This window comes from Bradyrhizobium retamae, assembly GCF_001440415.1.
Lineage (GTDB): Bacteria > Pseudomonadota > Alphaproteobacteria > Rhizobiales > Xanthobacteraceae > Bradyrhizobium > Bradyrhizobium retamae.
Genome location: NZ_LLYA01000214.1, coordinates 1 through 57,671, shown reverse-complemented (window position 1 = coordinate 57,671; position 57,671 = coordinate 1). Strand labels below are relative to the sequence as shown.

Sequence of the window (57,671 nt, the reverse complement as noted above, 5' to 3'; positions counted from 1 at the left end):
GACCTTGGCGTCGGCCTTATACTTCTTCGCATTGGCGAGAATGGTGTCATAGGCCTTCTCGGCATCGGCCGCGGTCTTGACCCCGACCATGACGCCGCCGGCTTCGGTCTTGTGGAGAATGTCCGGCGAGACGATTTTCATCACCACCGGGAAGCCCATGCTGGATGCGATCTTGGACGCATCAGCGGCAGATTTGGCCACGCCCTCTTTAGGAACCGGGATGCCATAGGCATCGCACACGACCTTGCCTTCCGGCGCAGTGAGGCTCGTGCGCTTCTCGGCTTTCACCGTATCGAGCACCCGGCGGACAGCCTCTTGGGCGCTGGGCTCGGCGATCTTGCGGGCCGCATCTGCAGAATTTGACATTGGCTTCCTCCTGGGGCTAGTTTATGGCATTTGGTATGCCAGAGATTGGATTGTCAAGACAAACTATCGCGCTGAAACAGCGAAAACACGGGCATCTTGACATCCTGGTATTTGGTATGCCAAAAATCTTCGGGTGTTTCTTCTGCTAAGAAGACGTCTCCAAAACAGGGAGGAGACGAGTCGTGCCCGCACGTAAACAAACCAAGGCGCCGCCTGTCATGGCTGAGGCAGATATCGCAATCGTTCGGATTGCGCCTGAGACGAGCTTCAAGAACAAGGCCTACGAGGCCTTGAAGGAAGCTATTCTCAAGATGGATATCTATGCGACACCCGAGCAGGTGATGCTCGACGAGCGCGCGCTGTCCGAGCGCCTCGGCGTAAGCCGCACCCCTATTCGCGAAGCCATCGCGATGCTGGAACAGGATGGCTTCGTCAGAACCGTGCCGCGTCGCGGCATCGTCGTGGTCCGCCGCACCAAGACCGAGATCGTCGACATGATCCGCGCCTGGGCCGCACTCGAGAGCATGGCGGCGCGCCTGATCACGACCACCGCGCGCAAGAAGGACATCACCGCGCTGCGCGATTTCTTCAAGGATTTTGGCAAGGACCGGCTGCCGCAGGATCATGTCGAGGAATACTCCAAGGCCAACATCGCGTTCCATCAGGCGCTGATCTCGCTTTCGGAATCGCCGGTGCTGGTCGATTTGACCAACGATCTCCTGCTGCATGTGCGCGGCTACCGGCAATTGACCATCGGACGCAAGGATCGCACCGCGACCTCGCTGCCCGAACATCTTGCAATCATCGAAGCGCTGGAAGCACGCGACACCGAACTCGCCGAGAAGCGCGCGCGCGACCACACGCTGGGCCTTGCCGCCTACGTCGAAGCGCACGGGCAGGAACTTTTTAGCTAGACGAACCTTCGCACCAGAAGACGACGAAAAATCGTCCGAACCAAAACGATCAGGGAGATGAAGCCCATGCTGAATACCGCGACCAAGTCCGAAGCACCGGGCACCGAGCAAGAGCTGACGGATGGCTTTCATCTCGTCATCGATGCGCTCAAGCTCAACGGCATCAATACTATCTATGGTGTGCCGGGCATCCCGATCACCGACCTCGGACGCATGATGCAGGCCGCGGGCATGCGCGTATTGTCGTTCCGCCACGAGCAGAACGCCGGCTACGCGGCCTCGATCGCCGGCTTTCTCACCAAAAAACCCGGCGTCTGCCTCACGGTCTCGGCGCCCGGCTTTCTCAACGGCCTCACTGCGCTGGCCCACGCCACCACCAACTGCTTCCCGATGATCCTGATCTCGGGTTCCTCCGAGCGCGAGATCGTCGACCTGCAGCAGGGCGACTATGAAGAGATGGACCAGCTTGCGATTGCCAAGCCGCTCTGCAAGGCAGCGTTCCGCGTGCTGCATGCCGCCGACATCGGCATCGGTCTCGCCCGCGCGATCCGCGCCGCGGTGTCGGGACGTCCGGGCGGCGTCTATCTCGACCTGCCGGCCAAGCTTTTCGGCCAGGTGATGGACGCCGGCGCCGGCGCAAAGTCGCTGGTGAAGGTGATCGATGCAGCCCCCGCCCAGATCCCTGCCCCGTCGGCCGTCAAGCGCGCGCTCGACGTGTTCAAGGGCGCCAAGCGCCCCCTCATCATTCTCGGCAAGGGCGCGGCTTACGCGCAGGCCGACGACGAGATCCGCGCCTTTGTCGAAAAGACCGGCGCGCCGTTCCTGCAGATGAGCATGGCCAAGGGCCTGCTGCCCGACACGCACGCGCAGTCGGCCGGTGCCGCACGCTCGACCGTGCTGAAGGACGCCGACGTCGTGATGCTGATCGGCGCCCGCCTCAACTGGCTGTTGTCGCACGGCAAGGGCAAGACCTGGGGCGATGCGCCGAAGAAATTCATCCAGGTCGACATCGAGCCGAAGGAGATGGATTCAAACGTCGAGATCGCGGCCCCCGTGGTCGGCGATATCGGCTCCTGCGTGTCCGCTTTGCTCGAGGGCATGGGCGGCAACTGGCCGGCCGCGCCAGCCGACTGGGTCTCGACCGTCAACAAGAAGCGTGACGACAACGTCGCCAAGATGGCGCCGAAGCTGATGAGCAACGCTTCCCCGATGGATTATCACGGCGCGCTCGGCGCGCTGCGCACCATCATCAAGGAACGGCCGGACGCCATCCTCGTCAACGAAGGCGCCAACACGCTCGACCTCGCCCGCGGCGTCATCGACATGTACAAGCCGCGCAAGCGGCTCGACGTCGGCACCTGGGGCGTAATGGGTATCGGCATGGGCTATTCGATTGCGGCCGCGGTCGAAACCGGCAAGCCCGTGCTCGCGGTCGAAGGCGACTCGGCGTTCGGCTTCTCCGGCATGGAGATCGAGACCATCTGCCGCTATCAGCTTCCGGTCTGCATCGTCATCTTCAACAATGACGGCATCTACCGCGGCACCGACGTCAATACGGGCGGTTCCGATCCGGCGACGACGGTGTTCGTCAAGGGCTCGCGCTACGACAAGATGATGGAAGCCTTCGGCGGCGTCGGCATCAACGCCACCTCGCCCGACGAATTGAAGCGCGCCGTCAACGCGGCGATGGATTCCGGCAAGCCGACGCTGATCAACGCCGTGATCGATCCGGCGGCAGGCTCGGAGAGCGGCCGCATCGGCAACCTCAATCCGCAGAGCGTTCTGAAAAAGAAGTAACCGACCTCCATTCATTCAATCTGCATCACGCAGTACAGACACAGTACGGAGCAATGACGATGACAAAGGCGCTCACGGGCGTTCGTATTCTCGATTTCACCCACGTCCAGTCGGGCCCTACCTGCACGCAATTGCTGGCGTGGTTCGGCGCCGACGTGATCAAGGTCGAGCGCCCCGGCGTCGGCGACATCACGCGCGGCCAGTTGCAGGACATCCCGAACGTGGACAGCCTGTATTTCACCATGCTGAACCACAACAAGCGTTCGATCACGCTCGACACCAAGAACCCGAAGGGCAAGGAAGTCCTCACCGCGCTGATCAAGAGCTGCGACGTGCTGGTGGAAAACTTCGGCCCCGGCGTGCTCGACCGCATGGGTTTCCCCTGGGAGAAGATCCATAGCATCAACCCAAAGATGATCGTGGCCTCGATCAAGGGCTTTGGTCCCGGCCCGTACGAAGACTGCAAGGTGTATGAGAACGTCGCGCAGTGCACCGGCGGCGCCGCCTCGACCACCGGCTTCCGCGACGGTCTGCCGCTCGTCACCGGCGCGCAGATCGGCGACAGCGGCACCGGGCTGCATCTGGCGCTCGGTATCGTCACCGCGCTCTATCAGCGCACCCACTCGGGCAAAGGCCAGCGCGTCACCGCAGCGATGCAGGACGGCGTGTTGAACCTTGCGCGCGTAAAGCTGCGCGACCAGCAGCGCCTCGCCCATGGCCCGCTGAAGGAATACAGCCAGTACGGCGAAGGCATTCCGTTCGGCGACGCCGTGCCGCGCGCCGGCAACGATTCCGGCGGCGGTCAGCCTGGCCGCATCCTCAAGTGCAAGGGCTGGGAGACCGATCCCAACGCCTACATCTACTTCATCACCCAGGCGCCGGTCTGGGAGAAGATCTGCGACGTCATCGGCGAGCCCGGCTGGAAGACCCATCCGGATTACGCCAAGCCGCCGGCCCGCCTGCCCCGGCTGAACGAAATCTTCGCCCGCATCGAACAGTGGACGATGACGAAGACCAAGTTCGAGGCGATGGAGATACTCAACAAGGACGACATCCCCTGCGGCCCGATCCTGTCGATGAAGGAGATCGCCGAGGACCAGTCGCTGCGCGCCACCGGCACCGTGGTCGAGGTCGATCATCCGACCCGCGGCAAGTACATCTCGGTCGGCAATCCGATCAAGCTGTCGGACTCACCGAGCGAGGTGACCCGCTCCCCGCTGCTCGGCGAGCATACCGACGAGATCCTGCGCCAGGTACTCGGCTTCAGCGATCACCAGATCGCCGAAATCCACGACTCCGGCGCGCTCGAGCCGCCGCGCAAGCAGGCGGCGGAGTAACGACGCCATCCGAACAGCACGAAAGGCCGCCGGTTTCGGCGGCCTTTTTGTTAGGGCGAGAGGAAGTCAGGTTGAATCGGCACGGCGGCCACCCGCCGCAGCTCTCATCATCGCAACGCCCACCCACCGCGAAACTGCGTTGCTCCGGAATTAACGATGCTGGAGCTCGCTGCGGCGAAGGACGGGCGTTTAACAAGCAGTTAAGACTTTTGCGCAAATGATAGACAACCAGCGCAACATTTTAGATCGCCGCAAGAATTGCGAGCGGACCTCAGGCCCCTTTATGAGGGATTAGCATGAGAACGCTTCTCATTGGTGTTCTGGCTGCGACCCTGGTTGGCTGTAGCTGCCTCTTACCGCCGCAAGCAAGCATGGAAGCATGCACGGACGCCATTGGGTCCGGCTGTCTCAACGGGATGGCGGCCAGCCGGCCGATTGAACCGGCGCCAGCGTCATCCAAGACGCATTCCGCGGCACCAAGAGCCAAATCCACAATCGCGACGAAGACGCAAGAGCCGTCGATTGCCCACGTCCGCGACGGGACCCAACGCGCTGAGAAAAAGGCGAAGTCCACCATGATCGAAGCGAAAGTCGAAGCCCCGGCATCTGGTCGGCCCGCTGAGACGTCCGATCCGGTCATGATCAAGGCGAAGACCACGATTGCCGCGAAGTTGGAGGAGCCGGCGTCTGCCGAGTTCGGTGAAATGAAACGGGCCATCCGCAAAAATACGCTCGGGCAGTCCGTCGACACCATTTGTGGTCGTGTCAAAGGTAAAAAGCCGTCGGGCGAAGGTACCGGAGATAGGCCGTTTTTGTATCTCGTGACGGAAGATGAAGCATACGTCGTCGATGGTCCCGCCAATTCAGCGGCGGCGAGCGCGTACCGGAATATTTGCAGCAGCTAGCCTACGACAGAACCGCTGCCAAGATCTATTGCGACGGACCAGAAGATCCTCCGGCGACGTTCCACAAATTCGAAAGCCGGAAGCGACGTTGCGATCAGCAGCAAACCGCTGCAGAGTGTGTGGGGCAGATTTGCTCCATGGAAAATGGAATCAAAGCTTGTGGAGTGACAGCTAATCTCTGAATTCGGGGACATCATGGACGATTTTTCTAATCCCGCGGAACTGGCCTTGGTATCACAAAACTCGCCGGTGCTCGTGATCATCGAGCAACATGTCCTGGCGCGTACGTGCATCCTCAACATCCTCAAGAGAGAGCTCACTGGGTTCGAGATCGTCGAGATGGCCACGACTAGTGGCCTGAACTGGCTATCCGGCAGAGACATCCGCTTGATTGCGCTGAATATCGGGCACAAGCAGATCACTGATCCTTCGATCGAGGAGAGCCTCGCCCTCCTTGCAGAAACCTGCCCGAAAGCGTCCGTTGCCGTGTTGTCAAACCGCGACGACGATGCGACGGCTTCGGCCGCGATGCAACGCGGAGTGCGCGGCTTCTTTCCGACATCGATCCCGGTCGAACTAGCTATTGCCGGATTACGCCTGGTCCTTGCCGGTGGGGTCTACCGACCGTTACCGATCGTGGGGCAAAACGGAGCAGCATCGAGCAAGACGATCTCGGGATGCCCCGACGCGTCCGAACTAATCGTAACGAACGAGGATAACGGCGGCACCAGGATTGTGCCGGAGAAGGCGATGGGTGACCTTACGCCGCGCGAACAACATGTGCTCGAGGCGCTGCAGCTCGGCCTTCCGAACAAGTTGATTGCCGTCAAGCTCAACCTTTCGGAAAACACCGTAAAAATGCATATACAACGTATCATGCGAAAGTGCTCCGCGCATAACCGCACCGAGGCGGTCGTTCGCTGGAGCCGAGCCAACGGTCATGCGCAGCCCTCACGCGTGCGGTCATCTTGAGAGCTGCCAGAGCTCGCAGTTCTGATCGCAGCTCAATCCTCGCGGAACGCGCCGTCGAAGCTGTCGAGCAGGGGCCGGAGAGCGTAGAGCGCCACGGTGCCGCGGCCCGTCTTGATGAATACCTGGGCCGGCATTCCCGGAACAATCTGGACACCATCGATCCCGGTGCTTGCCGGATCCTGCACTCGAATCTTGGTTGCGTAGTATGGCTGATCGGTACGCTTGTCGACCAGACGGTCGGCAGAAACGTGCGTCACAGTCCCATGAAGCCGTGGTATGCGGCGCTGATTGTAGGGCAGAAGATTCACGTCGGCGCTCAGTCCGGGACGGACCACATCGATGTCCTCGGGCCTGACACGCGCAATCACAATGAGTCGATCCTGCCGAGGAACCAGATCCATGAGAGGTGCGCCGGCGCCGATCACGCCGCCTGGCGTATGGATCTTCAGGTCGGTTACAACGCCGTCCTCGGGCGCCTTGACCGCTGTACGCGAGAGCTGGTCGTTGGCCGCCTGCAGTCGCTCGCGTAGCTGAAAAATCTGATTTTGCACGTCGCGCAGCGACTGCGCTATCTCGTTATGACGGTCACTCTCCATCTTGAGCAGAACTGCCTGCGATTCGTTGATGACCTGCTCGGCGCGCGATATCTGCGCAACAATCTCACCCCGCCGTCCCTCGATGTCGGCAACTTCCCGCTCGAGGTTCAGAAGCCTCGGGCGCCGCTCAAGTCCCTTGTTGACGAGCATGGCGACGGTTATCGCTTCTTCGCGCACGATTTCGACGCGCCTCGACGCCGCGCTTTCCTGCGCCCTGAGGCCCTCGATCTCCTTTTCCACCTGCGACCTTTTTTCCCGGTTCACGGCGACTTGCGATTGAAAGACCTGCCGGCGCGTCTCGAAGATGGCTTGCTGGCCAGCAAGGATATCCGCGACCGACTGACTGGCATTCTGCGCCGTCTCCAGCCTGGGCGGGAACGACACCCGCCAGTCGCCGTGCTGTTCCGCCTGCAGCCGCGCCTCTCGTGCCACCGCCTCCCACAACTGGCCTTGCAGACTCTGGGCTTCGGCGCGAGCCTTGGTGTCTTCCAGCGAGATCAGCGTCTGTCCGGCGCGGACAACGTCGCCGTCCGCGACCAGAATTTCCCTGATGATGCCACCTTCGAGGTGCTGAATCGTCTTGCGGCTCGACTCGGATTCGACGGTGCCGACAGCAATCGCGGCGCTCTCGAGGGGGGCATAGGTTGACCAGGTGCCGAAACCTACGACAAAGCCGAAAGCCAGCACGTTTCCTGTCCAGGTGATACCGCGAAGCCGGTCACGGAGCGCTGGCGGCGCCGATCTCAACCACCGCGGGACCTGCCAGATTTCAGCGTGAGCGATTGCAGTTTTCAGACGATCCCACCCTCTTCGGGCCGGGAGACCCTGGAAATGCCTGATACGGATCGAGGTGACACCGCGAAGCCGGTCGCAGAACGCTGGCGCCGATTTCACCCATCGTTGAACCGCCCGGATGTCGAGGTGAGCGAATGCAATTCTCATGAGATCGCATTCCCCTCGGGCAAGGCGATGGTGAGGATGTTTGCCGCGGATCATGGCAAGCTCGGCTGCGGCCAGGCGCCGACGCCGCCTTCGTTTTTCTGGTCGGAGCGACCCGGCACGGGTTCGCGTGAAGCGACCTGGGGACGGGCCAGGCACCTCTCGAAAATTTCCCTGCTGTCGCCGAATGCGCTGACAGCACCGTCCTGCATGATGGCAATCTTGTCCGTTGCGCCGAGAATCCCGATCCGGTGGGTGATGATGATGACAGTCGTATTGGCGGCCTTCATCCATTCAATAGCGTCGAACAGCATGCGCTCGCCGAGCGCGTCGAGGCTGGAGTTAGGCTCGTCGAGGACCACGAGGTGCGGATCGCCGAAAAACGCCCGTGCAAGGCCCAGGCGCTGGCGAAACCCGCGCGGCAGATTGGCGCCTCCGCCAACGACGACCGTATCGTACGACTGCGGCAGCCGGATGAGTGTCTCGTGAATGCCGGCCAGCTTTGCTGCTTCAATGACCTTCTGCAAATCGGCGTCGTCCAGCCGTGCAATGATGTCCTTTATGGTTTCTCCGAAGAGATCGATATCCTGCGGCAGATACCCAAGCCGCCGGCCGCCGCCCAAATCGCGCACGGCTGAAATGTCGACGCCATCGAGCAGCACCGAACCTGCCGTTGGAGCCGAGATTCCAGCGATGATCTTGCCGAGCGTGGATTTGCCGGAGCCCGATGGACCGATGATGCCAAGACATTCACCTGGCGCGAGACGAAACGACACGCCCTTCACGAACAGATGGTTCGATCCCGGCAGGGCGGCGCCGAGATTGTTGACGATGAGGTCGCCCTTCGGCCTGTCCGGGAGAGTCCTGATGCTCGCAGCCGGGGCGACTGCGGACATGATGTCATTGAGCCGGCGGTAGGCGGCGAGAGCCATCGCGAACGCCTTCCAGCCCGCAATCGCCCCTTCAACGGGCGGGAGCGCGCGTCCGAACAGCATGCTCGCGGCAAAGATGATGGCGGGATTTCTGTCCTGCTCGAGAACGAGCCAGGCGGCAGTGCCCATGATCACGACCTGGGTCAGCGCCCGCACGGGTTTGGAGATCAGCATGATGGTTTCGCTGCGGCGCTGAACCGCCTCTTGCTCGCTCCGGGCATCCTGCGCAGCCTGACCGATCAGGCGTGTGGCGCCGTCGAGCATTCCCATGGTTCTGATCACGTGGAGGTTTCCGACGGCCATGCCGAACCATCCCTGGCTCCTCGTCAGCGCAGCAGCCGATCGCGCCAGCGGGCCGTGCGTGAGACGGTCTCCGGCAAGCCCTAGAGCAAGCAGGAACAACGCGCTGAGTGTGCCGACTACGCCCAACAAGGGATGCACGAGGAAGAGAACGCCGAGGAAAAGTGGCGTCCAGAGCGCGTCAAACAGCGTCGAGCATGCTCCGGACTGTGCGAACTGACGCAAGGTCGCAAGATCGCGATAGGCTTCCGATGCCCGCGCCCGATCAGCCTCATAGGCGTATTTGAAGCACGCGGAGAGCGCTGCCGGATGGAGTTCTTCTTCAAGCCACTCGCCCATCCGGCCCAATGCAGCGCGGCGCAGTGCGTCAAGCACGCCGCCAACCACGACGGTAAACGCAACGATCAACGTCAGCATCAGGAGCGTAGCGCCGCTGCGACTCGACAGCACGCGATCGTAGATCTGAAGCAGATAGATCGAAGGCGCGAGGAGAAGAAGATTATAGCTGCAGCTATATGAGAAAACGAGCCCGAGCGATCCAGCGCAGGCCCGCAAGGCCGCTTTCAACGGCGTCCGCGCTGGTGACATTGTTTGCAGCCGAAGCGGTGGCGTCAGCATTGCGTTCCCGCCAGAGTTCTGAAGTCCGACCCTTCCCGTCCCATTGTTCGCCGACTTTGCAGCGAAGTGAGAACCGGCAGCCCCCGCCGCCGGTTCTCTGCCCCTCCAGAGTCGCCGATCAGCCGTGCGCTAACATGCCTGAATCGTCGATATAGTAGGTTTCGTGGCTGTTGAGCGAGTCGTTCAGTATCTTGATGTCAACGTCCCCGCCTTCCGCCTTGTTGTTGTTGCCGCCGTCACCGCCAATGCCGGCCCACACGTTCTGACTCATATCCGCCGAGAGGTAGTTTTTCTGGTGGGCCGAAGTGTTGGCATCCACGTCGGACTTATTGTGGCCGCTGTCGGATTCCTGGTCGCCATTCGATACGGCTTTGCCGCCCTCTGCTTTCGAATGCTTCTCCGCCTTCACATTCGCGCCCCCGGCGTCCCAGTAGGCCTTCTGATGAACCTGATCGCCGGTCTTGACGTACACGTCGGCGCCGTCAGCCTTGTTGTACGGGTTGAACTCGATACTGGGCTTGCTACTGATGTCACCCGTATTGACGCCGTCTCCACCGTTTCCCGCGCTGTTGCCGCCGGTCGAAATCTTCAGCGCGATCGTGTCGGAAGGAAACAATGCCTTTGCCTTTGCCATGTCAGTCTCCCTGAGCTGGTTTGCACACTGTGTGTCCCAATGTGGACAGCAACGATTTTGGTTTTGGACACCGGAGCGGTCTAGCTGCCAAAGCTGATGTCTTTCGAAGCGAAGGTGTACGCCCGAAATGCTACCCTCTCGCCCCCGCGATCTGCGCAGCCCCAGTGCTGCTCGAGCGTTTTCAAGAAGCGGAGAGGTTTGCGCCAGGAAGACGCGTCAAATCAAAACCTGGAACCTCGTTTCGATTCGATCGAAACGGAAAAGGCGCTAGGCGAGATCCAGCAAGTGAAGGTCCGACAACAGTTGCATGGCGAAATCACCGCCAAGCGCAGCGTTGCCGTGGCCGCCGTCACCACCGATTCCAGCAATCTGGATCGTGCTCTGATCGAACACGACATTGTTGCTCTGATGAGCCTCGGCTGTCGAGTTGTAGCCGGCGACTGCAATGTTGATCGGGACGTAGATCGCCACGTCGATGTCGATCATGCTTCCCGAGAAATGGCCGTTGCCGCCATTGCCAGCGCTGTTGTTGCCGGTCGTGATGACGTCAGAGCCGATCAAGTCGAAGATCGAAGAGAAGATGTCCGCAGTTCCGCCAATCGCGTGGTTGCCGTTGCCGCCATTGCCCCCAACACCGGCCATCTGAAACGCGGATTGATCAAACACCACGTTGTTTGTCTGTTCGGCGTAGGCAGTGGAATTGTATCCCGCCACCGCGATGTTGATCGGATAGTACAATGCAAACGACGCGTGAACGATGCCCCCATAGAAGTATCCGTCCCCGCCGTTGCCTGCGTGGTTATCCCCGCTCGCGATCACATTGGAGCCCATCCCGCCGTGGGAGAGGCCTGACCAGCCGATGGGCAAGTGGGGCCCGTAGCCAGTTTCGAAGACCGACAGACCTCCACCGATCGCGGCATTGCCGTTCCCGCCATCACCCCCAACGCCGCCCATCTGAAACGCGGACTGATCGAACACCACATTGTTTGTCTGATCGGCGTTGGCACTGGAATTATTTCCCGCCACCGCAATGTTGATGGGTGCATAGACCGCGACAGGAGCATGCACCATCGCTCCAGAGAAGTAGCCGTCGCCACCATTGCCGGCGCTGTTGCCACCGGTGGCGATCGCGCCGATGCCGACAGACCCGAACGCGCCGACGCTTCCGCCCAATGCGGCATTCCAATTGCCGCCATCACCGCCAACTCCCGCGATCTGGCTTGCGGACTGATCAAAATAGGCGATGTTCGTCTGATGGGCGAGGGCTGTCGCATGGACGCCCGGCCACACCACGTTGAGCGGCTCGAAACCAGCGTAGCTGCTGTGGATCAGGCTCCCGGCAAAATAACCTTTGCCGCCATTGCCGGCGCTGTTATCTCCCGTGTGGGTCAGGAAGCGTGGCAATGAATCCGCGGACATCCACCACGAGCCTGGCAGATCGTTTCCGAGCTGAGCCTTGCGGTCGAGGGGAACGCGGTGAACAGGGTCCGGTACACTCCGATGATCCATGACTGTTGCCCTACCGAAATTGCCTCGCGCCGACCGGACGGACGCCTCCCTCACTCAAGAGAGAATGTCACCTCGGCGAGCCAGAAGCCGAGTCGTCAATTCGGATCGCAAACGTTCGGGCGATAGACATGATATCAGTTACGCCCGTTCGGGTGTGGTTCGCACACCGACGAGATCGTGCGCCAGGTGCTCGGCTTCAGCGATCACCAAAGCGATCACCAAGTCGCCGAAATCCACGATTGCGGCGCGCTCGATCCGCCGCGGAAGCAGGCCGCCGAATAAGCACCCTGGGATTCTGGAATGCAAAAGCCGCCGGTTTTCCGGCGGCCTTTTCATTCTGGAGTGCCAGCATCCGGACTCTTTGCTGCAATGCAAACGTCCGATTTGCTGCTACGCAAACAAAGTTATTGTTGGTGGTATCTGGTATACATAAAGTCTCCCCGTATCACGAAAGCGGAGCTTCTCCGCCACTTCAGAAAGGGGACATCCATGTCCAAGACTGCCTCCATCGGCCTCCTGCCCTCCCCCACCCTGTTCGGCCGCCTGATGGCTTCCATCGACCGTCTGCTGATCGCGAGCAGCCGCGTTGCGGTTCGCAACGGCGATCTCCCCCCTTTCGGCCTCTGATGCTTCTGCAGTAAGGGCTTTTTTGCGCGGCGCCTCGCGAAATCCTACCGCAACCATAGGTTACATTTCGGTCAACGCCCCGGTTTCCGGGGCCGTTTTAGTTCGCCGCTCACCGATTGCCTGTTTGGGCGCCACCTGCGACAAATTGGCCGAGTCTCGTGTCGAAACCAAAAACCAGTTGCATCGTGGCATATCATATACAACAATTCTAAAAACGCCCATACCAGAACAAGGGCGCATACTAGGGGGGAGCTAGGCCGTGCAGTCCGCAAGGGACAGCGAAGGCGACATCGCAAGGAACGGGCAGCGTGAGCGTGCCCACCCCTCTTCTTGCGCCTCTCAGACTCACAATTGGCCGAAAGGAGCGGATGCCGCCCGATCGGGCCCCTCGTACAATTCGAACCTGCGGGACTCGCGATGAGGCAACCATTGCGGCGCGACGATCATGGGTGCATGAAGACCCGAAACGTTTGATCGGGAATGAACTTACCAAGCCGGCAAAGACCGGCGTAACCACAGTTCAACGGGAGTGAAGCAAATGAGGCGTTCTACACATCTTGCATTGGGAACGATTGCGGCGCTGTGCACGGGCGGGGTCGCGGTTCCCGCAACGGCGGCGTGGGAGCCGGTGCGGCCCGTTGAATTCATCGTCCCCGCCGGCACGGGCGGCGGCGCCGACCAGATGGCGCGCACGATCCAGGGCATCGTCACCAAGCACAGTCTGATGAAGCAGCCGCTGGTCGTCATCAACAAGTCCGGCGGCGCCGGCGGCGAAGGCTTCCTCGACGTCAAGGGATCGGGCGGAAATCCCCACAAGATCATCATTACGCTCTCCAACCTCTTCACCACTCCGCTTGCCACCGGAATTCCGTTTAGCTGGAAAGACCTCACGCCGGTCGCGATGCTGGCACTGGATGAATTCGTGCTGTGGGTGAACGCCGACAAGCCGTACAAGACGGCGAAGGAGTACATCGATGCCGTGAAGGCCGCTCCCGCCGGCTCGATCAAGATGGGCGGCACCGGCTCGAAGCAGGAAGATCAGATCATCACTGTCGCCGTGGAAAAAGCCGTCGGCACCAAGTTCACCTACATTCCCTACAAGGGCGGCGGCGAAGTCGCCGTTCAACTCGTCGGCAACCACGTCGATTCGACCGTCAACAATCCGATCGAGGCGGTCGCGCAATGGCGCGGCGGCAAGCTGCGTCCGCTCTGCGTTTTTGATGCAAAGCCGATGGCCTACGACGAGCCGATCGCGGACGGCAAGGCCTGGAAGGACGTTCCGACCTGCAAGTCGGCAGGTCTTGACATGGAATATCTGATGCTGCGCGGCATCTTCATGGCGCCCAGGGCCACCAAGGACCAGGTCGAGTATTATGTCGAACTGTTCAAGAAAATTCGCGCCACTCCTGAGTGGCAGGACTTCATGAAGAGCGGCGCATTCAACACGACCTTCCTGACCGGCGCAGAATACGCCAAATGGGTCGAGGCCGAGGACAAGCGTCATCAGGCTCTGATGAAAGAGGCCGGTTTCCTCGCTCCGAGCAACTGACCGAGAAGCACTGATCGATTGGGTTAGCAACGCAGACGGCGGGCTCGGTTTCCGCGGGCTTGATTGCGCATGGAGTTTCGATGACAACAGGCAGTTCGAGCAACACCGGCCCGACCCACAAGCTCGTGGAAGCAGGCGTCACCCTACTGATCGCTCTGTTCGGAGTGATCGTGATCGCAGGCAGCCTCAAGGCCGGGATCAATTGGGGCCCTGAGGGCCCCCGCGCCGGGTTCTTCCCATTCTATATCGGGCTTTTCATCATCGCTTCCAGCGGGATCAATCTGTGGAACGGATTGCGCGAAGACAATGACGGACTGTTCGCGGAGTGGGGACAGCTTCGTCAGGTTCTGAGCGTCGTCATTCCTACCGGAATTTATGTCGGCTCCATGCCGTTCATCGGGCTGTACGTCGCTTCGACCATTTTCATCGCATGGTTCATGCGATGGCTGGGCAAATACAACTGGATCACCGTCCTGGCGGTGGCATTGGGCATGCCCCTCGTCACGTATTTGATTTTCGAGCGCTGGTTCATGGTCCCGCTTCCAAAGGGACCCGTGGAAGAGTGGCTCGACCTGTAAACAACGACGTACAGTCAGGATTGGATTATCGGGATGGAAGAACTCGTCAATCTTTTTCACGGCTTTGCGGTCGCGCTGCAGCCGTACAACATCATGCTGATGGTTATCGGCATCGTGCTCGGTGTCATCATCGGCGTGCTTCCGGGACTGGGCGGCGCCAATGGCGTCGCCATCCTGCTGCCGCTGACATTCAGCATGTCGCCGACGTCGGCCATCATCATGTTGTCCTGTATTTACTGGGGCGCGCTGTTCGGTGGAGCGATCACCTCGATTCTCTTCAACATACCGGGCGAACCATGGTCGGTGGCCACGACGTTCGACGGCTATCCGATGGCGCAGCAGGGCAAGGCCGGCGAGGCGTTGACCGCCGCCTTCACCTCCTCCTTCGTCGGTGCGCTGTTCGCCGTGGTCATGATCACGCTGGTCGCTCCCCTGGTCGCCAGCTTTGCGCTGCAATTCGGGCCTGCGGAAAAGTTCGCGGTGTATTTCCTCGCATTCTGCAGCTTCGTGGGCCTGAGCAAGGAACCGCCGTTCAAGACCATTGCGGCTATGATGATCGGCTTTGCACTGGCCGCGGTCGGACTTGATTCCATCACCGGGCAGTTGCGGCTGACGTTCGGCGTCACCCACCTGCTCAACGGCTTCGACTTCCTCATTGCCGTGATCGGGCTGTTCGGCATCGGTGAAATCCTTCTGACGATGGAGGAAGGGCTCGCCTTCCGAGGCGGCAAGGCCAAGATCAATTTGCGGGTCGTGCTGCAGACCTGGAAGGAATTGCCAAAGTACTGGATGACCTCGTTGCGCTCCTGCTTCATCGGCTGCTGGATGGGAATCACGCCGGCGGGCGCTACTCCAGCCTCGTTCATGAGCTACGGCATTGCCAAACGCATGGCGAAGAACGGCAAGAACTTCGGCAAGGGCGAGATCGAAGGCGTCGTTGCGCCGGAGACCGCGGCGCACGCCGCGGGTACAGCGGCCCTGTTGCCGATGCTCTCGCTCGGCGTGCCGGGCTCTCCGACGGCTGCGGTGTTGCTCGGCGGCCTGTTGATCTGGGGCCTGCAGCCCGGACCGATGCTGTTTGTCGAACAGAAGGAATTCGTCTGGGGCCTGATCGCCTCGATGTACCTCGGCAATATTGTCGGCCTGCTCGTCGTGCTCACCTGCGTACCGATTTTCGCAGCTATCCTGCGCGTGCCCTTCAGCATCATTGCACCGCTTATCCTGGTGCTCTGCGCGATCGGCGCCTACTCAGTACACAGCAGCACGTTTGACGTCATGCTGATGCTGGTGTTCGGCGTGATCGGCTACCTGCTCAAGAAGTGCAACTATCCCCTCGCCCCGCTGGTGCTGGCCATCGTGCTCGGCGACAAGGCGGAAGAGGCCTTCCGGCAGTCGCTTCTGGGATCCCAGGGTTCGTTTGGCATATTCCTTTCCAACCCGCTCGTCAGCACGATCATGATCCTGGGCTTGATCGCACTGTTCTGGTCGGTCATCCAGGAAGGCTATACGCGGTTGCGGGCGACGGTCGCCGGACCGGGAAGCCGTGCCGCTTAGCCGCGGCGAGACAACAACTTAGTCTGACTAAATTTTCCGAGGCCGCGCAGTCTGCGCGGCCTCTTTTTGTTGCAGCGATTTTGCGGAGTTCGAAATTTTCACAGCTTGTGTAAAATTTTCTCTTGTCTACTGGCATAACATATACCAGACCTCCACGGAGCTGTCGGGGTATCGATAGAACAGCCCTTTTGGAGGAAGAATGACGGATACAGTGCACGGAGCCGCCCCCGTCGCGGCGGCCCGAGTCAGCGATGCCTATCGCTGGACCCAATTAGCCATCGGCGTCGTCGCGATGGTGATGATCGCGAACTACCAATATGGCTGGACGTTTTTCGTCCCCGACATCCAGCAGAAATTCGGATGGGATCGCGCCTCGATCCAGTGGGCATTTACGCTGTTCGTGCTGTTCGAGACCTGGCTGGTGCCGGTCGAGGGATGGTTCGTCGACAAATACGGCCCGCGCCTCGTCGTCCTGATCGGCGGCATCCTTTGCGCCATCGGATGGGCGATCAACGCTCACGCCACCACGCTCAACGGCTTCTATCTCGGCATGATCATCGCAGGCATCGGCGCGGGTGGCGTGTACGGCACCTGCGTCGGCAACGCGCTGAAATGGTTTCCCGACAAGCGCGGCCTCGCCGCCGGCATCACCGCCGCCGGATTCGGCGCAGGCTCGGCGCTGACCGTTGCGCCGATCCAGGCCATGATCAAGGACTCCGGCTTCCAGACCACCTTCCTCTATTTCGGTCTCGGCCAAGGCATCATTATCGTCATTCTCGCCTTCCTGATGTTCTCGCCGAAAGCGGGACAGGTGCCTGCGGTCACGCAGAACGCCAACGTGATCCAGACCCGGCGCAACTATCAACCCACCGAAGTGATCCGTCAGCCGATCTTCTGGCTGATGTATTTCATGTTCGTGATCGTCGGCGCCGGCGGATTGATGGTGACGGCCAACCTCAAACCGATCGCCGTCGACTGGAAGGTCGACAGCGTGCCGGTGACGCTGATGGCGGTGACGATGACGGCGGTGACGTTCGCGGCCACCATCGATCGCGTCCTCAACGGCCTGACCCGTCCGTTCTTCGGCTGGATCTCCGACATGATCGGCCGCGAGAACACCATGTTCATCGCGTTCGGCATGGAAGGCATCGGCATCTGGGGCCTCTACATGCTGGGCCACGATCCGGTCTGGTTCGTGCTGCTGTCCGGCTTCGTGTTCTTCGCCTGGGGCGAGATCTACTCCCTCTTCCCATCGACCTGCACGGATACCTTCGGCGCAAAGTTCGCCGCCACCAATGCCGGCCTGCTCTACACGGCAAAGGGTACCGCGGCGCTGTTGGTGCCGGTGGCGAACTACATGCAGCAATCGTCAGGCACCTGGGACACCGTGTTCATCGTAGCGGCCGGCGCGAATATCCTGGCCTCGCTGCTGGCGATCGCGGTGCTAAAACCCTGGCGCAAGATGGTGGTCGCCAAATCGCAGATTGCGGCATAGCTCCACCGCTCCACCGCACGAACGAGGCGCGCTCACTCTTCCGGGTGGGCGCGTTTTCTTTTGGCGACCAGGAAGGTCTGGCATACCTGACGCCACCCGAGACCGGCAAACCCGAGGCCCCCTCTTCCTGGAATGTCACGGCGCGCTCCAGAAACGTCAATCATACTGCCTATTTATCTCGATCGCACAACGCGAGAATTCCACGCTCCGCGTGTTGACAATTGGCATTATGTATACCAGACTTGAGGCCAATAATTCACCCCAAGGAGGTTGCCATGCAAGTCGGAGATATCCTGCGCAAGAAAGCCGCCCGTGTCGCAACGGTCCGCATGAACGAGACCGTCGCCATTGCCGCGCAATTGATGCGCGCCGGCAATATCAGCGCGCTGGTCGTCAAGGATGTCGTCCGCACCGAAGGCAACACGGCGGTCGGCATGTTCACCGAGCGCGACGTGGTTCGCGCGATTGCCGAACACGGCGCGGCCGGCGTGAACATGCGCGTCTCGCAATTCATTTCGGTGCAGCAGCTCGTCTCCTGCACCTCCGCGGATACGCTTGAGCATGTCCGTCACCTCATGAGCAAGCATCACATCCGCCATGTGCCGGTGATCGACAATTACAGCCTGATCGGCGTCATCAGCATTCGCGACATCACGGCAGCGTTCGACGACGAAGCAACGCCCTACAAGCTGGCCGCGTCGGCCTGACCGGTCGCTTCGAACTCCGCCGGCATTTCCTGGGCGCACTCCCAGGGAAGCCGGCGGTATCGCACCGAAAAATTCGGCTTAACTCCTGTCGCAAAGCAGGCGCTCGCAAATTTGCGCCGGAGTAGTGGCGCGCCGGAAAGTATTATCTGTGGGAGGGCGCATGGCGCGGAATATTTTGATCCTTGGAGCCTCGTATGGCTCATTGCTGGCGACAAAGCTTTTGATGGCGGGCCACAACGTGACGCTGGTTTGCCGGAAGCAGACGGCAGAACTCATCAATCGCGACGGCACCGAAGTTCGCATCAAGCTGCGCGACGAGGCGGCGCACCGGCCGATCTTCTCGCGCGACCTGCCTGGGATCCTGGACGCGGTCGAGCCCGCCGACGTCGATCCTTCCCGTTATGATCTGGTTGGCCTTGCCATGCAGGAACCGCAATACACCAACCATTCGATCCAGGCTCTGATGATCAAAATCGCCGAGGCGAAGCTGCCTTGCCTTTCGATCATGAACATGCCGCCCTTGCCCTATCTCAGACGGATCCCGGCGCTTGCGAAAATGGAGCTGGAGCAGGCCTATACCAACGCCGCGGTATGGGACCGGTTCGAGCCGGATCTGGTGTCGCTCTGCTCCCCTGATCCGCAGGCCTTCCGTCCACCGGAAGAGGCGGCGAATGTTCTTCATGTCGGCCTGCCGACAAACTTCAAGGCAGCGTCATTTGCGGATGAGAAACATAACTTGCTGCTTCGGGAGCTGGAAGCCGACGTCGATGCGGTGAAGCTGGATGGCCAGGACGTTCCGGTGAAGCTCAAAGTGTTCGATTCGATGTTCGTCCCTCTGGCCAAATGGTCGATGCTGTTGACGGGGAATTACCGCTGCATCACGCCGCAGGAGCCGCGATCGATCCGCGACGCGGTGCACGGCGATATCAAGCTCTCGCAGTCGATCTACGACCATGTCGATGCCATCGCCCAGCGCCTGGGCGCCGATCCCACCGATCAGGTACCTTTCGAAAAATACGCCAAAGCCGCGGAAAGCCTTCTCAAGCCCTCGTCGGCGGCCCGGGCGGTCGCTGGTGGCGCGCCTTCCATCGAGCGCGTCGACCTGCTGGTGAAGCTGATTTCGCATCAGCTTGGCGTACCCAATGCCGAAATCGACCGTACGGTCCAGATCGTCAATCAGAAACTGAATGAGAGCATCGCCACCCTATCTCCTTGAAGCCACCACTGACGTCACCGCGCGGGTGCCGTGATCGAACGTCCCCCCTCCTATGACGGCAAGACCAGCTATGAGGGCGAGCTCGGCATCGTCATCGGCAAGCCCTGCACCAACGTTTCCACTGAGCAAGCCGATGACTTCACCTTCGGCTACACCTACGTCGACGTCAGCAAGATCTCGTATGACATGACGCTGCTGCCCAGTGATCTGATCGCCTGCGGCACATCGGTCGGCGTCGGCTTCATGTGAAGGATCCGGTCAACACGGTGACGGTGGCCGATCGATGGCATCGGCGGGCTGACCAATGAGTTCAGGCAGTAAGCGGGGTCACCTGAGACCTATGGCGTGAACCCATTGATTTTCGGACTGGTCGGCCGATGTCCGCATTGGCGCGCATTACGGACTTAGGTCGGACACCGCCCCACTTCCGAAAAGTGCCAGAAGCGGAAGTCGCTGCAACAGCCATCGCTCAGAAATGAAGGATGTGCTTGTTGAAATAGTAGCCCAGATATGTCGGCGGCAGCAGTAAGCAAAGAGAAAGCACCTGCAAGATGTTGAATTGCATTCGATGAGGGTCAACGGGATAAAATGCATAGAAGTACCAAAGCAGGAAAAATGCTTCGCAGGCCGCAAAGCACCAGACTGCCCGAAAGCGAATCTGAAACAGCAAGGCTCCGACAACGAAGGCCGCCACGAGAATTCCAAACAGGCCCAAGCTGAAGGAGAGGATGGGATTGTCCGTCACAGGATTTCCCTCCGCCGCAATAACGGCCATTGGTCTAACTCCGGGTCGCGTTTGCTCCCAGATACGACCGAAGAAACGCTAAATATTCGTTAGTGCATGCACCAGCCTGTGTGGTGCGTCCAACCTCCGACTGTCAGCTTTGGGTCAAATTCGGAAATCCGATCGTGCAACTCGGCAGTCCGCTTTACCCTCAAGAACAGACATCATCAGCCGGGCCTGTCAGGTCCGAAAAGTGCCCACTTGGAGACATTCTCGCTTGAGGCGGCTTCGCGGCATGTCAGAAGCCGAGCACGCGGAGCTGTTGCTTGCTCACCCGGTCGGCCGAGTCGATCGATTGCGCCTTGCGGAAATCGGCGATCGCCTCGGCGCGGCGGCCCAGCACTTCATAGGAGAGGCCACGGTTGTTGTAGGCCTCGACATAGGATGGACCGAGCTGGATCGCTTGCGTGAAATCCTTAACCGCGCGGTTGCTGTCGCCCTTGGCGACGTAGGCTTTGCCGCGGGAGTTGAAGGAGTTGAAGTCCTTGGCGTTTATCGCGATCGCCTGGTCATAGTCCCAGATCGCGTCATCGATCTTGCGTAGCGCCATATAGGCATTGCCGCGATTCCAATACGCCACGCCATTCCTTGGATTGATGCTGATCGACTGATGATAGTCGGCGATCGCGCGGCCATAGTCCTTCAAGCCTTCGTAAGCGACGCCGCGGCAATTGTACCCGCTAGAATTTTTCGGTTCGCGCTTGATGACCTCGCTGCAATCCAGAACGGCGAGGTCGTATTGGCGATTGTTGCTGTAGGCAACGCCACGTGAGCTGTACAGCCAAAGCAGATTTGGATCGAGCTTGATTGCCTCGCTGTAGTCTGCGATCGCGGGCTCCCACCCGCCTTTTTTCGTGATCAACCTCTTCCTGAAGAGTGCCTGCCCCCTTTGGCCAAAACCAAAGGCGTATTTCGGATCGATTGTGACCGCCTGGGTGATATCGGCGATCGCCTGGTCGAATTCACCTTTTTCCATCCACGCCATGCCGCGACGGGCATAGGCCCACGCATCCCTGGAATTGACCCTGATCGCCTCGGCGTGGTCGGCCAGCGCTGCGTCGTATTCATGCAGACCGTAGTAGGCGACACCACGATTGTTGTAAGCCCAACCATATTTCGGATCGATCTTGATGGCCTCGGTGCAATCTGCAATGGCCGCGTCGTGATCCTCTTTGCTCTCGTAAGCCTCACACCGGTGCGCAAAGGCCCAGGCGTCCTTCGGGCTGAGCTTGATGACCTCGCCGTAGTCGGCAATCGCGCGATCGTAATCCTTGCTGTTGAAGGAACCACGGCCTCGGTTCTTGAAGGCCTTGACGCGTTCTGCCACCGACACGTTTGCATCGTCGATGATGCGGCTGCAGGCCGCGCCCCCGACGTCGGGCTTGTCGGCGCTGGCGGCGCACTCGCCCCGGTCGGTCGGCGTGGCGGCCAGCGCCGGCATCGCAAGCAGGAGACCCATGCCAAGGAGCAGTCCACCTGATCCGCGCGCTGCCATGCTGTTCCCCTCCGCGACACGTCCGGACGTGAGGACTTTAGCCCCAACGGCAGGCAATCTGCCATCGGCGACCGATGTCCGAGATGGTGTTTTCGCGCAGCCAGGGCCAACGACGGACGGATGAGCCCGAGCTTTTTCGAGAAGGGCATTTGAGGAACCTAACGGAACCTCAGACGTTCTGTTTTGCGGAAATGAGCAGCGCCGTCGCCCCGGCGCAGCAAGCGCAGACGCCGAGGCGCTGCGCTGCGCTGGTCGGAGGGAACGCTCATGAGACTCACACTTTCCGTCATCAAGGCTGACATAGGCTCCGTCGGCGGCCACACGAAACCGTCTACACGCATGATGGCGGCTGTCGAGGGCGAGGTCGCGAAGGCGATCTGCGATGGCCTGCTGATCGACGCTTTCGTCTGCCACACCGGCGACGATATTGCGATCATCATGACGCACACACGGGGCGAAGGGAGCTCTGAGGTGCATCAACTTGCCTGGAAGGCGTTTCTCGCGGCAACCTCGGTCGCGAAAACTTCCGGGCTTTATGGCGCCGGCCAGGATCTTCTCGTCGACGCGCCGTCTGGAAACGTCCGCGGCGCCGGCCCGGGCGTCGCCGAGCTCAGCTTCGACCACAACCTCTCGGGCACGAGACCTGCAGAGTCCTTCATGGTGTTCGCCGCCGACAAATGCGGCCCCGGCGCCTACAACCTGCCGCTCTACCTCGCCTTTGCCGATCCCATGTATTGCGCCGGGCTGATGCTGCCCCCGATGATCAAGGGATTCCGTTTCCATGTCATCGACATGGACAACACGGCCGGCGACAGCGTGATCGAACTCGACGCGCCCGCGGATGGCTACCATATTGCCGCGCTGCTCCGCGACAACGAGCGCTTTGGCATTGATCGCATCGTTTCCCGGACCCATGGCGAGGTCGCCGTCGCCGTTTCGGCGCAGCGTCTTCACGCAATCGCAGGCAAGTACACCGGCAAGGACGATCCGGTCGCGATCGTCAGGAACCAGGGGATTTTCCCGGCGCCCGAAGAAATCGTCTCGCCGTTCGCGAAGGCGCACTTCGTAGGCGGCGATGCGCGCGGCTCGCACGTGATGCCGCTCATGCCGGTGCCAATTAACACACCGGTGACAGGCATGTACTGCCTCCCGATCGTTTCCTGCACCGGCTTTTCGATCGACAAGGACGGCCGTTTCTCGGAATCCTTTACCGATTTCTTCGACAACCCGGCGTGGGACGAGGTCCGCCGGCGCGCCCAGCGCAAGGCCATCGAGATGCGCAGCCAGGGCTGGTCCGGTGCCGCGATGCTGCCCTATTCCGAGCTTGAGTATGGTGGCTTCCGCGACACCGTATCCTCACTGCTGAAGCGCTTTCAGATGCACAAGGAGCACAAGCCGGAAGCGGCCGAGTAAGGGATCGCCTGCGAGGTGGGTATGGCAAAAAGGCGTATCGGCATTCTCACGGGCGGCGGCGACGTTCCCGGTCTCAACGCAGTCATCAAAAGCGTGACATATCGCGGCAGCGAGAACGACATCGAGGTCGTCGGCCTCCGCCGTGGTTGGGAGGCCCTCACGCACGTAAACCTCGAGGACCCGGCCTCTAGGTCCCACTACATCATCCCGCTGAACCGTGACAACACGCGCACCATAGACCGGAGCGGCGGCACCGTGCTGCACTCGAGCCGCACCAATCCATCCAGGATGAAGAAGCTGCCGGATCATCTCGTCGGCAACGACTTTCCGGCTTCGCTCAGCACCAAGGGCGGCATCGCAACCAGGACATGGGACGTCACCGGGCAGGTGCTGGCAAACCTCTCGGGGCTCAACATCGAACATCTGATCGCCATCGGCGGCGACGACACGCTCAGTTACGCAGCCAAGCTCAACGAGCTCGGCGTCAAGATCATCGCCATCCCGAAGACGATGGACAACGACGTCCGCAACACCGAGTACTGCATCGGCTTCTCGACCGCGATCACCCGCGCCAGCGACGCCATCCAGCGGCAGCGCACCACTGTCGGTTCGCACGAGCGAATTGGCATTTTCCGCGTATTTGGCCGCGATGCCGGATTTACAGCGCTCTACACCGCGTACGCCACCTCGATACGGTGCGTCATACCGGAGTACAAGGTCGACCTCGACAAGCTGATCCAGTTGCTCGTCGAGGAGAAGCGCGCCAACCCGAGCAACTACGCGCTCGTCGTGCTCAGCGAGGGCGCCGCGTGGCAGGACTACGAGGTGCAGGAATACGGCGAGCCCGATGCCTACGGCCATCGCAAGAAGGCGAGCGTGGCGGAATCGTTCGCCGACGAGATCAAGCGGCGCGCCGGCGAGGAGACGATCACATCCGATCTCACCTACGACCTGCGGTCGGGCAATCCGGACTTCATGGACAAGCTCGTGGCGCTGACTTTCGGCAATATGGCCTACGATGCCATCCTGGAAGGCAAGACCGGCCTCATGTCGGCGCTGGTGGAGGGGCGCTACGACCTCGTGCCCATCCCTGACGCCAAGCTCGGGCCGCGGAAATTGGACGTCGCGAACACATACAACACGGAGCGCTACCGCCCCACCTACGGCAATAAGCGAGGGCTGCCGATCTTCCTCAACCGCGCGTCATAGGGTGGCAGCATGTCCGGTTCTGCGGGCGATCTCGGAAAATGCCCGCCTCCATGCGGAATTGTTCGCACTGCGGAAACAAGCCGCGCTTTTGCATGATGGCGTTGCCCTGACCACCGCCCGCTCCCGGTAGACTTTTGCAGGGGGCGACGGCATCCTGCCTTCGAAATCCCACAACATGACGTGCGGGCCGTCCCGCCGAGGGAAACCAGAGGGCAGATATGATCAAGACGCGATTCACCGAGCTCGTCGGCGTCGAGCACCCGATCGTGCAGGGCGGCATGCAGTGGGTCGGCCGCGCCGAGCTGGTCGCCGCCGTCGCCAATGCCGGCGCGCTCGGGCTGATCACCGCGCTGACGCAGCCGACGCCCGAGGACCTGACAAAGGAAATCGCGCGCTGCCGCGACATGACCGACAAGCCGTTCGGTGTCAACCTCACCATCCTCCCCGCGATCAAGCCGCCGCCTTACGCCGAATACCGTCAGGCCATCATCGAGGCCGGCATCAAGATCGTCGAGACCGCCGGCAACAAGCCCCAGGAGCACGTCACCGAGTTCAAGAAGCACGGCATCAAGATCATCCATAAATGCACCAGCGTCCGCCACGCGCTGTCGGCGGAGCGGATGGGTGTCGATGCCATCTCGATCGACGGCTTTGAATGCGCCGGCCATCCCGGCGAGGACGACACCCCGGGCCTGATCCTGATCCCGGCCGCCGCCGACAAGGTGAAGATACCGATGATCGCCTCCGGCGGTTTCGGCGACGGCCGCGGCCTGGTCGCGGCGCTGGCGCTCGGCGCCGAGGGCATCAACATGGGCACGCGCTTCATGTGCACCAGGGAAAGCCCGATCCATCAGCTCGTCAAGGAGCGCATCGTCGCCAATGACGAGCGCGAGACCGAATTGATCTTCCGCACCATGCGCAACACCTCGCGCGTCGCCAAGAACGCGATCTCGACCAAGGTGGTGGCGATGGAAAGGGAAGGCGCGAAATTCGAGGACGTGCGCGAGCTCGTCGCCGGCGCCCGCGGCAAGATGGTCTACGCCACCGGCGATGCCGATGAGGGCATCTGGTCGGCCGGCCAGGTGCAGGGCCTGATCCATGACATCCCGACTTGCGCCGAACTGGTGTCGCGCATCATGCGCGACGCAGAAGCCATTATCCGCAGCCGGTTCGAAGGTATGCTGTCGGGCGCGCAGCGGCAGGCAGCAGAATAAAACGGTCTCCGCCAACAACGAGAAGAGCCCATGAAAGCCTATGTCTACGGCACCAACGGCGCCGAAATATCAGAGGTCGCAAAACCTTCGCCGAAGGGCACGCAGGTGCTGGTCAAAGTGCATGCCTGCGGCCTCAACCGCGCCGACCTCGGCATGACCAAGGGCCACGTTCACGGCGCAGCCGGCGGCGTTGGCACCGTGCTCGGCATGGAATGGGCGGGCGAAGTCGCCGAGCTCGGGCCCGACGCAAAAGGCGTTGCGGTCGGCGACAAGATCATGGGCTCCGGCGGCGCGGCGTTCGCCGAGTACACGCTGGCCGACCACGGCCGGCTGTTCCGCGCGCCCTCGAACATGAACTTCGAGGAGGCCGCCACCCTCCCCGTCGCGCTCGCCACCATGCACAACGCCGTCGTCACGTCAGGCGCGCTGCAGCCGGGCCAGACCGTGCTGATCCAGGGCGCCAGCTCCGGCGTCGGCCTGATGGCGATGCAGATCGCCAAGCTGAAGGGCGCCAAACTCGTCATCGGTTCCTCGACGGACGCGATGCGCCGCGGCCGCCTGAAGGAATTCGGCGCCGATCTCGCGATCGATTCCAGCGACCCCGGCTGGGTCGATCAGGTGCTGAAGGCGACCAACGGCGAAGGCGTCGACCTGATCGTCGACCAGGTGTCCGGCAAGGTCGCGAACCAAAATCTCGCCGCCACCAAGGTCAAGGGCCGCATCGTCAATGTCGGCCGGCTCGGCGGCACCCACGCCGATTTCAATTTCGACCTCCACGCCGCCCGCCGCATCAACTATATCGGCGTCACCTTCCGCACCCGCACCATTGAGGAAATCCGCGAGATCTTTGACGAGGTCCGCAAAGACATCTGGGGTGCGGTGGAAGCCCGCAAACTGCAATTGCCGATCGACAAGGTCTATCCCTTCGCCGAGATCGGCAAAGCGTTCGAGCATATGGAAGCCAACAAGCACCTCGGCAAGATCGTGGTGGCGTTGTAGCCGATGACGCCGCGCTGCCTGCTCGACGACGGTCGTTACTACGAAGGCCCGCGCTGGCATGCGGGCCGGCTCTGGTTCGTGGACTGCATGGAGCGCACACTGCTCAGCCTCTCTTTATCCGGCGAGCGCGAGCAGCATGCGAAATTCGACGACGACACGCCATGCGGGGCGCTTTAAGTCTCGCGTCTTCCACCGTTAGAGCGTTGCCGTCCAGCAAGTTATCTTACGGCAGCGAACCTCTCAGGTCTGCGATACCAATATCGAGGGTTGCTCGGCCACCGTTCTCGGGGCTGGTGCGCGCGCGGGCCTCACTGTGTTCGGACACAGTAGTGACACGGCCACCTTTCTCAGTCAGTCCGAGACTTTGAACGACGATCGCGCCAAGCACAAGCAGCGCGACCATAATCAGCCCACTCAGGGCCGGCGTTAGACATAGATTGGACCCATAGCGCATCATTGCATGCACCCATGCGCATCGCCCGCGCCCCGCTGCAATGGTGTCGTTGAGTCGTTAGGCGATTTGGTGACGCGGCGGTGGCGATCCGGCGTTCACTCTCTTCCGCGCACCGTACACTTCAACCGAAGCGCTCGCGGGGATGAAGCCGAGCATCCGCACCGACGCCAGTTCGGTCGGGAGTCTGCAATATCGGCCAGCGACGCGCGCGCCGCTGCTAGCCGACGCGACTGCGTTGCTCAATATTGGCCGCCGGTCCTCCCGCGCGGACACCGCGAGTGCCGGATGGCGGTGTTTGTGAGCCCGCGATACTTTTCCACGGACTGATCGTTTCGACGATAATGTTAATTCCGGCCAACGCGCTGTCGATTTGGTGCTGCACGTTGTTGACTTCGGCCTGCAGGAAGTCCTGCATTTTTTGCAGTTCGGAAGCCAACCCCTGAAGTTCGCCGATCGAATTTGAGGTCAACCGGGCAACGGAAGAGTTGATTCGTTCGGCGCTAATCTCGAGGGCGCTAGAGGGTTTCGACTTCTCTTGCGTTTCCGATTTGCTGAGTTGTGTCGCCAAAGCCAATTCCGACGGAGGCGTTTTTTCGTCGGGTGCGGCAGACGTTGGGGTATCCATCAGGTGCTCCCTTGGTGCCGGTTGGTCGCGACGCCAATCCCGAACCAGATTGGTTAATAATCCGTTAACCCTGATGCAGATTGGTTAATAATTCGGTAAGGGGGAAGCCGAGACCGTCGTTTCCGTTACATAGCAACGATGATGCCGGGATGAGCGAAGCAACATCCGGGCAGGTGCCGAAACCTGGGGCGATCACCGTGGTTCGCCGGAGAATGACTGCCGCAGTGCTGACAGCCGGTCGAGTGCCGCCTGCGACAGCGGGCCCTTCTCCACCGCGGCGAGTGCATCCTCAAACTGTTGCGGGGTGGCCATGCCGACCAGGATCGTGCCCATCGCCGGATGCGACACCGCAAACCGCGTGGCGGCCTCCGTCAGGCTGGCGGCAAACCCCTCTTCCACCAGCGGCATCAAACGGCGCGCGCGATCGACATCGGCATCGTAGCTCATGGCAGAGCCGATCGGCTCCGGCGCAGCACCCGCAATCGGATGACGCTCGGCCGATCCCGACAGCGCCCCGCCGGCCAGTACGCGGATGCCCACGACGCCAACGCCGGCCGCCTGGGTGTGATCGAACAGCCGTCCATAATCCTGCGCCGGATAGCGCGCCGGCAATTCGGCGGCCGCAGACGGATTGAGCATGTTGTAGACGACCTGCGCGCTGTCGAAGACGCGCGCATCGATCACCTGATGCAGCGCCGCTGTATCGCCGAGCGCCGTGATCCCGAGAAACCGGATCTTCCCCTCTCGCCGCAGCCGCTCGAACGCCGGCACCACCTCGTCGAGCACCTGCCGCACGCTCAGCGCCGGCCCGCCTCCCTGCTCGGTAATCGGATTGTGCAGATGAAAGATGTCGACCCGCTCAAGCCGCAGCCGCGCCAGACTGCCTTCGAGCGATAGCCGCACCGCCTCGTCGATGCGGCCACGCTCGCCAGGCGGCAACCGAACCTTGGTGGCGACGACCACGTCGGCCGGTTTCAACTTCTGCAGAACCCGGCCAAGGTTCTTTTCCGACTCGCCATCGCCGTACTGCACCGCAGTGTCGAAGTAATTGACGCCGGCGGCGATTGCCCGCGCAATGGCGCGCTCCTGGTCGGCGGCATCGCCGCGCACCATCAAGCCGCCGACAGCGCCGCAGCCGAAGCCGAGGATGGAGACCTGCATGCCCGTCTGGCCAAAGGTTCCGAATTGCATTGGTCTTTCCTCCGAGTGGGTGGAGATTATGCGGTGTGGAACGGCCCTTGCTCAAGCTTGATGTTTGATGGCGCATGCCGGCTCAGCCGCACCCACAACAACGTGGTGGCGCATTTTTTTCAGTCATCGATGGGAAAAAAGCGCAGCGCCCTTTGGTCGCCTTATTTTAAAGCGTAACTTGGCACGCCAAGAAATAAGAAAATCGATTGCGGGAGGCACGCCAATGTGCAGAACGAAGAGTTTCGTTTGGGCATCCCTCGCTTGTTTACCTCGACTAACGGCGCACTTGCAGCATTTCGCTTTGGCCGGACATAGCCGATGACCGCAATGGCGACATCAGGTGCTGATGGCGCACGTCTTGATCGCGGCTGGATTGCGTTTCTTGTGTTCGGACTGGTTGCTGCTGGACTTTGGCTGACGGGCGGGCCCGCTGCGGCGGGTGACGCGCTGCAAGTAACGAGCGCCCGGGTGCCCGCGTCCGATCAGATCGGTATCGATCTCCCGCTTGTGATGACAATCAGGAACGATGCGGCCGAAGCCGACGCCCTGTTGCGCGTGCGCTGTCCGTTCGCGAACTTCGCCGTGAAGCACACGGTCGATCGCGGCGAAGGCGCGCCAGCCATGCGCGAGATCAAGTCCATTCCAATCCCGGAGAGCAAGACGACCGAACTCAAGCACGACGGATATCACGTGATGCTGCTGCAGACACGGCAGAAGCTGGTCGACGGCGAGACGTTTACATGCGCCGTGGTTTTCCAGAAAGCCGGAACCAAAGAAGCGGAGGTGCAGGTTTCGCGAACGCCTTGATCGCGACAGCGGACCGGTGAGCCGCTGAACGAGGCTTCTTAAGCTGAACGCCCGGATGTGCCGGACGCTCGATCCAACATGAACTGCCAAAGGAGGGCATTACTCATGGAGCGATTTTCAGGTCACACAACAATCTCCACGCGAGCGCGCCTGCTCGCTGTTGCAGTCGCTGCCGCGGGCATGACGGCCACGCTGCCGGCGTCCGCCGCCGACGCGGTCAATCAGGAACGGCTGCTCAACGTCGAGAAGGAGCCAGGCAACTGGCTTCATCATCATCAGAATTACTCGGCTCACCGGTTCTCCACTCTCAAGGAGATCAACCGCGATAACGTGAAGAACCTGAAGGTCGCCTGGACCTTGCACCTCGGCGGCATCGAAGGTGGCGGCATCTGGAGCCATGGCGGGCTGGAAGGCACTCCGATTGCCGAGAACGGCTTTCTCTACGTCACCGATGGATGGGGTTCGGTCTACAAGATCGATGCGCATGGTGGCCGCGGCGTGCTGGTCTGGAAGATGGACCCCAAGACCGACCGTGACTGGGCTGGCGCCGTGGCGTGCTGCGGCGTCGACAATCGCGGCGTCGCACTGTGGGGTGATCTCGTCATTTCCCATACGCTTGATGGCCGGCTGCTCGCGATCAACAAGGAAACCGGCCAGGTCGCCTGGCAGCGTACTGTCGCCGATCCGGACAAGGGCGAGACGATCACCGGCGCGCCGTTGATCGTCAAGAACATGGCGATCACCGGAGTGGCCGGCGCGGAGTACGGCATCCGTGGCTGGCTTGCCGCCACCGACCTCACGACCCAGAAGGAGGTCTGGCGCACCTATACGATCCCGGGCAAGGGCGAGCCCGGCAGTGAGACCTGGAAGGACAGTAACAACGCGGCGGCCTCGGGCGGCGGTTCGACCTGGGTAACCGGCACCTACGATCCCGCAACCGACACCATCATCTGGGGTATCGGCAATCCCGGACCGGACTGGGATAGCGCCTATCGGCCGGGCGACAACCTCTATACCGATAGCTCGCTGGCCCTTGACGCCACCACCGGCAAGATCAAGTGGTACTATCAGCACACGCCAAACGACCCCTACGACTACGACAGCGTGGCGGAAAACGTGCTGGTGGATGTCCCCGGGCCCAGTGGTCCGCAGAAGCTCGCGCTCGAAGCGGACCGCAACGGCTTCGCCTATGCGATCGATCGCACCACAGGCAAGTTCGTCTGGGGCCTGCCGTTCGTGAAGAAAGTCACATGGACCAAGGGGCTCGACCCGGAGACCGGCAAGCCGATCGAGTATGACCCGAACAAGGCGGTGCAGACCTATATCGCGTCGGTGACGCCAAGCCGCACCAACATGGAAACCGACATCTGCCCCGGCAACATGGGCGGCAAGAACTGGCCGCCGACGGCCTACAATCCGGATTTGAAGCTCTGGTACATCCCGGTGATCGAGAGCTGCAATCGCATCAAAGTCGAGGTGATGACGCCGGACAAACTGAAACCGCGGGAGTTCTGGACCGGCGGCGGCCCGAGCCAGCCATTCAGGATCACCGGCAGCGTGACTGCGATCGATGTGACGACCGGTAAGATCGCCCAAAAAATGGAAACGCCCTTTCCCAATTTGGGCGGCATGCTTGCAACTCCCGACCTCGTCTTCACCGGTCAGCCGTCCGGCGAAGTGATGGCGCTTGACGCCAAGTCATTGCAGAAGCTCTGGGAGTTCAACACGGGCGGCGGCGTCAACGCACCGCCGATGACCTTTACGGTCGATGGCAAACAGTACGTTGCCATTCTGGTCGGCCTGGGCGGCGCCTGGGACAAGTGGTTCATCGATTCGACGCCCGAACTGAAGAAGATACAGCCGGGATCGATGCTCTACGTATTCGCACTCTGACATCCCAAAAACGGAGGGTCCGCCAACCGCGGGCCCTCCCGCTTCTTCGACAAGAGACGCAATGATGAACTTCAACAGCTTCCCGGCGGCGCCAGGCATGCTGCTCGTGAGCGTCGTCGCCCTGAATTTCTCGATTGGTACCACAGCTTACGGTCAGTCGGCGCAAGCGCCGGCTTCGGATCCGACCAATGCCGGCAAGGCCGTTTTCAGTAAGGCCAATTGCGTGGGCTGCCACAAATGGCACGGCAATGGCGGCGGCGGCTACGGCGGTGATGCGCTGTCGCTGCGCAAGACCGAGCTGACGCGCGATCAGATCATTGAAATCGTCGGCTGCGGGCGGCCGGGTACCGGGATGCCGTTCTTTATGCGCGGCGCCTACGATGAGGTGAAATGCCACGGCATGAACCGCCAGGACGCGGGGGCACAGATGCCGCCCGAGGGCGGAACGTTTCTGCGCCCGAAGGATATTGAAGCCGTCGCCGACTACGTGATCGCCCACATCAAGGGAGCCGGCGAACCCACTTACGCGGAATGCGTCACCTTCTTCTCAAGCACCTCGCGGGTATGCGACGTCTACAAGACACAGGCGCAGAAGCCCGATGATGCGCCCGCCAGCACCGGGAAGGGCCAGTGATGCGCAGACTGAAGCTGCCGGGCGTTCTTGCTGCGTGTCTGCTTGCCTGGCAGGCCGTCACGCTCGCGAGCTCTCCGGCACGGACGGAAGAATTCAGCGGCAACGATCTGCGTGACATTCGCCTCGGAATGGCTGCGGCCGAGCTGCCGGAGTCCGGTTACGTCGACTTCTACTGCGCGGCAGATCCGAAGCGCACATTGGCTGGCTGGCAAAACTGGCGTGACTGCCCGACCGACGCTGACGGGACGCGGGCCATCCGATTTGGTTACGATCCGTCGACCAGCCGCGACGGCACGATGGTGGCGGGTCATCCGGCGATCCTCACCCTGCTGATCGACGATACCGCGCACGTTGCCGGTTTGCAGATCGAGACCGATCCGAAGGCACGTCTCTATCTCCGGAAGAAGGCGTTTCTCCTGGGGCTGCAGGCCAAATCGCGCTACGGCTCGGACGGCTGGGCATGCACCGAGGGCCAGCCGGGTGCAGGAGACCAGCCAGTGGGAGGCATCTACCTCAAGGAGCGCTGCACCAAGACGATCAGTGGCCGTTCACTCGTTGTCGAACGCAACCTTTTCCGCCGGTCCGATCAGGACAGCAAGAATTTTGTCGACGAATCTCGAATCAGCATCCTGCGAGCCAAGAATTAGCAGCTCTCGATGATGCCCGTGCGGTGTTGAGTTCGCGGCGTTCCCATCATCGAGACGGTGCGGTTCGGAAACACGAGCTTCAAGCCGCCTATGCTGGAGATTTCTTCAGTCGCGGTACGAGACTCCGCAGAGCAACGCTGGTGACGGCACGATGTAAAGAGCATTGCCGACGCAATGCCGCGCCCGAATCCAAATTGCGGTGACAACGCTGGACTGCAGTGTCACTGTACTAGCGCTAACCGTTCGTCGGCGACCAGCCATACGCCTTGGCGCAGGCGCCGCCCATCAGCATGGCGCGCTCGCTGTCGTTCAGGCGGCTGGTCCTGAGGAACGGTTCGACCGCCTGCTCGTAGTTGACGACGGCGAATGCGCGCGTCCAGTCCGTGCCCCACAGGCAGCGATCGAAACCCCAGGCATCGAACACGCGGGCTAGCGGGTCCCAGATATCCGGATAAGGATACGGCTCGCGCGACAGCGTGCAGGCGCCGCTGATCTTGATCACGGCATTCGCCCGCCTGGCGAGTTCCAGCACCTTCGGAAGTTCGGCCCATGGTTCGGGCGGCGCCGGCGGCACGCGCGGCTGCAGAATGCCGAGATGGTCGATGATGAACCGCGTGTCGGGATGGCGATCGATCAGCACCCTGCCCGCGTCCAGATTGTCCCAGCAGTGGAGGTTGACCGGAAAATCATGGCGAACCGCCGCGCGCGCGATCCGGTCGAGGCCGGGATCATCGGGCGCGCGCCGCGGCTCCTTCGTCAGCATGATGCGGATTCCGACCGCGCCCGGCGTCTTCTTCCAGTCCGCGACGACGTCGGCCACATCAGGATCATCAGGGTCCACCGGCTTGACGATGGCGAACCGGCCTGGATGAGCCCGCTGCACCTCCACGGCATAACTGGCGTCGTAGCGGTACAAGGAAAAAGCGGAGATGAAGATCGCGCCGTCGACACCAACCTTGTCCATTGCCGCCACCATCTCGTCACCCGTGACGTGATCGGGCCAGTTCGGCACACTGTGCCAAGGCCGCTTCGGACTATTCGCCTCGTAGGCGTGGACCTGGGAATCGACAATCACCATCGGCGCCTCCGCTTCGTTGCGAGCCATTTTGGACATGCGGCCGACCCGCGTCCAGATCCCAAGGATGCGGCGCTGCAATGCGTCTGGCAGCGCACTGGATCAGCGCCTCATCCGCCGCATCTTAGGCGGGCGACGACGGAAGGCGCTATCAACGAAGCTCACCGAGCAAGGCCTTGGCCTTTCGCAGATCGCTTGTGTCAAATCCTTCGGTGAACCAATCGTAGATGGGCGCGAGAAGGTCACGCGCCATTTTCCGTTTGCCCTGACGGCTCAAGAGCCACGCCGAGCTGGTTGCCGCGCGCAATTCCCACGACTTTGCATGCTGCGCTCGCGCAATGGCCAGGGAATGCTCGAAATACGCTTGCGCCTTCGCCTCATCCCGCTGCGGCGACTTGAGCGCGATTTCACCGGCAACGCGATGAGTCTCAGCCTCGCACCATCTTTCCTTGGTTGCTTGCATCGCTGTCATTGCGTTTCCGATGCAGCGCCAGGCGTCATCGAACTGGCCCGAGTCAGCATGGGCGATTGCCAACATGAACTCCTGCTCCGGTGTAAATATCGTCGATCCGGCCGACCTCCACAAATCAATACCCGCCGTGACCATCTCGACGGCTTTCGCGGCTCCCGTGAGGGTTAGGATATAGCCCCGCCGTAACACGCCTTCCGCTTTCCGGAACGGGGCGCCTTTCTCCTCCGCCAACGCGACAAGCTCTTTGAGATGCTCGTTTGCCGCGTGATAATTCCCGCAGTAGGTATTAACAAGAATCGGAAAATTCAGAGTGAACATCAAAGTGGCAGCATGATCAATTTGGCGCGCTTCCATTAGCGCGCAGTTTGCGTCGTTCATCGCAGCTTCGGGATAACCGAGCAGCCACGAGGCCATTGAACGAAAGGCCAAGCACGTTACCCGGAGGTCCTGGCCAAATCGCGTCATCAATCGCCGGTGTTCGGCGGGACGATAGAGGGCGAGAGCTCCATCGTAGTGCGCCTTGGCTTCAACGAGATCCCCCCTCAACGCCAGCGTACTGGCCATGGTACGGTGCCCGATCAAGAGCGGGACCGCTGCTCCCTCCTTCTCGCCAAGCTCCAGAAACCGGCTTGCTAGGTCGCGCGCCGCGTCACCATCGAAGTTTATGAAACTGACGATCCACTGGCCAAAGAGGGCCGAGAGGAGCAGCGAAGGGTCATCGGGAGACTGTCCAAGCTGTTCCGCTTGTTCGATAAACGCCCTCGCCTGCGCCACGGCAGTCTTGGTTTCGAAAGCGCCATATCCTTTGACATGCATCAGCGTGTTCACGAGCGCAACTTGCAGGATGATCTGCTCGCGCCGCACGTCGGGCGCGCTGGGCAAGGTTGCTAGTTGCGACAGCGCCTGACCAAGCTGTTCTGCTGCTTCGATAAGCGCCGAGCGCTCCTGTGACCGAAGTCCTGCCTTGCCCCACAGATACGCTGACTTCGCGATCAGGTCGGCCTTTGTGTAATGACGCGCGAGCAACTCGGGCTGGCTCTCGGCTATTTCCGGGAACTGACCTTCAAGGATTTCGGCGATACGCGCGTTCAGCGCGCGCCTCGGCTCTCGCAGCAGCGTACTGTAGGCTGCGTCCTGCACAAGCGCATGCTTGAACAGATAGCTCGCATGCGGCGGGATGCCCTGTCGAAACAACAGACCCGCTGTAACAAGCCGGTGAAGGTCGGCATCCAATTCCGCTTCCGGCTTTCGCGCGACCGCCGCCAGCAACATGTGAGGAAATTCCCGGCCGATCGCCGCACCGACCTGCGCGACGTCTTTCGCTGGGCCGAGCCGGTCGAGCCGCGACATCAGCGAAGCCTGCAGGCTAGCCGGAACTGCTACGACAGGAGTCGGTGCCGCAGCGCAGGCCCGCTGCACATCACTCTCACCCTCTGCGTCCAGCACGGCCTTGGTCATCTCCTCGGCGAACAGTGGAATGCCGTCGGTGCGCTCGATGATGTCCTGGCGGATGTCCGCCGGCAACGATCGGTTGCCGACGACGCCCTCGATGAGGGAATGGATGTCGCACGGCGTCAGCCGATGGAGGGTCAGCTGACTCACGTGCGGCCGTCCGATCCAGGACGGCCTGAATTCTGGCCTGAAAGTAACGAGTATCAACAGCCGGTGATTCACGGCCAGGTCCACCGCCCTCGCGAAAAATTCGAGGCTGGTTGGATCGGTCCAATGCGCGTCTTCGAAGATCATCAGCACGGGATGGATCCGCGCCAGCGCCTCGATGTGCGAACCAAGAGCCTTCAGCGTTTTCTCTCGGCGGAGCTGCGGCTCAACGTCAACCGGAGGGTAACGTCCGTCGCTGGGTAGCGACAGCATTTCGGCAAACAGCGCTGCATGCTCTGAAGGCGTCGAGCTTTGCGCCAGCAGCGCGTCAAGCTTGTCCGTTTTCGCTTGCTGGCTGTCATCGTGAGCAAAGCCGGCGGCGCGCGACATCTCGCCGATCACCGGATAGAGCGTGCTGTCGGTATGCTGCGGCGAGCAGAAGTACTGCAGTCGAATGTGCGGCTCGCGAGCAAGCTGTTCCAACAGCGCGACGGCGAGCCGTGATTTGCCGATCCCCGCTTCACCGGAGAGCAGCACCACCTGACCTTCGCCACCCTTGGCCCGCTTCCATCGACTCAGAATTAGCTCCATTTCTTCATCACGGCCGATCAGAGGCAGTACATCACAGCTTTGGAGAGCGTGCGATCGGCTGGTCACTGTTGTCTTGCCGGCGACTTGCCAGGCAGCGACCGGTTTTGCAAATCCCTTGATCTCGACTTTACCGAGATCGAGATATTCGAACTGCGGTCCCGCGATCGTCTTTGTGCGACCCGAGATAACAACGCCACCGGGCCGTGCGAGCGATTGCAGTCGGGCGGCAAGATTCGGGGTGTCGCCGAGGATACCGTGCTCCTCGGAAATCGCGCTATCAGACATATCGCCGACGATCGCCACGCCCGTTGCAATACCGACGCGCGCGCTCAACTTCTCTTTCGCGTGCAAGGCGGCGATCGCCTGCACCAGTGCAAGGCTGGCTTGAACAGCACGCTCTGCGTCGTCTTCGTGCGCCTGAGGATAGCCAAAGCATACGATCGCGCCGTCCCCATGATGTCGCGCGACAAAGCCGTCGAAACTGGCAATGGTTTCAGTAATGCAGCGCCGGTAGTCGGCGATGATTGCGCTGAAGTCCTCGGGATCGAGCCTTGCGGACAGCGCAGTCGATCCGACCAGGTCACAAAACAGTACGGTAAGCTGTCGGCGCTCGATCGGGCGCGAGTCCCGGGCCAATGGCACCACCGCAGGAGAATCCGCGCGCAATCTGGTCCCGCAATCGCGGCAGAACTTGTTCAGCGCTGGGTTTGCCGCACCGCAGGCCAGGCAGCGCCGCACGACCGCCGCTCCACACTGCCCACAAAATCTGCTTTGCTCCGAGACTTCGGCCGCGCAATTCGTGCATTGCATCCGGACCTCAACGGATATCATTAGCGGCGGCACAATGCTCCGGAAGTCACGGGAACCAGTATGATCTCGGTCACAACTCCAGGCGTTCCGTCTTTATGGATTCTAAAGCGGAATCCAACGTTTGGAGTTGACCATGTCAGATCGACCTCCGAAACGCGGGTGGTGTTGTCGGCCTGCGCTGGTGGGCGAATGATTTTTGCAAAGCTCGGGCATCTCGCCGCGAGAATCGTGCAAGATGCACGTAGGGATAAATTTGGGTTGATACGTAAATGGCTCAAGATGCTCCATTCGACGATCAAGCAAGGCTATGGGCTTTATGCTCATCTGGCTGCACGGGCCCGATCTGCCGGGAGCAGCCTGACCCATCTGTGCCATCAGCACTTACGTAGGACCCGCGCCCCGGCGTGACCACCAGTGTAAGCCTGAACTTACAAACAGCTATTGACGCGATCTAAGAATCCCACAAAGGCAGCGCACCCAAAAATCGATTTTTCTTCAATAATCAATTTTCCATAACAACTTCAACGTGATTTCCCCCGTCCAGTCGTTGCATCAAAAATATTCCGCTTCGCGCCAGACCCAAATCACCCCTACAACTCCCGCCGTCCCGGCCCGACAAGAGGGGCGTTGGCCATCGTCACGAACGTGGGGCGGGATGCGGTGGACGCGGCAGCGTCGGCGCGAGAAGTTGTTCGCAGGGCGGCTCTTCGGCCGTGAGCGGACACGGCGCGCAGGACGTACGACGCTGACGCGTACGGCAAAACCGTGTGGTCCTGGCACCCGTGGCTGGTGCCAAGCTGACGGAGGTGCGTCGAACCCAACCGGGTTTCGACAAGCCTTTAATCCGGCAGCGATGGAGGCAAAAGGAATTCGTCTCCAGGGAGAGCGCGGTATAAGCCGTAAAACCACTGCGCAGGGAATGCCGGAGTGCCTCGGCTGTACCTGTATGCTCGTGTGCGTTTCCTTTGCGCTACTTGCACACGAGACCGCGGGTGCAGCAAGCACCCGGCATTCCCTGCGCCCTCTTCCTGTAGGGCGAATGAATTTGCAAAGCTCGGGCAGATCGCGCCGCGAGAATGCGGAGGCGTGTCTTTCGTAGGATGGGTAGAGCGAAGCGAAACCCATCACCGGCGCGAACGAAGACATTGATGGGTATCGCTTCGCTCCACCCATCTACAAGCTCGGAATAATTCGCAACAAATCGCTCCTGCAAGTGAGTGGCGATTGCGCATCCAACTGTCAGCTTTAATCCCACACAGCGCCCTGCTAAACCGCCGGCCATGAACACTATCCCCACCATAAAAACCAACGTCGCCGCGATCTCGATCTTCGCCAGCGCCGGAATGGCTGCGGCGAAGTTCGCGGTCGGTATCGCGATCGGCTCGCTCGCGCTGATCTCGGAGGCGCTGCATTCCTCCGTCGACGTGATCGCGACCGTCATCACGTGGCTCGTGGTGCGGGTATCCGACCAGCCGGCCGACGAGGAACATCACTATGGCCACGGCAAGTTCGAGAGCCTGTCGGCGCTGTTCGTCATCGCGCTGCTCTACGTGCTGGCCGGCGGCATCCTGGTCGAATCCTGGAGCCGGCTGCGCGAGGGTGCGCCGCCGCCGACGATATCGGCTGTCCCCTTCGTCGTGCTGGTGATCGATATCGCGGTCAATTTCTGGCGCGCGCGGGCGCTGCATCGCACGGCGCGGCAGACGCGGAGCCAGGCGCTGGCGGCGGACGCGCTGCATTTCGCGTCCGACGTGCTCGGCTCGCTCGCCGTCATCGTCGGCCTGACGCTGACCGGGCTCGGCTATGCCTGGGGCGACTCGGTTGCCGCCATCGCCGTTGCCGTCATGATATCGATCCTCGGCCTGAGGCTCGGGCGCTCCACCGTCGAAACCCTGCTCGACCGCGCGCCGGCGGGCGCGTCGGAAAAAGCGGCCGCGGCGATCCGCGCGGTGCCCGGCGTGGTCGGTGTCGAACGCGTGCGCGTGCGCATGGTCGGGCCGACGCATTTCATCGACGCCATCGCAAAGGTGCCGCGCACCTACCCGATCGACCGCGTCGAGGCGATCAAGAAGACCGCGCAAGTCGCGGTCGCGCAAGCGCTCGGCGACGCCGACCTCACCTTCACCGCAGTGCCGGTCGTGCGCGACAATGAGAGCGTGCGCGAGCGCATCATGGTGATCGCCCGCAATTCCGGTCTCGCCGTCCATCATGTCACCGTGCACAATCTCGGCGACCGGCTGATTGTCGGCATCGACCTCGAAGTCGACGGCGACATGGAACTTACCGCCGCGCACGCCATCGCCCACGACCTGGAGCGCAGCATCCGCGAGGACTTTGGCGAGGACGTCGAGGTCGATACCCATATCGAGCCGCTCGAGCCGGAATTGCCCCATGGCACCGACGCTGTGCCCGAGCGCGTCGAAACCATCAAGGCCGCGCTATCTCGGTTTGCCGGCGGCAATGGCGCGATCCATGACATTCACAATGTGCGGGTCCGCAACACCGATGCGGGCGAAATCGTCAACTTCCATTGTCGCGCTGCGCCATCGATGAGCGTCATCAAGGTGCATGAGAACGTCGACGAGATCGAGCGCGCACTGCGCCGTGCGTTCCCGTCGATCAAGCGCGTCATCAGCCATGCCGAACCGCCGCGCGCGTAGGTTTGCGGGCCCGTTCCCGTTTCGGACTCGCATCGAGCGCGCCCTATTTCGCGTTGGACAAGATTTATTTCGAATTAACGAATCGTTGACTCTCGACAGCCCGAAAAAAGTGGATTCAAATCGGCATGATTCGGAAGCTACGGGGTGCTTCCGGACAATGTGCAAAAGAGCCTTCGGCGGGGGTCTAAAGCATGGCGCGCGCGCATGCGGCGAACGCGTGTGTCCAATCCGATTCGATCAAAGGATTGGCGCAATCGATCGCAAAACCTGCCTACCATCGGCTGCTCACCGCAGAGCCGGCGCTTCGCCGCGCCGTGCCTACGCTCATCATCGCCTTCCTGATCACGATCTGCCTCGGCGCCTTCGTGCAGGTGATCGACCAGAGCCGGCAGAAGCGCGCCGCCATGAAGCGCGACCTCTCCGCGGTCACCGAGCTCCTGGCCGAACGCCTCGACCGCTTCGCTTCGGTCCGGCAAGATCGCGCCGCCAATATCGAGCGGCTGCAGAGCCTGCTGCCCGACCTGATCCCGGCCTGGGGCGTTGCTGCCGGCCGCCACGTCATCATCACCGGCTCGGATCACCGGATTCTGGCCCGCGTTCCCGTCGAAGGCAGCCTTGGCGGCGATCGCATCCTCGACGTCATCAGCACGGCGCAACTGCTCGCCACGCCCGGCCAGCAGGGCGTCGTCAGCGACATGACGCTGCCGAACGGCAATAGCGCCATGGCGATCTCGCGGTTGGTCAAATCGCTACCGGGCATGGTCATCGTCATCCAGGAACGGAACGAGCCGCTGTGGGGTTCGGATGCCGCCCTGTCGGTGACGCTGTCGGCCACCACCGGCTTCGTCGTGCTGATCCTCGGCTTCGCCTTCCACTGGCAATCGACCCGCGCCCGCGAGGGCGATCTGATCAACGACGCAGTGCGCGGTCGGATCGATACCGCGCTAAACCGCGGCCGCTGCGGATTGTGGGACTGGGACCTCTCGCGCGGCCGCATCTTCTGGTCGGCATCGATGTTCACGATGCTCGGCCTCGACTCCCGCAACGACCTCCTCACCTTCGGCGAAGTCAACGCGCTGGTGAAGTCCGACGACATCGATCTGTTCGCGATCGCCGACCAGATGATCGCCGGCAAAATCACCCACATTGACCAGAGCTTCCGCATGCAGCACACCGGCGGTCACTGGATCTGGCTGCGCGTGCGCTGCGAGTTCAGTCACACCTCGGCCGACGGCGGGCTGCATTTGATCGGCATCGCGGTCGACATCACCGAGCAGAAGAGCCTCGCCGAGAAGACCGTGGAAGCCGACCTCAGGCTGCGCGACGCGATCGAAACGATTCCGGAAGCCTTCGTGCTGTGGGACGCGGAAGACCGCCTCGTGCTCTGCAACTCGCATTTCCAGCGCCTGCACAAATTGCCCGATACGGCAGTGACCCCCGGCACGTCGTACGAGACCGTGATCGAGGTCGGCAGCATGCCGGAGGTTCGCACCAGACTGCAGGAGACCGGCGCGCAAGCGCCGGGTGCCCGCACATTCGAGGCGCAGCTCGACGACGGAAGCTGGCTGCATATCAGCGAGCGCCGCACCAAGGACGGCGGCTACGTCTCGGTCGGCACCGACATCACCCGCATCAAGGAGCACGAGCAGAAGCTGATCGAAAACGACGCCCGCCTGCGCGCCAATGTGCTCGACCTGAAGCGCTCGCAGGCGGAACTGGCCGATCTGGCGGAAAAATATTCGCAGGAGAAGAACCGCGCCGAGGAAGCCAACCAGGCAAAATCAAAATTCCTTGCCAATATGAGCCACGAGCTGCGTACCCCGCTGAACGCCATCATCGGCTTCTCCGAGATCATGGGCAGCGGCATGTTCGGCGTGCTCGGCTCCGACAAATATCAAGAGTACTGCCACGACATCCTGACCAGCGGCAAATACCTGCTCGAAGTCATCAACGACATCCTCGACATGTCGAAGATCGAGGCCGGCCGCATGAAGCTCGACATGGAGCAGCTCGACCTGTCGAAGATCCTGGCGGAGTCGCTGCGCGTGGTGTCCGGGCGCGCCGAGGACAAGAACCTGACGCTGGACGCCGATATCGAAAGCACCATTTCCGTGATGGCCGACCGCCGCGCGGTCAAGCAGATCTTCGTCAACCTGCTGTCCAATGCCGTAAAATTCACCCCCGACGACGGCAAGGTCACCGTGCGCAGCCACGTGCTGCCCAACTCGATCGTGCTGATGATCGCCGATACCGGGATCGGCATTGCGCCCGCTTCGCTGCGACGGCTGGGCAAGCCGTTCGAGCAGGTCGAGAGCCAGCTCACCAAGACCTACCAGGGCTCGGGCCTCGGACTAGCCATCGCGCGGTCGCTCACCAGCCTGCATGGCGGCACGATGCGGCTGCGCTCCAAGCTCGGCACCGGCACCGTCGTCCGCATCGTGCTGCCGTGCGAACCGCAACAGCCGAAGCCGAAAGCAAAGGCCGAGGCCGCCTGATTTTACGCCAGCGTCGGCGCCACTTCGCGGGCGACCTGCACCAGCGCCGCGATCAGCGGCGTCATCGGGTCGCGCTGCGGGATCACCATGCCGATGCTGTAGTCGACGACGGGATCGACGATCGGAATGCTGCGGACGGAGTCGGCGAGCCCCAGCGTCTCCGCAAGCTTGGCCGGCATCACGCTTGCCCAGCGCCCGGTCTTCACGTGCGTGTAAAGCACCAGCAGCGAGTTCGAGGTCAGCGTCGGCGTGGCCTCGGCTCCGACGGAGGCCAGCGCGCGATCGATGATGCGGCGGTTCTGCATGTCCGGCGTCAACAGGCACAGCGGCACCTGCCCGACCTCCTTCCAGGTGACCTGCTTGCGGTCGCCGAACATGGCGTCGGGCGCCGTCAGCAAGCGATAGCTTTCGTTGTAGAGCGGAATGGTGCGAACCTTGCCGATCGGCTCGTTCTCGATATAGGTCAGCCCGGCATCGACCTCGAGATTTTCGAGCAGGCCCAGCACGTCGGCCGACGTGCAGGACTGGATGCGAAAGCGCACGTCCGGGTATCGCGCGCGGTACGGCGTCGTGAGCTGCGCCACCATGCCGAGCACGGTCGGGATCGCGGCGATCCGGATCTCGCCGGAGAGCTTGTCCTTGAGGCTGTTGATCTCCTGCCGCATCGCGCGCGCGTCGCCGACGATGCGCCGCGCCCAGTCGAGCGTACGCTCGCCCTCCGGCGTAAAGCCCTGAAAGCGGGAGCCGCGCTGCACCAGCATGACGCCGAGAATTTCCTCGAGCTGCTTGAGGCTGGTCGACATGGTCGGCTGGGTGACGCCGCAGGCCTCCGCAGCCCGCCCAAAATGCCGCTCCTTTGCCAACGCCAGCAGAAGTTCAAGCTTGTCGATCAAAAGGATAGCCCCCGGAGTTTGGTGATGAGGGCAGTCGCCCGGTGGCCAGAAATAGCACGGCCTCCGGGCGGTCAAAACTTCAAAAGTAGCATCCGGAACGATCGGATTTGCCGGGTAATCGATCAGGTGGCTCCCGGCGGATCGGCTGTAGCACCAACTTCAGCACCAGCCCTTCTTCCAGTGACCGGGCGGGCAGCCACGGCCGCGCCAACCGACTTTTCGGCCGCGGCTCCAGCCAAACGGACGGTAACCGTGCCCGCGGCCCCAACCATGCCCGCGGCCGTGCCCGCCCTTCACTTCGATCAGATCTCCCTTGACCAGAGAGTCGTGGATCAACGGGTAGCCGCGGGGCATTGCCGATGCCGGGGACATGAAAGCGATTGGTAGTGTGAGTGCGATGCCAAATAGTAGTTTGCGCATGGGTCGTCCCGCTCTAGGGTGAAGATGCCGCTCTCAAGCAGGAAAAAGTGGCAACAGTTCCACGCGAATGAGGCGGACTTCCGAAGCTGCTATCGGCGCAGCGTTCCCATCAAAAATCAGGAAGGGCCGTCGGTCGGCAGAACGCCATTTTTTCACCCGCAACCGAAAAGGTTGGGAACGATATTCATCGTCCGGCGTTGCAGGATTGAGCAGGTAGTTCAGGAAGGAGAAATCCACCGGAATTATCAGCTCAAAAGCCCCGTCAGTTATCTTAGATAGCTGGCGGGGTTTTGATTGGGGAGAGGCTCGTGCGCTACGCGCTGTTCGTCGACGACAGGCAGATTGGCCCTGGCCTGTGGACGGAGGCGGAGGTCTGGAAACAAGCCCTCGACTATTCGCTGATTTCCGATCCTCCCGTTGCAGACAAAGCAGGCGGACCGGTTCTGCCGGCCCGCTATCACGTGAAGGAAATCAGGGAAGAGTGTTACTCGCCGGATCCGGCCTGGAGGCTTCCGGACGCCTGTTGTGCCCGCTTGACGAAGGTCAGACCGCTCACGGTCAGTCGTTCCTCGCTGGTTTCGCCTTCGGCCACCAGCCCTTCAAGATAGGTTTCGAGTTCCGGGAGCTTGCTGTCGAACTCGGCACCTAAGCCCATCAGTTCACACATTTTGCTGATGCGCCCGATGGGTTCGTCGAAAATGTCGATTTCGGTATGCATACCAGCGCCTCCCGGTCCCCGGGACAATTCCGAGCGGCCGTGGGTGTTCCGCCCGTCGGAACCAATGAGAGCCGGAATCGACCGCCCTCGCCCGCAGTTGCAATTGCATCGCAAGGGTAGCGATAACAGCGAAGCTTTTACGCAGAGATGACGGGGCCAGTCTCGTACAACCCCTTTAACCACCGCCGCCGACAAGCGCCTGAAACACCCGCCTTACCTCGCCTTGCGTCTCGCGCAGCCGCGCTTCCAGCGTCGAGAAATCCGGCGTGTCGCCGGCGCGCGCCATGACGCGCAAGAGGCTTTCTCCCGACGTCTCCGGCTTGAATTTGCCGGTGACGCAAAGCCTGAGGATCTGCGTCAGGTCGTGATAGAGCCGTGCCGCCGAACGCAAAATCTCGGCGTCGGATGGCGGCAGCACGCCAAGGCGTGCGGCGTTGTCGAGCACCTGCAGCGTGGAAACGCTGAGGATCTCGGGCTTTTCCGAGGCGTGAACGAGCTGCAAATACTGCGCGATGAAATCGATGTCGACCAGGCCGCCGGCGGCCTGCTTGAGGTTCCAGACGTCGTCCTCGCCCTTCTCCAGCGCAATCGCCCGGCGCATGTCCGCGACGTCGCCGGCGGTAGAGGCCGCATCGCGGGGCCGCGTCAGCACACTGCGGATCGCGTCCTCGATCTCTTTCTGAAACGCCGGTGAAGCCGAAATCACTCGCGCCCGCGTCAGCGCCATGTGCTCCCAGGTCCAGGCTTCGCGTTCCTGATAATGGGAAAAGGAATCGATCCGCGACGCCAGCGGCCCGGCGCGGCCCGACGGCCGCAGCCGCATATCGACGTCATAGAGTACGCCGTAATTGGTCCGCGTCGTAAACGCCGAGATCAGCCGCTGGGTCAGCCGCGTAAAATATTGCGCGCCGTGCAGCGATCGTTCGCCGTCGGAATCGGGATTGTCCGTGTCGAAATCATACAACAGGATCAGGTCGAGATCGGAAGATGCCGTCATCTCGCGGCTGCCGAGCCGGCCCATCGCGAGGATCGCGGTCTCCTGTCCCTTGATGCGGCCGTACTGGGTCGCGAACTGGTCTCTCACCAGGCCGTGCACGGTGTGTACAATGCCCTCGGCGACGTCGGCAAAGGCGACGCCAGCGTGCTGGGCGGAAACCGTGCCGGACAGGATCCGCGTGCCGATCAAAAACAGGCTCTCCTGCCCGAACAGCCGCAGGCGATCGAGGAAATCTTCGTAAGAGTCCGCGTCCTTCAGCGTCGCCGCCAGCCGCACCGACAATTCCTTCCGGTCCGGCATCGCGCCGAAGAAACGGGGATCGATCAAGCCGTCCATGATCTGCGGCTGGCGCGCCAGCATGTCGCCGAGCCGCGGCGCGGCGCCGAGGATCAAGGCCACGAGCGCGACCAGGTCGCGGTTCTGGCTCAACAGTGAAATCAGCCGGCCGCCGCGCTGCAAGGCGCCGAGAAAGCGATCGAACGTGATCACGGCGTCGTCGGGGTCTTCGGCATGCGCGAGACCGTGGATCAGGCCGGGCACGAATTCGATGAAGGCAGCCTTGGTCGCCTCGTTGCGGAGCGTGCGATAATTGCCCTGCATCCAGTGCTGCAGGGTGCCAGCCACCGCGACCGGCTTCTTGAAGCCGAGCATCGTCAGGTGATCGAGCAGACGCGCATCCTCAGGCCCGTCGGCATAATTGAGCTGCGGCAGCTTCACCGTGCCGGTCGGATCGCCCTCGAACAGCTTGCCGTAATGTCCCTGCACGACGTTGAGATGGCCGAGCAAGTCCTTCGCAAAGGCCGCCCGGCTCTCGTAGCCAAAGAAGTTTGCAAAGCGCTCCACGGCCTCGGCATCCTCGGGCAGTGCATGGGTCTGCTCATCCGAGATCATCTGCAGCCGGTGCTCGACGCGGCGCAGGAACTCATAGGCCGCGGTCAACTCGTCGTGGGCCTGAAAGCTGATCCAGTTGCTGGTCGCCAGCACCTGCAACGCATGCAGCGTGGGGCGCACCCGCAGTTCCGGATGGCGGCCGCCGGCAATGAGCTGTTGCGTCTGCGCGAAAAACTCGATCTCGCGGATGCCGCCGCGGCCGACCTTGACGTTATGACCTTCGACCGCGATGTCGCTCTGGCCGCGATAGGTCTGCATCTGCCGCTTCATGTCGTGGACGTCGGCGAGCGCGGCAAAATCCAGATGCTTGCGCCAGACGAACGGCGACAATTCCGCGATCAGCGCCTCGCCCGCTTTGGCGTCGCCGGCGCAAACGCGCGCCTTGATCATCGCGGCGCGTTCCCAGGTCCGCCCTTCCCGCTCGTAATAGTGCAGCGCCGCCTCGGTCGAGATCGCCACCTGCGTCGAGGCCGGATCGGGTCGCAGGCGCAGATCGACCCGGAACACGTAACCCTCGCCGGAGCGTTGCTGCAGCAGGCGGGCGAGCGCCTGCGTCACCCGCACGAAGAACGGCGCCGGCTCGACGTCTGCTATCAGCGAGGTGCGGGCGGGATCGAAAAACACGATCAGGTCGATGTCGCTGGAGTAGTTCAATTCCCCCGCGCCCATCTTGCCCATCGCGAGCACGATCAATCCGCTATCCTCCTCCGGCCGGTCATGATTGAGCGCCGTCATACGGCCGCGCGTGACCTCCTGACGTAGCAGGAAGCGCAGCGCCGTCTGCACGGACACGGTTGCAAGATCGGTCAGCGCCGCGGTCACCCGCATCACCGGCCAGACCCCGCCGATATCGCACAGCGCGATCAACAACGCGGCCTCCGCCTTCATGCGGCGAAGCAGATGCATCACGTCGGCCTCGCCCGCGGCAGCGAGTACGTCGCGCGTGCCTTTCTCGATCAGCGAGGTGAGATATGGTTCCGGGTCGCATGCCAGCAAACGCAGCAGCCGAGCGGCGTCAGCCCGGATCAGGTCGAACAGGTATGGCGAGAACTCGGCGATGCCAAGCAGGATGGTCCTGGCGAGCGGGCGATCCAGCCACGCCTTGATCTCAGCCGATTGCTCCGGCTCCAGTTCGGCGAGCCAGTCTCCCAGGCGTTGTTCGGCGTTACTGCTGGCGGCGACATGCGGCCCGCTGACGAACCGCGCGGCCAAGGCGGAGGAATTCATGCCACCTTCTGTGGCACATCCTGCGTTTGAGCCGCAAGCCTGTTGCCCGCGGCAGATAGCGCCGGGACGACCAGCGTCGCGGTCAGGCCGGGACGGGAATCGCCGAGCCTGAGTTCGCCGCCATGCAAGGTCGCCACCGCGGACGCCAGGCTGAGCCCGAGGCCGGAACCCGGCAGCGTGCGGCTCGCCTCAAGCCGCACGAATCGCTCGACCGCATGCTTGCGATCGCCTTCGGGAATGCCGGGTCCATGATCGGTGACGCTGAGCAGCACGTGATCGCCTTCGCGCCGCGCCTCGATCAGGATCTCCCGGGTGCGCGCCGCGGCGGCAGGGTCCAGCGGCTGCACCACCGGCGAGGGCTTACCGTACTTGATGGCGTTCTCGACCAGATTGGCAAGTGCCTGGCTGATCAGTTCGCGGTTGCCATGCAACCGCGCGGTCGCGGTTTTGACGCGGAGCGTCATGCCGCCGTCCTCGGCCAGCGGCTCATACAATTCGTGGATTCCCTTGGCGACATCGGCCGCGTCGAAATCATCCATGTTGCCGCGCGCCTGCCCGGACTCGGCGCGCGCGATCATCAACAGCGCGTTGAAGGTGCGGATCAGACCGTCGGATTCCTCGATGGTCCGCTCCAGCGCCGCGCGGTATTCGGCCTCGCTGCCCGAACTTGCCAGCGCCTCCTCGGCACGGTTGCGCAAGCGCGTTAACGGCGTCTTGAGGTCATGGGCGATGTTGTCGGAGACTTCCTTCAGCCCCATCATCAGGGTCTCGATGCGCTCCAGCATGACGTTGAGGTTTTCCGCGAGACGGTCGAGCTCGTCGCCGGAGCGCCCGACTGGCAGCCGCCCCGAGAGGTCGCCCGCCATGATGCGCCTTGTGGTGCCGGTCATGGCATCGATCCGTTGCAGCACCCGCCGCGCCACGAAGATGCCACCGCCGATGCCGAGCACGATGACGACCAGAAGCGACCATTGCGCGGCGTTGGCGACGATGCCGAACAGCCGGCGTCGCTCCTCCAGGTCGCGGCCGACCAGCAGGCGGAAACCATTGGTGAGTTCGGTGACGCGCACCAGCGCGCGGTGATCCGCGGTATCCTGCTCGTCGAGCCGGCGATAGCCGGTCTCCGACCAGCCGGTTGAGGCCATCACGCCCGGCGCCAGCGCGCCGACATTGCCGCCGATCGCCTTCCCCTCCGGCGTGGTGACGAGATAGAGGTTTGCGCCCGGCCGCAGCGCCCGGTTGCCAAGCGTGAAGACGAGGCCGCGCAGGCCGCGACGCGTGTAGATGTCGGTAATCTCCGCGGTTTCGGCGTTCACCGTGGCGGTGATCTGCTCGTTGATCAGCCGCCGCGTATTCCAGGCGAAATAGCCGAGCAGCGACGCCGCAAACAGCGCGAACAAAAACAGATAGACCAGCGTCAGCCGAAACGCCGTCGTGCGGACCAGTTTACCGAAGGCCGTCACGGATCATGTATCCATTCTGAGCGTCGCGTCTGGCATCATTGACCGTCGTCATAGTTTTTATTTCCTTTTATTTACAATGAATTAGCTGCATCTGCTGTCGTCTTACTTCACTGAAAATCACCGAAGCCGGCCGGTCTTGGCGAAAAACTGGTAAGTTGACGCGGCTCACGCTTCCAAAAGTATCCGGGATTGTCAGACATCCAAAGCAGCTCGATTTTGGAACAACTGACCATCACGACCGAGCATCCGTGACGGTAAGTGGTAAGCGGAAGGGGAACGTTAAAGTGGCACTCAATTCGAACCAAGTTAAATCCCTGCAAGCTGGCGTTCATGCGGACGGTGGGGGCTTTATCTGGTGGTGCGCGAAAGCGGTGATCGGGTGTGGGCCTTCCGCTTCACCGACCTCGAGGGCAAGCGGGCTCAGATGGAGTTCGCCAGGGCTGGCGACCGCGACGGCGCAAGCGGTGACGTTCTGACCCTAAGCAGCGCGCGCGAGAAGGCGCGCGACTATAAGGTCGCGTTAAACGCGAGGGCATCGATCCGCGCGTCAAGAAGCGGGCCACCGCTCAGGGCAGCAAGACGTTCAAGGAGTTTGCCGAGGAGCAGTATCCTGATTGGTGCCAAGGGCTGTCCGAAGAGGAGTTGAAGCAGTGGCAGCGCTCCATCCGGGACGTGCCGGGCCTGCACGACAAGAAGCTCCAGGAGATCACCACCGAGCACGTGTTGGAGGCGCTCAAGGCGATCTGGACCGTGAAGCCGGTCACAGCGTCGCGGACGCGCCAGCGGATCGAGCGGCTGATGGACGCTGCCAAAGCGTTGAGGCTGCGCACGGGCGAGAACCCGGCCGCATGGCGCGGCAACCTCAAACACCTGCTGCCGTCGCCCCGCAAGCTGAATCGCAAGAAGGGGCATCGGTCCGCGCCGTATACGAAGATGCCGGGAATGATGACAGGGCTGCGCTATGATCTCGGCAACGCCGCGCGCTGCACAGAGGTCGGCATCCTCTCCGTGGCGCGGAGCCAAGAAATCCGGCTGATGGAGTGGACGGAGCTCGACTTCGAAGCAAGGACGTGGATGGTTCCGGCTGAGAAGATGAAGATTAAGGGCGAGCTAGAGCCGAAGCCGCATCTCGTCCCGTTGTCAGATCAGGCCATCGACATCATCCAATCGATGCCGCGCACCGATAAGTACGTGTTCCCCTCCGACCACGCGGAGGAACATCAGCCGTTCCGGGCGAACGCGCTTGTTGGGGCCATCGAGCGCACTGCCGTCAAATCCACCATGCATGGCTGCCGCACAAGCTTCCGAAATTGGGGCGCTGACAACAAGGAGCACAATTTCCGCCGCGAAGTGCTTGAGTTCTGCCTGTCGCACCGTGTCGGCGATGAGGCTGAACTGTCGTATTGGGACAGCGAGATGATCAAGCGACGCCGCGAGGCGCTGCAGGCGTGGGCTGACTTCATCAAGCCACGCAAGAATACGTCGGGCGAGCAGCCGCCCGAAAGAAAGCGGCAAAGGCTCAAGCTCGTCGCCTAACGAGGCGCACCGGGATTTCAGTGAGCGACCTATACCGTTCACCTCCTAGCCCCCCTTGCGCACAGACTTGATCGCACTCTCCACGACCTCGCCACCGCTGTTCATTGGCAGCACCTTGTGGGAGCCGGTATGCTCCACGATCTGTTCGTAAAAGGGGGGCCAGTCGGTCGTTGTGGAAGGCCCGGCAGGTCAATGCGGCGCCGCCGGCCTGCTCGTAGGCATCCAGTCCGATGAACTGGGCGCGACGGTCGGAAGCGCGCACAGTGTTCTCCGTCAGCATCCTCTGGATCTGATATGGCTCTTCGTTGCCGGATCTGTTGACGTTTTCCCAGACCTGCTCCTGACGCGCCTGGTCGGCCGTGACTGAGAAGGCCATCAACTGTTCGAGTGTCATACCATCGTCGCCATAGACGTCGTGCAACTTCGGCGACACTGACGCCAGACGAAGGCGCTGCTTGACGATCGCCGGCGAAACGAAGTGCCGCGCGGCGATATCCTCTTCGCTCAGGCCGCCGTCATGTAGCAGTTTGAACGCGCGGAACTGATCGAGCGGATGCAGTCCGACCCGCTCGTCATTCTCGGCAAGGGAATCGTCCTCGGCGATGCCGCCATCCCGGATAACGCAGGGGACAGGTTGCGTCTTCGCCATACGCTTCTGCTTGACCAGCAGTTCGAGCGCGCGGTAGCGGCGTCCGCCGGCGCGCACCTCGAACATACCGGTCTCCTGAGCGTCGGCATCGACTACCGCACGAACGCTCAGGCTTTGTAGCAGCGTCGCTGAGCGATGCTCTCCGCCAGTTGTTCGATCGAGACGCCGGCCTTCACGCGGCGGACATTAGACTGGCTGAGCACCATTTTGTTGAAGGGAATATCACAAGAGGGACTGAGTTTGATTTTCTGAACGCTTGCCATGTCGGTTTCTCCACGACGGGCGGCCGAAAGACTCTCTCCCGACCTCCTACCCGTCACGGACAAACCGGCGCGCCTCTCACTCTCTGACGCGCAGCACCAACTGAGGACCAATATGGGCACAGCGTGCGGATCCGTCATGCAGCTTCTCCCTGCCGCCAACGACGGAATCGATCGCGGGTGTCAGAAAGCCGAACAGGAAATCGGCCGCCTTCGATGCCGCGCTCGCCGCACGGACGACGGCGTGATTATCCTCGCGCAGCACCTCCAGCCAGGAACCGATGTAGTCAGCGTGGCGCACGGTCGGCACGATACCGAGCGAGGCACAAACGAAGGCACCTGCCATTTCGGCGACCAGCTCTTCGCGCGCGTATGATTTTGAGCCGAACGAACCGGAGTGGTCGCGGTTGAGGCGGGATGCCTGGCCGGTCCAATGACCGTTATGCCGATATCGGCATAACGGTCATTATGCCGTAATTGAGATTATGCCGCATGACTGAGTTCGGTGGCTGTCCTGCCGGGCTTCGCCCATGCGGCAGTTCGGCATAATCAGACACATCCATCCATCATCAGAAACGGCGGATATGGGGTGGAGAGCCGTCGGTCTGCTTCTGGTCAGAACAATGGAGAAGCCGCTATCAGCTGCGGACCCGCGAAAGCCGCACTCATCTACGCAGACCAAATCTGCTCCAGTACCTGTGGCAGGTATTTCACGACCAGAGCCTGCGCATCCTTAGCCCTAAAAAGTGCGTTGGCCTTCGTCTTCGTACAGCACCGGTCCGGCTAAGGCGACCGCGGTGGTGGCAACCGCGGCCTTCACGCGCGGCCGGCGCCGAGGGTGGCGAGCAGTTCGTCCAGCTGCTCGAACTGTTCGGGCGTGCCGTCCAACCCGCCCAGGGATTCATCGAGCGCTTCCTTGGTGGGATAAACTTCGCTGAAGGTCAGCAGCGTCTTGCCGCCATCTTCCACGAAGGTCACCGTGGAGATGGCGCCGTTCTCGCTTTCTTCGTTGGTCCAGACGAGCCGCGCCGGCGGCACCACTTCGATATATTTGCCGAAGAAGGCCCAGGTGTTTTCAGCGTCCTTGCCGAATTCGAGGCGGTAGGTGCCACCGGTGCGCACATCCATCTCACAGGAGCGCAGCGGCACGCCCATGGATTTGGGCGCCCACCAGCGCATGAACAGCTCGGGATTGGTCCAAGCCTCGAACACGATCCGGACCGGAGCATCGAAGATGCGCGTTACCGCCATCTCGCGCTCGGATATCCGCTTCACCGTGGTGCGGCCATCGACCAGGACCGAACCATTCTCTTGCCTATCGTCCATCACTGTTCTCCTTACGTTTGAGTTCTTCGACAACCTTGTCCAGCTGGTCGAAACGGGCATCCCAAAGCCGGCGGTACCGCTCGATCCATTGCGCCTCTTGCTCAAGGCGGCTGACGCCGAGTCGGCAGGTGCGCACGCGCCCGATCTTCTCGGTGGTGACCAGCCCCGCCTGTTCGAGGACGCTGATATGCTTCTTCATGCCCGTGAGGGTCATGTGGAACGTCTCGGCAAGATCGGTGATCGAGGCGTCGGAACGCCCGAGCTGCTCGAGCACACCACGCCGGGTAGCATCCGAAAGCGCGGCAAACGACGTATCAAAGCGGGCTTGATGAAACTGAACCATGTAGTTCGGTATAACGGTTGGCGAGCGATATGCAACGGGTGGAGAAGGTTTGGACGGTGGCGTTGCGGCGAGCAGCTCGAGGGTCACTGAGTGCACCTGCGCCGGAGGGCCTAAATGAGCAAGCCCAACTTGGTCTTGCTGCGCGATGACGCAACGGAAGGCGTCGCCAGTTGCAAGGCCGTTCGCCAGATAGTCGATCGCATCAGGGACAAATGGACGGTTATGGTCGTGGGTTGCCTGTCGAACGGCTCCATGCGCTTCACTACAATCCAACGGACAATGCCGGGTGTGTCGCACCGAATGCTCACCCTCACAGTGTGCGGCATGGTGCGCGACGGACTAGTGAAGCGGACAGCGCACGCGACGATCCGCCAAGGGTCGATTATGCGCTGACCGAGGCAGGCCAGTCTCTTAAGAGCCCGCTAGAGACGCTGGCCAGATGGGCATGGGAATGGCAGTTGGGTGGGGCAGCGTGATCATGTCCTGCTGGTGCTTGCACGACGGGGTTGCGGGCATCCGAACTGATCAACCTGCGCAGCAAGGACGTGATCCTCGGCACCGGGGCTCATATCCAAAAGCGTCTTGCCCTCGTGCACGGTGCCGCTCGTTCCGAGCCGCTTTCCGCCCGGGCAGTGGTAGACGTCGCTGGTCGGATCATGTCGAAAGTCGCTGCGCGAGAAGGTACCGTCATCTCGCTTCGACTTGTCGAACACGGGGATATGTGGTGCGAAGCATTGGACACGCAAGATTACGCATCGCACCAATCGATCGAACGCCGTTAACCATGATACTCGCGGGTGCTCGGGATTGACGCCAGATTGCTCGTCCATTCAGGTCTCGCGGAAAGCGCGGGAGAAGCTGTCGAAGACCGGCTTCATCATGTACTCGAAAAACGTACGCTCTCCGGTCTTGATGTAGACGTCGGCGGGCATCCCAGGCGTCGGGATAAATTCAGGCATACGCCTGAGAATATCTTCTTGGTCCAGGCCCACCCGAACGATGTAGAAGTCCCGACGCGTGTTATTGTCGGGGCGCGTTTCGGCCTTCACCTGCACCTGCTCCGACAAGGCGTCCGCTGACACGTAGATGACGCTCGCCCCGACCATGGGCGTGATACGCTGGTTGAGCGCCGGCAGCCGCACCAGCGCTTCCTGGCCTACACTAACATGCGAAATGTCCTTGGGATTCACATGCGCCTCGATAATGCGCTCTTCGCCTATCGGTAGGAGCTCAAGGATCACGGCGCCAGGAGAGACGACACCGCCCGGCGTATGGAAGTTCTTCTTCACCACGATACCACGGACCGGAGAACGGACCTCGACCCGGTCGACCACGTCCCGGGTGGCGCGAATCTGCTCCTCGACGTCGTCCAGCTCCGCCTCGGTCTCGCGCAGCTCCTTGATCGCATCCCGGAGCGCAGTCGAGTGGAGCTGGGCTATTCTTTCGTTCGCCTGAGCGATCCGCTCCTTCGAATCGGCGATGCGGCCGAGATACTCGCCGAGTTCTCCCCCGAGACTCGCCTCGGAGCGTCGCAGCGCCAGCACATCCGACTTGCGGACCAACTGCTGGCCAAGGAGCGAATTCTTGTCTTTCAGCTCTTCGGCGAACAGGGCAATACGCTGTTTGGTGGACTGCACTTGCGCCTGATATCCGCGAATGCTTTCCTCCAGCCCGGCGATTTGCTTCAGGAGTACGCTTTCCTGGGTCACGAGACTAGCCCGGCGTGCCCACAGTTCGGCACGTTGCCGCTCAAGAATTGCTTGGGTTTCCGGATCACGTGCGCTTTCGCCGAATGCGGCCGGAGTTTCGATAGTCTCAGAAGCGTTCATTTCGGCTTCGAGACGCGCCTTCATGGCGAGCAGTCGATATTTCTTCAAAACCAACCGCCTCAGCTTGGCGTTGGCAGCGGTGTCGTCCATGCGAACCAGTACCTGGTTCGCCTCGACGACATCACCGTCCTTGGCCGCAATCTCGCGGATGATGCCGCCCTCGAAGTGCTGGATCAGCTTGTTCTGTCCGGTGGCTACGAACGTGCCCGGGGCGACGACCGCACTGTTCAGTGGAGCGACTCCAGCCCAAACACCGAAACAACCGAGCCAAACGACCAACATCGCGAGGCCGGTGAAGATGGGCCATTTGGCGCTCTGCGGAACGCTGCGGTACCACTCGCCGATGCTCTCCTTTTCCGCTCTCATGCTGTCCTCCCGCGCTGGTCACCGGCCCGAGGATTCGATGCGTCGTGGCTGCTCTGGGTTGTCTCCGCCGGCCCCGCCGTGCGACCGAACCAGGCGATGCAGCACGTCGCTCGGAGATCCAAATGCTTCCGCGTGTCCGGCCCGCAGGATGAGCACTTTGTCTACGCTGTTCAGCAGCGCCGGGCGCAAGGTTACGACCACTGCGGTCACCCCGCGCTTCTTGGCGCGTTGCAGGGTCTCGGTCAGAGCCTGCTCGCCCGCCGCGTCGAGATTCGAGTTGGGCTCGTCAAGCACGACAAGGCATGGATTACCGAAGAACGCCCGCGCGAGCGCGATGCGCTGCTTCTGTCCTCCGGAGAGCGGCCCGCCGCCGCGGTCGAGCGCGGTCTCGTACCCTTGCCGCAGCTGACAGACCATGTCGTGGATGCCCGAGAACATCGCCGCCTCATAGATGCTCGCGTCGGGCAGGTCGTCGCGCATGCGGCAGATGTTCTGCTTGATGGTTCCGGGAAATAGCTCGACCTCTTGGGGCAGGTAGCCGGTATATTCCCCGAATTGGCGGCGATCCCAGTTGCGCAGCTCCGTTCCGTCCAGTCTGACCTTACCGGCGGTCGGCGTCAAACAGCCCACCAGAATGCGCGCAAGGGTCGACTTGCCCGATCCGGACGGTCCGACAATGGCCAAAGACTCTCCGGGCGCGAGCTCCAGCGACACACCATTGAGCACCGGCTCCTTCGATCCTGGCGGCAAGTATAGGACGCGATCCACGGCCAGGCGCCCTTGCGGTTTGGGCAGGCGCAGCTTCGGCGTCTCGCGCTGGAATGACTCGACCGCCTGCTTGACGCTCGCATAGGCCGATCGCGCCTGAACGCAGCTGCGCCATCCCTCGATCAAGCCCTCAAGCGGCTGCAGGGCGCGGCCGGCAATGATCGCGGCCGCGATCATCATGCCGCCGGTGATCTCGGCGTTGAGGGCCAGATAGGCGCCCGTGCCGAGGATCGTGATCTGGGCCACGAGCCGGACGAACTTCGATGCACCGCTGATCCAGAAATTCCGGTCGAGGGCCTGGCTCTGCACCGTCAGGGCCGGCGCCTGCCGGCGACCCCAATGGAGAATGCTCTCGCTCAGCATTCCCATCGCATTGATCACCTGCGAATTTCGCGCCAGCGACTCGGCCGCCGCATCGGCCTCGGCGGCATGCAGGCCTGCCTGGCCCAGACGCTCCGAAGTCGCTTTTTGGTTGATCAGTGCAATCAGCGCGAGGGCCAAGCCAGCCACAACGGCGATCCAGCCGAGATCTCGGTGAACGAGGAATATGACTCCAAAGTAGAGAGGCGAGAGCGGCGCGTCCATCAGCAGTAGCATGACGGGGCTCGAGATGAATCCGCGCACTTGGTGAAGGCTGCGGATCGCATGGATGGTCCCGCCCTCGCCGGCCCTGGCGTTGTTGATGCTGCTCGCCAGCACTGCGGCGCCAAGCAAGGCCTCCATCTTGGTCGCAAGACGCCCCAGCACCTGCCGACGCAGGATGTCGACGATAGAGAGGATGCCGATGAACGCCAGCGCGAGAGCCGAGAGCATCAGCAGGGTTTCGAGGCTGCGGCTCGTCAGCACGCGGTCGGATATCTGGAACAGGTACATCGGCATCGTGAGCATCAGCAGATTCACGACGACCGAAAATGCTGCGACCGCGATCAGATTCGTGCGCGCGACCGAACGCCAGGCGGCCAGCGGGTTGACAGGTCCAAGATGATCGCGAGCCTCGCCGCCGGGTGCGACGCGAAGCTGATCCGCAGAATGGCTGCGATTGCTCAGTGTCTCGGCGGCCGCCATGTTCGCCCCGCTATAGGATGGCATGTTCAGGGTGATCTGTTGGATGATTCGTATCCACGATGTCAGGAGGCGGCGGCCCAGTGTCATGAGCCGATGCGGCGTCGGCCGAAGACTCGGTATCCTGCGGGGGATCGCTGCTCAGGTTAACGCCGTAATCGGTGTACTCGGTTCCGTTGTACAGAGCATTTTCTGATGGCGGTGGCGCGTCGTTCAAGGCGATCACGTCGCCTGTGGTGTCATCGACCGGCGCCGTATCCGCAAGAGCGTCGCTGGCCGCTTTCCCGGTGTCGGCCGGATCGGACACGTCG

At 61.8% G+C, this 57,671-nt stretch carries 47 protein-coding genes and 5 pseudogenes (1 of these 52 running past the window's edge); 27 read left to right on the top strand and 25 right to left on the bottom strand.

Going from position 1 to position 57,671, the window contains the following annotated elements; translation table 11 throughout:
• A protein-coding gene (locus CQ13_RS36950; protein WP_057847680.1) for an acetate--CoA ligase family protein crosses the window boundary here: on the bottom strand, positions 1 to 366 show its beginning. The gene continues 1,800 nt to the left of window position 1, outside the view; the window shows 366 of its 2,166 coding nt (coding positions 1–366); its start codon is at positions 364 to 366; its stop codon lies off the left edge, out of view.
• 218 nt (positions 367 to 584) lie between these two features.
• Between CQ13_RS36950 and CQ13_RS36945 the strand changes: the two genes are divergently transcribed.
• The 5 genes from CQ13_RS36945 to CQ13_RS36925 all read left to right on the top strand — a co-directional run bounded on the left by CQ13_RS36945 (position 585) and on the right by CQ13_RS36925 (position 6,291).
• On the top strand, positions 585 to 1,280 hold the full coding sequence (locus CQ13_RS36945; RefSeq protein WP_057847679.1) for a GntR family transcriptional regulator: 696 nt from the start codon (positions 585 to 587) through the stop codon (positions 1,278 to 1,280).
• Between the two features lie 66 nt (positions 1,281 to 1,346).
• Complete coding sequence (oxc, locus tag CQ13_RS36940; RefSeq protein ID WP_057847836.1) at positions 1,347 to 3,077, top strand: oxalyl-CoA decarboxylase; 1,731 nt, start codon at positions 1,347 to 1,349, stop codon at positions 3,075 to 3,077.
• Between the two features lie 59 nt (positions 3,078 to 3,136).
• Positions 3,137 to 4,414 (top strand): formyl-CoA transferase, encoded by a 1,278-nt coding sequence (gene frc / locus CQ13_RS36935; protein ID WP_057847835.1) that lies wholly within the window; start codon positions 3,137 to 3,139, stop codon positions 4,412 to 4,414.
• A 575-nt stretch (positions 4,415 to 4,989) separates the two neighbouring features.
• Positions 4,990 to 5,319, top strand: coding sequence for a hypothetical protein (locus CQ13_RS36930; protein ID WP_245309582.1), 330 nt, complete (start codon positions 4,990 to 4,992; stop codon positions 5,317 to 5,319).
• A 195-nt stretch (positions 5,320 to 5,514) separates the two neighbouring features.
• Positions 5,515 to 6,291: a response regulator transcription factor gene (locus CQ13_RS36925; protein WP_057847678.1), complete on the top strand. Its 777-nt coding sequence runs from the start codon at positions 5,515 to 5,517 to the stop codon at positions 6,289 to 6,291.
• 32 nt (positions 6,292 to 6,323) lie between these two features.
• Here the strand turns inward: CQ13_RS36925 and CQ13_RS36920 are convergent, their stop codons facing one another.
• The 4 genes from CQ13_RS36920 to CQ13_RS36905 form a co-directional block, all read right to left on the bottom strand.
• On the bottom strand, positions 6,324 to 7,574 hold the full coding sequence (locus CQ13_RS36920) for an HlyD family type I secretion periplasmic adaptor subunit (protein WP_245309581.1): 1,251 nt from the start codon (positions 7,572 to 7,574) through the stop codon (positions 6,324 to 6,326).
• A 305-nt stretch (positions 7,575 to 7,879) separates the two neighbouring features.
• Positions 7,880 to 9,646: a type I secretion system permease/ATPase gene (locus tag CQ13_RS36915; protein ID WP_245309580.1), complete on the bottom strand. Its 1,767-nt coding sequence runs from the start codon at positions 9,644 to 9,646 to the stop codon at positions 7,880 to 7,882.
• A gap of 148 nt (positions 9,647 to 9,794) precedes the next feature.
• Positions 9,795 to 10,310 (bottom strand): hypothetical protein, encoded by a 516-nt coding sequence (locus CQ13_RS36910; protein WP_057847677.1) that lies wholly within the window; start codon positions 10,308 to 10,310, stop codon positions 9,795 to 9,797.
• Between the two features lie 267 nt (positions 10,311 to 10,577).
• Positions 10,578 to 11,729 carry a hypothetical protein gene (locus tag CQ13_RS36905; protein ID WP_057847676.1) on the bottom strand — a complete coding sequence of 384 codons (1,152 nt, stop codon included), beginning with the start codon at positions 11,727 to 11,729 and terminating at the stop codon, positions 10,578 to 10,580.
• 579 nt (positions 11,730 to 12,308) lie between these two features.
• On the opposite strand from CQ13_RS36905, the gene CQ13_RS44845 reads away from it, so the two are divergent.
• The 8 genes and pseudogenes from CQ13_RS44845 to CQ13_RS36865 form a co-directional block, all read left to right on the top strand.
• Complete coding sequence (locus CQ13_RS44845; protein WP_197427568.1) at positions 12,309 to 12,446, top strand: hypothetical protein; 138 nt, start codon at positions 12,309 to 12,311, stop codon at positions 12,444 to 12,446.
• A gap of 538 nt (positions 12,447 to 12,984) precedes the next feature.
• Positions 12,985 to 13,995, top strand: coding sequence for a Bug family tripartite tricarboxylate transporter substrate binding protein (locus CQ13_RS36895; protein ID WP_057847674.1), 1,011 nt, complete (start codon positions 12,985 to 12,987; stop codon positions 13,993 to 13,995).
• Positions 13,996 to 14,075: 80 nt separating this feature from the next.
• Complete coding sequence (locus CQ13_RS36890; RefSeq protein ID WP_057847673.1) at positions 14,076 to 14,573, top strand: tripartite tricarboxylate transporter TctB family protein; 498 nt, start codon at positions 14,076 to 14,078, stop codon at positions 14,571 to 14,573.
• A gap of 33 nt (positions 14,574 to 14,606) precedes the next feature.
• Positions 14,607 to 16,127: a tripartite tricarboxylate transporter permease gene (locus tag CQ13_RS36885; RefSeq protein ID WP_057847672.1), complete on the top strand. Its 1,521-nt coding sequence runs from the start codon at positions 14,607 to 14,609 to the stop codon at positions 16,125 to 16,127.
• A 199-nt stretch (positions 16,128 to 16,326) separates the two neighbouring features.
• Positions 16,327 to 17,622 carry an oxalate/formate MFS antiporter gene (gene oxlT / locus CQ13_RS36880; RefSeq protein WP_057847671.1) on the top strand — a complete coding sequence of 432 codons (1,296 nt, stop codon included), beginning with the start codon at positions 16,327 to 16,329 and terminating at the stop codon, positions 17,620 to 17,622.
• Positions 17,623 to 17,897: 275 nt separating this feature from the next.
• Complete coding sequence (locus CQ13_RS36875; protein ID WP_057847670.1) at positions 17,898 to 18,329, top strand: CBS domain-containing protein; 432 nt, start codon at positions 17,898 to 17,900, stop codon at positions 18,327 to 18,329.
• Positions 18,330 to 18,489: 160 nt separating this feature from the next.
• Positions 18,490 to 19,545, top strand: a complete 1,056-nt coding sequence (locus CQ13_RS36870; protein WP_057847669.1) for a ketopantoate reductase family protein — start codon at positions 18,490 to 18,492, stop codon at positions 19,543 to 19,545.
• A pseudogene (locus tag CQ13_RS36865) lies at positions 19,529 to 19,866 on the top strand (fumarylacetoacetate hydrolase family protein); the annotation flags it as partial. The gene CQ13_RS36870 and the pseudogene CQ13_RS36865, both read left to right, overlap by 17 nt.
• 148 nt (positions 19,867 to 20,014) lie before the next feature.
• Here the strand turns inward: CQ13_RS36865 and CQ13_RS36860 are convergent.
• Both CQ13_RS36860 and CQ13_RS36855 read right to left on the bottom strand, forming a co-directional pair.
• The gene (locus tag CQ13_RS36860) at positions 20,015 to 20,320 is read right to left on the bottom strand and encodes a hypothetical protein (protein WP_057847667.1); all 306 of its coding nucleotides are present in this window, start codon (positions 20,318 to 20,320) and stop codon (positions 20,015 to 20,017) included.
• A 247-nt stretch (positions 20,321 to 20,567) separates the two neighbouring features.
• Positions 20,568 to 21,770 (bottom strand): tetratricopeptide repeat protein, encoded by a 1,203-nt coding sequence (locus CQ13_RS36855; protein WP_245309594.1) that lies wholly within the window; start codon positions 21,768 to 21,770, stop codon positions 20,568 to 20,570.
• Between the two features lie 321 nt (positions 21,771 to 22,091).
• Here CQ13_RS36855 and CQ13_RS36850 point away from each other — a divergent pair, with 321 nt between their 5' ends.
• The 5 genes from CQ13_RS36850 (at position 22,092) to CQ13_RS43995 (ending at position 26,836) form a co-directional block, all read left to right on the top strand.
• On the top strand, positions 22,092 to 23,237 hold the full coding sequence (locus tag CQ13_RS36850) for a fructose-1,6-bisphosphatase (RefSeq protein WP_057847665.1): 1,146 nt from the start codon (positions 22,092 to 22,094) through the stop codon (positions 23,235 to 23,237).
• A 21-nt stretch (positions 23,238 to 23,258) separates the two neighbouring features.
• A complete protein-coding gene (locus CQ13_RS36845; RefSeq protein WP_057847664.1) occupies positions 23,259 to 24,446 on the top strand; it encodes a 6-phosphofructokinase in 1,188 nt (395 codons plus the stop codon).
• 218 nt (positions 24,447 to 24,664) lie between these two features.
• Positions 24,665 to 25,660 carry an NAD(P)H-dependent flavin oxidoreductase gene (locus CQ13_RS36840; RefSeq protein ID WP_057847663.1) on the top strand — a complete coding sequence of 332 codons (996 nt, stop codon included), beginning with the start codon at positions 24,665 to 24,667 and terminating at the stop codon, positions 25,658 to 25,660.
• Positions 25,661 to 25,690: 30 nt separating this feature from the next.
• Positions 25,691 to 26,659, top strand: a complete 969-nt coding sequence (locus tag CQ13_RS36835) for a zinc-binding dehydrogenase (protein ID WP_057847662.1) — start codon at positions 25,691 to 25,693, stop codon at positions 26,657 to 26,659.
• A 3-nt stretch (positions 26,660 to 26,662) separates the two neighbouring features.
• A complete protein-coding gene (locus tag CQ13_RS43995) occupies positions 26,663 to 26,836 on the top strand; it encodes a hypothetical protein (RefSeq protein ID WP_156434136.1) in 174 nt (57 codons plus the stop codon).
• Positions 26,837 to 27,330: 494 nt separating this feature from the next.
• On the opposite strand, the gene CQ13_RS36825 is transcribed toward CQ13_RS43995, so the two are convergent.
• Complete coding sequence (locus CQ13_RS36825; protein WP_057847660.1) at positions 27,331 to 27,738, bottom strand: hypothetical protein; 408 nt, start codon at positions 27,736 to 27,738, stop codon at positions 27,331 to 27,333.
• Between the two features lie 192 nt (positions 27,739 to 27,930).
• The gene (locus tag CQ13_RS36820) at positions 27,931 to 28,929 is read right to left on the bottom strand and encodes an aldo/keto reductase (protein WP_057847659.1); all 999 of its coding nucleotides are present in this window, start codon (positions 28,927 to 28,929) and stop codon (positions 27,931 to 27,933) included.
• 318 nt (positions 28,930 to 29,247) lie between these two features.
• Here CQ13_RS36820 and CQ13_RS36815 point away from each other — a divergent pair, with 318 nt between their 5' ends.
• From CQ13_RS36815 to CQ13_RS36800, 4 genes are all read left to right on the top strand, one after another.
• The gene (locus CQ13_RS36815) at positions 29,248 to 29,736 is read left to right on the top strand and encodes a copper chaperone PCu(A)C (protein ID WP_245309579.1); all 489 of its coding nucleotides are present in this window, start codon (positions 29,248 to 29,250) and stop codon (positions 29,734 to 29,736) included.
• A 105-nt stretch (positions 29,737 to 29,841) separates the two neighbouring features.
• Positions 29,842 to 31,629, top strand: a complete 1,788-nt coding sequence (locus CQ13_RS36810; RefSeq protein ID WP_057847658.1) for a PQQ-dependent dehydrogenase, methanol/ethanol family — start codon at positions 29,842 to 29,844, stop codon at positions 31,627 to 31,629.
• Between the two features lie 64 nt (positions 31,630 to 31,693).
• Positions 31,694 to 32,263 (top strand): c-type cytochrome, encoded by a 570-nt coding sequence (locus CQ13_RS36805; protein WP_430649736.1) that lies wholly within the window; start codon positions 31,694 to 31,696, stop codon positions 32,261 to 32,263.
• Positions 32,264 to 32,391: 128 nt separating this feature from the next.
• Positions 32,392 to 32,910, top strand: a complete 519-nt coding sequence (locus CQ13_RS36800; RefSeq protein ID WP_245309578.1) for a hypothetical protein — start codon at positions 32,392 to 32,394, stop codon at positions 32,908 to 32,910.
• A gap of 235 nt (positions 32,911 to 33,145) precedes the next feature.
• Here the strand turns inward: CQ13_RS36800 and CQ13_RS36795 are convergent, their stop codons facing one another.
• Both CQ13_RS36795 and CQ13_RS36790 read right to left on the bottom strand, forming a co-directional pair.
• On the bottom strand, positions 33,146 to 34,024 hold the full coding sequence (locus tag CQ13_RS36795; protein ID WP_156434135.1) for an amidohydrolase family protein: 879 nt from the start codon (positions 34,022 to 34,024) through the stop codon (positions 33,146 to 33,148).
• 112 nt (positions 34,025 to 34,136) lie between these two features.
• Positions 34,137 to 37,457 (bottom strand): adenylate/guanylate cyclase domain-containing protein, encoded by a 3,321-nt coding sequence (locus tag CQ13_RS36790; RefSeq protein WP_197427567.1) that lies wholly within the window; start codon positions 37,455 to 37,457, stop codon positions 34,137 to 34,139.
• A gap of 1,280 nt (positions 37,458 to 38,737) precedes the next feature.
• Here CQ13_RS36790 and CQ13_RS36785 point away from each other — a divergent pair.
• The gene (locus CQ13_RS36785; protein ID WP_057847654.1) at positions 38,738 to 40,117 is read left to right on the top strand and encodes a cation-efflux pump; all 1,380 of its coding nucleotides are present in this window, start codon (positions 38,738 to 38,740) and stop codon (positions 40,115 to 40,117) included.
• Between the two features lie 191 nt (positions 40,118 to 40,308).
• Positions 40,309 to 42,612 (top strand): PAS domain-containing sensor histidine kinase, encoded by a 2,304-nt coding sequence (locus CQ13_RS36780; RefSeq protein WP_057847653.1) that lies wholly within the window; start codon positions 40,309 to 40,311, stop codon positions 42,610 to 42,612.
• A gap of 2 nt (positions 42,613 to 42,614) precedes the next feature.
• On the opposite strand, the gene CQ13_RS36775 is transcribed toward CQ13_RS36780, so the two are convergent.
• The 5 genes from CQ13_RS36775 to CQ13_RS36760 all read right to left on the bottom strand — a co-directional run bounded on the left by CQ13_RS36775 (position 42,615) and on the right by CQ13_RS36760 (position 49,221).
• Positions 42,615 to 43,505 (bottom strand): LysR family transcriptional regulator, encoded by an 891-nt coding sequence (locus tag CQ13_RS36775; protein ID WP_057847652.1) that lies wholly within the window; start codon positions 43,503 to 43,505, stop codon positions 42,615 to 42,617.
• Positions 43,506 to 43,958: 453 nt separating this feature from the next.
• Positions 43,959 to 44,162 carry a hypothetical protein gene (locus CQ13_RS43990; RefSeq protein WP_156434134.1) on the bottom strand — a complete coding sequence of 68 codons (204 nt, stop codon included), beginning with the start codon at positions 44,160 to 44,162 and terminating at the stop codon, positions 43,959 to 43,961.
• A 247-nt stretch (positions 44,163 to 44,409) separates the two neighbouring features.
• Complete coding sequence (locus CQ13_RS43985; protein ID WP_057847651.1) at positions 44,410 to 44,643, bottom strand: hypothetical protein; 234 nt, start codon at positions 44,641 to 44,643, stop codon at positions 44,410 to 44,412.
• A 175-nt stretch (positions 44,644 to 44,818) separates the two neighbouring features.
• Positions 44,819 to 47,758 (bottom strand): bifunctional [glutamine synthetase] adenylyltransferase/[glutamine synthetase]-adenylyl-L-tyrosine phosphorylase, encoded by a 2,940-nt coding sequence (locus CQ13_RS36765; protein WP_057847650.1) that lies wholly within the window; start codon positions 47,756 to 47,758, stop codon positions 44,819 to 44,821.
• Positions 47,755 to 49,221, bottom strand: coding sequence for a sensor histidine kinase (locus tag CQ13_RS36760; RefSeq protein WP_057847649.1), 1,467 nt, complete (start codon positions 49,219 to 49,221; stop codon positions 47,755 to 47,757). Before CQ13_RS36760 ends, CQ13_RS36765 begins: the two co-directional genes overlap by 4 nt.
• Positions 49,222 to 49,576: 355 nt before the next feature.
• Between CQ13_RS36760 and CQ13_RS47470 the strand changes: the two genes are divergently transcribed.
• Entirely contained in the window at positions 49,577 to 49,867 is a 291-nt protein-coding gene (locus tag CQ13_RS47470; protein ID WP_197427566.1) for a hypothetical protein, read from the top strand.
• Positions 49,756 to 50,757 (top strand): tyrosine-type recombinase/integrase, encoded by a 1,002-nt coding sequence (locus CQ13_RS36750; RefSeq protein ID WP_430649737.1) that lies wholly within the window; start codon positions 49,756 to 49,758, stop codon positions 50,755 to 50,757. Before CQ13_RS47470 ends, CQ13_RS36750 begins: the two co-directional genes overlap by 112 nt.
• Positions 50,758 to 50,805: 48 nt before the next feature.
• Here the strand turns inward: CQ13_RS36750 and rocD are convergent.
• The 5 genes and pseudogenes from rocD to CQ13_RS36730 form a co-directional block, all read right to left on the bottom strand.
• Positions 50,806 to 50,950 (bottom strand): annotated as a pseudogene (gene rocD / locus CQ13_RS43980) (ornithine--oxo-acid transaminase); the annotation flags it as partial.
• Positions 50,948 to 51,669: pseudogene (locus CQ13_RS36745) on the bottom strand (ParB/RepB/Spo0J family partition protein); the annotation flags it as partial. The pseudogenes rocD and CQ13_RS36745, both read right to left, overlap by 3 nt.
• A gap of 76 nt (positions 51,670 to 51,745) precedes the next feature.
• Positions 51,746 to 52,105: pseudogene (locus CQ13_RS42185) on the bottom strand (zincin-like metallopeptidase domain-containing protein); the annotation flags it as partial.
• A gap of 377 nt (positions 52,106 to 52,482) precedes the next feature.
• Positions 52,483 to 52,992 (bottom strand): SRPBCC family protein, encoded by a 510-nt coding sequence (locus CQ13_RS36735; protein ID WP_057847645.1) that lies wholly within the window; start codon positions 52,990 to 52,992, stop codon positions 52,483 to 52,485.
• Positions 52,982 to 53,335, bottom strand: a complete 354-nt coding sequence (locus CQ13_RS36730) for an ArsR/SmtB family transcription factor (RefSeq protein WP_057847644.1) — start codon at positions 53,333 to 53,335, stop codon at positions 52,982 to 52,984. The genes CQ13_RS36735 and CQ13_RS36730 overlap by 11 nt, the downstream gene beginning before the upstream one ends.
• Before the next feature lie 114 nt (positions 53,336 to 53,449).
• Between CQ13_RS36730 and CQ13_RS36725 the strand changes: the two are divergent.
• Positions 53,450 to 53,811: pseudogene (locus CQ13_RS36725) on the top strand (winged helix-turn-helix transcriptional regulator).
• On the opposite strand, the gene CQ13_RS44840 reads toward CQ13_RS36725, so the two are convergent.
• The 4 genes from CQ13_RS44840 to CQ13_RS44835 all read right to left on the bottom strand — a co-directional run.
• Positions 53,812 to 54,165, bottom strand: coding sequence for a hypothetical protein (locus CQ13_RS44840; protein WP_197427575.1), 354 nt, complete (start codon positions 54,163 to 54,165; stop codon positions 53,812 to 53,814).
• Positions 54,166 to 55,530: an HlyD family type I secretion periplasmic adaptor subunit gene (locus CQ13_RS36715; RefSeq protein ID WP_057847641.1), complete on the bottom strand. Its 1,365-nt coding sequence runs from the start codon at positions 55,528 to 55,530 to the stop codon at positions 54,166 to 54,168.
• Between the two features lie 18 nt (positions 55,531 to 55,548).
• Positions 55,549 to 57,363 carry a type I secretion system permease/ATPase gene (locus CQ13_RS36710; protein ID WP_057847640.1) on the bottom strand — a complete coding sequence of 605 codons (1,815 nt, stop codon included), beginning with the start codon at positions 57,361 to 57,363 and terminating at the stop codon, positions 55,549 to 55,551.
• A 10-nt stretch (positions 57,364 to 57,373) separates the two neighbouring features.
• Positions 57,374 to 57,671, bottom strand: a 298-nt coding sequence (locus tag CQ13_RS44835) for a hypothetical protein (RefSeq protein WP_057847639.1), incomplete at its 5' end; no start/stop codon positions are given.

Bases quoted from the DNA above. Each gene is read 5' to 3' on its own strand.
- CQ13_RS36945 (WP_057847679.1), top strand. From the start codon at position 585: ATGGCTGAGGCAGATATCGCAATCGTTCGGATTGCGCCTGAGACGAGC.
- oxc (WP_057847836.1), top strand. From the start codon at position 1,347: ATGCTGAATACCGCGACCAAGTCCGAAGCACCGGGCACCGAGCAAGAG.
- frc (WP_057847835.1), top strand. From the start codon at position 3,137: ATGACAAAGGCGCTCACGGGCGTTCGTATTCTCGATTTCACCCACGTC.
- CQ13_RS36930 (WP_245309582.1), top strand. From the start codon at position 4,990: ATGATCGAAGCGAAAGTCGAAGCCCCGGCATCTGGTCGGCCCGCTGAG.
- CQ13_RS36925 (WP_057847678.1), top strand. From the start codon at position 5,515: ATGGACGATTTTTCTAATCCCGCGGAACTGGCCTTGGTATCACAAAAC.
- CQ13_RS36915 (WP_245309580.1), bottom strand. From the start codon at position 9,646: ATGTCACCAGCGCGGACGCCGTTGAAAGCGGCCTTGCGGGCCTGCGCT.
- CQ13_RS36910 (WP_057847677.1), bottom strand. From the start codon at position 10,310: ATGGCAAAGGCAAAGGCATTGTTTCCTTCCGACACGATCGCGCTGAAG.
- CQ13_RS36905 (WP_057847676.1), bottom strand. From the start codon at position 11,729: ATGTCCGCGGATTCATTGCCACGCTTCCTGACCCACACGGGAGATAAC.
- CQ13_RS44845 (WP_197427568.1), top strand. From the start codon at position 12,309: ATGTCCAAGACTGCCTCCATCGGCCTCCTGCCCTCCCCCACCCTGTTC.
- CQ13_RS36895 (WP_057847674.1), top strand. From the start codon at position 12,985: ATGAGGCGTTCTACACATCTTGCATTGGGAACGATTGCGGCGCTGTGC.
- CQ13_RS36890 (WP_057847673.1), top strand. From the start codon at position 14,076: ATGACAACAGGCAGTTCGAGCAACACCGGCCCGACCCACAAGCTCGTG.
- CQ13_RS36885 (WP_057847672.1), top strand. From the start codon at position 14,607: ATGGAAGAACTCGTCAATCTTTTTCACGGCTTTGCGGTCGCGCTGCAG.
- oxlT (WP_057847671.1), top strand. From the start codon at position 16,327: ATGACGGATACAGTGCACGGAGCCGCCCCCGTCGCGGCGGCCCGAGTC.
- CQ13_RS36875 (WP_057847670.1), top strand. From the start codon at position 17,898: ATGCAAGTCGGAGATATCCTGCGCAAGAAAGCCGCCCGTGTCGCAACG.
- CQ13_RS36870 (WP_057847669.1), top strand. From the start codon at position 18,490: ATGGCGCGGAATATTTTGATCCTTGGAGCCTCGTATGGCTCATTGCTG.
- CQ13_RS36860 (WP_057847667.1), bottom strand. From the start codon at position 20,320: ATGGCCGTTATTGCGGCGGAGGGAAATCCTGTGACGGACAATCCCATC.
- CQ13_RS36855 (WP_245309594.1), bottom strand. From the start codon at position 21,770: ATGCCGGCGCTGGCCGCCACGCCGACCGACCGGGGCGAGTGCGCCGCC.
- CQ13_RS36850 (WP_057847665.1), top strand. From the start codon at position 22,092: ATGAGACTCACACTTTCCGTCATCAAGGCTGACATAGGCTCCGTCGGC.
- CQ13_RS36845 (WP_057847664.1), top strand. From the start codon at position 23,259: ATGGCAAAAAGGCGTATCGGCATTCTCACGGGCGGCGGCGACGTTCCC.
- CQ13_RS36840 (WP_057847663.1), top strand. From the start codon at position 24,665: ATGATCAAGACGCGATTCACCGAGCTCGTCGGCGTCGAGCACCCGATC.
- CQ13_RS36835 (WP_057847662.1), top strand. From the start codon at position 25,691: ATGAAAGCCTATGTCTACGGCACCAACGGCGCCGAAATATCAGAGGTC.
- CQ13_RS43995 (WP_156434136.1), top strand. From the start codon at position 26,663: ATGACGCCGCGCTGCCTGCTCGACGACGGTCGTTACTACGAAGGCCCG.
- CQ13_RS36825 (WP_057847660.1), bottom strand. From the start codon at position 27,738: ATGGATACCCCAACGTCTGCCGCACCCGACGAAAAAACGCCTCCGTCG.
- CQ13_RS36820 (WP_057847659.1), bottom strand. From the start codon at position 28,929: ATGCAATTCGGAACCTTTGGCCAGACGGGCATGCAGGTCTCCATCCTC.
- CQ13_RS36815 (WP_245309579.1), top strand. From the start codon at position 29,248: ATGACCGCAATGGCGACATCAGGTGCTGATGGCGCACGTCTTGATCGC.
- CQ13_RS36810 (WP_057847658.1), top strand. From the start codon at position 29,842: ATGGAGCGATTTTCAGGTCACACAACAATCTCCACGCGAGCGCGCCTG.
- CQ13_RS36805 (WP_430649736.1), top strand. From the start codon at position 31,694: ATGAACTTCAACAGCTTCCCGGCGGCGCCAGGCATGCTGCTCGTGAGC.
- CQ13_RS36800 (WP_245309578.1), top strand. From the start codon at position 32,392: ATGGCTGCGGCCGAGCTGCCGGAGTCCGGTTACGTCGACTTCTACTGC.
- CQ13_RS36795 (WP_156434135.1), bottom strand. From the start codon at position 34,024: ATGTCCAAAATGGCTCGCAACGAAGCGGAGGCGCCGATGGTGATTGTC.
- CQ13_RS36790 (WP_197427567.1), bottom strand. From the start codon at position 37,457: ATGCAATGCACGAATTGCGCGGCCGAAGTCTCGGAGCAAAGCAGATTT.
- CQ13_RS36785 (WP_057847654.1), top strand. From the start codon at position 38,738: ATGAACACTATCCCCACCATAAAAACCAACGTCGCCGCGATCTCGATC.
- CQ13_RS36780 (WP_057847653.1), top strand. From the start codon at position 40,309: ATGGCGCGCGCGCATGCGGCGAACGCGTGTGTCCAATCCGATTCGATC.
- CQ13_RS43985 (WP_057847651.1), bottom strand. From the start codon at position 44,643: ATGCATACCGAAATCGACATTTTCGACGAACCCATCGGGCGCATCAGC.
- CQ13_RS36765 (WP_057847650.1), bottom strand. From the start codon at position 47,758: ATGAATTCCTCCGCCTTGGCCGCGCGGTTCGTCAGCGGGCCGCATGTC.
- CQ13_RS36735 (WP_057847645.1), bottom strand. From the start codon at position 52,992: ATGGACGATAGGCAAGAGAATGGTTCGGTCCTGGTCGATGGCCGCACC.
- CQ13_RS36730 (WP_057847644.1), bottom strand. From the start codon at position 53,335: ATGGTTCAGTTTCATCAAGCCCGCTTTGATACGTCGTTTGCCGCGCTT.
- CQ13_RS44840 (WP_197427575.1), bottom strand. From the start codon at position 54,165: ATGGACGAGCAATCTGGCGTCAATCCCGAGCACCCGCGAGTATCATGG.
- CQ13_RS36715 (WP_057847641.1), bottom strand. From the start codon at position 55,530: ATGAGAGCGGAAAAGGAGAGCATCGGCGAGTGGTACCGCAGCGTTCCG.
- CQ13_RS36710 (WP_057847640.1), bottom strand. From the start codon at position 57,363: ATGGCGGCCGCCGAGACACTGAGCAATCGCAGCCATTCTGCGGATCAG.